Annotated in this window: 55 protein-coding genes (2 of these 55 only partly in view); 36 read left to right on the forward strand and 19 right to left on the reverse strand. The window is 63.1% G+C overall.

Going from position 1 to position 56,883, the window contains the following annotated elements; all coding sequences use genetic code 11:
- The 4 genes in view from NKH03_RS05795 to NKH03_RS05810 are tightly spaced (each overlapping or abutting the next) and all read left to right on the forward strand, a layout consistent with a single transcriptional unit that may run on beyond the window.
- On the forward strand, positions 1–177 hold the end of the coding sequence (locus NKH03_RS05795; RefSeq protein ID WP_352967574.1) for an ABC transporter permease. 885 nt of this gene lie to the left of the window's left edge; 177 of the gene's 1,062 nt are visible here — the last part of the coding sequence; its start codon lies beyond the left edge, outside the window; the stop codon is at positions 175–177.
- Positions 174–1,094, forward strand: a complete 921-nt coding sequence (nikC, locus tag NKH03_RS05800) for a nickel transporter permease (protein WP_352967576.1) — start codon at positions 174–176, stop codon at positions 1,092–1,094. The genes NKH03_RS05795 and nikC overlap by 4 nt, the downstream gene beginning before the upstream one ends.
- Positions 1,091–1,954 (forward strand): ABC transporter ATP-binding protein, encoded by an 864-nt coding sequence (locus tag NKH03_RS05805; protein ID WP_352872107.1) that lies wholly within the window; start codon positions 1,091–1,093, stop codon positions 1,952–1,954. Before nikC ends, NKH03_RS05805 begins: the two co-directional genes overlap by 4 nt.
- Entirely contained in the window at positions 1,951–2,697 is a 747-nt protein-coding gene (locus tag NKH03_RS05810; RefSeq protein ID WP_352967578.1) for an ABC transporter ATP-binding protein, read from the forward strand. Before NKH03_RS05805 ends, NKH03_RS05810 begins: the two co-directional genes overlap by 4 nt.
- A 52-nt stretch (positions 2,698–2,749) precedes the next feature.
- Here NKH03_RS05810 and NKH03_RS05815 read toward each other — a convergent pair whose 3' ends face one another.
- The 3 genes from NKH03_RS05815 to NKH03_RS05825 are packed head-to-tail and all read right to left on the reverse strand — an operon-like array spanning position 2,750 to position 8,057.
- On the reverse strand, positions 2,750–5,851 hold the full coding sequence (locus tag NKH03_RS05815) for an efflux RND transporter permease subunit (RefSeq protein WP_352967580.1): 3,102 nt from the start codon (positions 5,849–5,851) through the stop codon (positions 2,750–2,752).
- Complete coding sequence (locus tag NKH03_RS05820; protein WP_352872112.1) at positions 5,848–6,921, reverse strand: efflux RND transporter periplasmic adaptor subunit; 1,074 nt, start codon at positions 6,919–6,921, stop codon at positions 5,848–5,850. Before NKH03_RS05820 ends, NKH03_RS05815 begins: the two co-directional genes overlap by 4 nt.
- Complete coding sequence (locus NKH03_RS05825) at positions 6,918–8,057, reverse strand: efflux RND transporter periplasmic adaptor subunit (RefSeq protein ID WP_352967582.1); 1,140 nt, start codon at positions 8,055–8,057, stop codon at positions 6,918–6,920. Before NKH03_RS05825 ends, NKH03_RS05820 begins: the two co-directional genes overlap by 4 nt.
- Positions 8,058–8,291: 234 nt before the next feature.
- On the opposite strand from NKH03_RS05825, the gene NKH03_RS05830 reads away from it, so the two are divergent.
- Positions 8,292–9,569 carry a 4-aminobutyrate--2-oxoglutarate transaminase gene (locus NKH03_RS05830; protein ID WP_352967585.1) on the forward strand — a complete coding sequence of 426 codons (1,278 nt, stop codon included), beginning with the start codon at positions 8,292–8,294 and terminating at the stop codon, positions 9,567–9,569.
- Between the two features lie 48 nt (positions 9,570–9,617).
- Here NKH03_RS05830 and NKH03_RS05835 read toward each other — a convergent pair whose 3' ends face one another.
- From NKH03_RS05835 to NKH03_RS05845, 3 genes are read right to left on the reverse strand one after another with little or no spacing between them, the layout of a single operon-like run.
- On the reverse strand, positions 9,618–9,944 hold the full coding sequence (locus NKH03_RS05835; protein WP_352875924.1) for a type II toxin-antitoxin system RelE/ParE family toxin: 327 nt from the start codon (positions 9,942–9,944) through the stop codon (positions 9,618–9,620).
- A 5-nt stretch (positions 9,945–9,949) separates the two neighbouring features.
- Positions 9,950–10,180, reverse strand: coding sequence for a ribbon-helix-helix domain-containing protein (locus NKH03_RS05840; protein WP_352967587.1), 231 nt, complete (start codon positions 10,178–10,180; stop codon positions 9,950–9,952).
- A 37-nt stretch (positions 10,181–10,217) separates the two neighbouring features.
- Complete coding sequence (locus NKH03_RS05845) at positions 10,218–11,471, reverse strand: NAD(P)/FAD-dependent oxidoreductase (protein WP_352967588.1); 1,254 nt, start codon at positions 11,469–11,471, stop codon at positions 10,218–10,220.
- Between the two features lie 434 nt (positions 11,472–11,905).
- Here NKH03_RS05845 and NKH03_RS05850 point away from each other — a divergent pair, with 434 nt between their 5' ends.
- From NKH03_RS05850 to trmB, 18 genes are all read left to right on the forward strand, one after another.
- Positions 11,906–13,195 (forward strand): imelysin family protein, encoded by a 1,290-nt coding sequence (locus tag NKH03_RS05850; protein ID WP_352967590.1) that lies wholly within the window; start codon positions 11,906–11,908, stop codon positions 13,193–13,195.
- 111 nt (positions 13,196–13,306) lie between these two features.
- Positions 13,307–13,618: a (2Fe-2S)-binding protein gene (locus NKH03_RS05855; RefSeq protein WP_352629776.1), complete on the forward strand. Its 312-nt coding sequence runs from the start codon at positions 13,307–13,309 to the stop codon at positions 13,616–13,618.
- Positions 13,584–14,069 carry a bacterioferritin gene (gene bfr, locus NKH03_RS05860; RefSeq protein ID WP_352967591.1) on the forward strand — a complete coding sequence of 162 codons (486 nt, stop codon included), beginning with the start codon at positions 13,584–13,586 and terminating at the stop codon, positions 14,067–14,069. Before NKH03_RS05855 ends, bfr begins: the two co-directional genes overlap by 35 nt.
- A 12-nt stretch (positions 14,070–14,081) precedes the next feature.
- Complete coding sequence (locus NKH03_RS05865) at positions 14,082–15,683, forward strand: di-heme oxidoreductase family protein (RefSeq protein WP_352967593.1); 1,602 nt, start codon at positions 14,082–14,084, stop codon at positions 15,681–15,683.
- Entirely contained in the window at positions 15,683–16,762 is a 1,080-nt protein-coding gene (locus tag NKH03_RS05870) for an imelysin family protein (protein ID WP_352967595.1), read from the forward strand. Before NKH03_RS05865 ends, NKH03_RS05870 begins: the two co-directional genes overlap by 1 nt.
- A 352-nt stretch (positions 16,763–17,114) precedes the next feature.
- Positions 17,115–18,221 carry a DUF1513 domain-containing protein gene (locus NKH03_RS05875; protein WP_352967597.1) on the forward strand — a complete coding sequence of 369 codons (1,107 nt, stop codon included), beginning with the start codon at positions 17,115–17,117 and terminating at the stop codon, positions 18,219–18,221.
- Positions 18,222–18,329: 108 nt separating this feature from the next.
- A complete protein-coding gene (gene tsaB / locus NKH03_RS05880) occupies positions 18,330–19,007 on the forward strand; it encodes a tRNA (adenosine(37)-N6)-threonylcarbamoyltransferase complex dimerization subunit type 1 TsaB (protein ID WP_352967598.1) in 678 nt (225 codons plus the stop codon).
- Between the two features lie 85 nt (positions 19,008–19,092).
- Positions 19,093–19,587, forward strand: coding sequence for a ribosomal protein S18-alanine N-acetyltransferase (gene rimI, locus NKH03_RS05885; RefSeq protein ID WP_352875910.1), 495 nt, complete (start codon positions 19,093–19,095; stop codon positions 19,585–19,587).
- Positions 19,588–19,607: 20 nt separating this feature from the next.
- Positions 19,608–20,408: a lyso-ornithine lipid O-acyltransferase gene (gene olsA / locus NKH03_RS05890; protein WP_352967599.1), complete on the forward strand. Its 801-nt coding sequence runs from the start codon at positions 19,608–19,610 to the stop codon at positions 20,406–20,408.
- 73 nt (positions 20,409–20,481) lie between these two features.
- On the forward strand, positions 20,482–21,891 hold the full coding sequence (gene miaB, locus NKH03_RS05895; protein WP_352872126.1) for a tRNA (N6-isopentenyl adenosine(37)-C2)-methylthiotransferase MiaB: 1,410 nt from the start codon (positions 20,482–20,484) through the stop codon (positions 21,889–21,891).
- Positions 21,892–21,974: 83 nt separating this feature from the next.
- A complete protein-coding gene (locus NKH03_RS05900) occupies positions 21,975–22,967 on the forward strand; it encodes a PhoH family protein (RefSeq protein ID WP_023758127.1) in 993 nt (330 codons plus the stop codon).
- A gap of 18 nt (positions 22,968–22,985) precedes the next feature.
- On the forward strand, positions 22,986–23,486 hold the full coding sequence (ybeY, locus tag NKH03_RS05905; RefSeq protein ID WP_352967600.1) for an rRNA maturation RNase YbeY: 501 nt from the start codon (positions 22,986–22,988) through the stop codon (positions 23,484–23,486).
- A 28-nt stretch (positions 23,487–23,514) separates the two neighbouring features.
- On the forward strand, positions 23,515–24,609 hold the full coding sequence (locus tag NKH03_RS05910) for a hemolysin family protein (protein ID WP_352875903.1): 1,095 nt from the start codon (positions 23,515–23,517) through the stop codon (positions 24,607–24,609).
- A gap of 16 nt (positions 24,610–24,625) precedes the next feature.
- Positions 24,626–25,096 (forward strand): VOC family protein, encoded by a 471-nt coding sequence (locus tag NKH03_RS05915; RefSeq protein WP_352872136.1) that lies wholly within the window; start codon positions 24,626–24,628, stop codon positions 25,094–25,096.
- Positions 25,097–25,199: 103 nt separating this feature from the next.
- A complete protein-coding gene (gene lnt, locus NKH03_RS05920) occupies positions 25,200–26,792 on the forward strand; it encodes an apolipoprotein N-acyltransferase (protein ID WP_352872130.1) in 1,593 nt (530 codons plus the stop codon).
- Between the two features lie 138 nt (positions 26,793–26,930).
- Positions 26,931–27,350, forward strand: coding sequence for a helix-turn-helix domain-containing protein (locus NKH03_RS05925; protein WP_352872132.1), 420 nt, complete (start codon positions 26,931–26,933; stop codon positions 27,348–27,350).
- A gap of 169 nt (positions 27,351–27,519) precedes the next feature.
- Positions 27,520–28,785: a methionine adenosyltransferase gene (gene metK / locus NKH03_RS05930; protein WP_352872133.1), complete on the forward strand. Its 1,266-nt coding sequence runs from the start codon at positions 27,520–27,522 to the stop codon at positions 28,783–28,785.
- 23 nt (positions 28,786–28,808) lie between these two features.
- A complete protein-coding gene (gene trmB / locus NKH03_RS05935) occupies positions 28,809–29,510 on the forward strand; it encodes a tRNA (guanine(46)-N(7))-methyltransferase TrmB (RefSeq protein WP_352967601.1) in 702 nt (233 codons plus the stop codon).
- Positions 29,511–29,571: 61 nt separating this feature from the next.
- Here the strand turns inward: trmB and NKH03_RS05940 are convergent, their stop codons facing one another.
- Positions 29,572–29,736 carry a hypothetical protein gene (locus NKH03_RS05940; RefSeq protein ID WP_082525350.1) on the reverse strand — a complete coding sequence of 55 codons (165 nt, stop codon included), beginning with the start codon at positions 29,734–29,736 and terminating at the stop codon, positions 29,572–29,574.
- Positions 29,737–30,022: 286 nt separating this feature from the next.
- On the opposite strand from NKH03_RS05940, the gene rimP reads away from it, so the two are divergent.
- The 10 genes from rimP (at position 30,023) to NKH03_RS05990 (ending at position 42,288) form a co-directional block, all read left to right on the forward strand.
- Positions 30,023–30,667 carry a ribosome maturation factor RimP gene (rimP, locus tag NKH03_RS05945; protein WP_352967602.1) on the forward strand — a complete coding sequence of 215 codons (645 nt, stop codon included), beginning with the start codon at positions 30,023–30,025 and terminating at the stop codon, positions 30,665–30,667.
- A gap of 49 nt (positions 30,668–30,716) precedes the next feature.
- Positions 30,717–32,312 (forward strand): transcription termination factor NusA, encoded by a 1,596-nt coding sequence (gene nusA / locus NKH03_RS05950; protein WP_352870139.1) that lies wholly within the window; start codon positions 30,717–30,719, stop codon positions 32,310–32,312.
- 38 nt (positions 32,313–32,350) lie between these two features.
- Positions 32,351–33,001: an RNA-binding protein gene (locus NKH03_RS05955; RefSeq protein WP_352875892.1), complete on the forward strand. Its 651-nt coding sequence runs from the start codon at positions 32,351–32,353 to the stop codon at positions 32,999–33,001.
- Complete coding sequence (gene infB / locus NKH03_RS05960; protein ID WP_352870141.1) at positions 32,998–35,571, forward strand: translation initiation factor IF-2; 2,574 nt, start codon at positions 32,998–33,000, stop codon at positions 35,569–35,571. The genes NKH03_RS05955 and infB overlap by 4 nt, the downstream gene beginning before the upstream one ends.
- A gap of 126 nt (positions 35,572–35,697) precedes the next feature.
- Positions 35,698–36,123, forward strand: coding sequence for a 30S ribosome-binding factor RbfA (rbfA, locus tag NKH03_RS05965; protein WP_352601443.1), 426 nt, complete (start codon positions 35,698–35,700; stop codon positions 36,121–36,123).
- A complete protein-coding gene (gene truB / locus NKH03_RS05970; protein ID WP_352870142.1) occupies positions 36,123–37,154 on the forward strand; it encodes a tRNA pseudouridine(55) synthase TruB in 1,032 nt (343 codons plus the stop codon). The genes rbfA and truB overlap by 1 nt, the downstream gene beginning before the upstream one ends.
- A gap of 43 nt (positions 37,155–37,197) precedes the next feature.
- The gene (gene corA, locus NKH03_RS05975) at positions 37,198–38,292 is read left to right on the forward strand and encodes a magnesium/cobalt transporter CorA (RefSeq protein WP_352870143.1); all 1,095 of its coding nucleotides are present in this window, start codon (positions 37,198–37,200) and stop codon (positions 38,290–38,292) included.
- 78 nt (positions 38,293–38,370) lie between these two features.
- A complete protein-coding gene (gene rpsO / locus NKH03_RS05980) occupies positions 38,371–38,745 on the forward strand; it encodes a 30S ribosomal protein S15 (RefSeq protein WP_352875885.1) in 375 nt (124 codons plus the stop codon).
- Between the two features lie 279 nt (positions 38,746–39,024).
- The gene (gene pnp, locus NKH03_RS05985; protein WP_352967604.1) at positions 39,025–41,172 is read left to right on the forward strand and encodes a polyribonucleotide nucleotidyltransferase; all 2,148 of its coding nucleotides are present in this window, start codon (positions 39,025–39,027) and stop codon (positions 41,170–41,172) included.
- Positions 41,173–41,268: 96 nt separating this feature from the next.
- Positions 41,269–42,288, forward strand: a complete 1,020-nt coding sequence (locus tag NKH03_RS05990; RefSeq protein ID WP_352875881.1) for a class I SAM-dependent methyltransferase — start codon at positions 41,269–41,271, stop codon at positions 42,286–42,288.
- 15 nt (positions 42,289–42,303) lie between these two features.
- On the opposite strand, the gene NKH03_RS05995 is transcribed toward NKH03_RS05990, so the two are convergent.
- The 4 genes from NKH03_RS05995 to fabA form a co-directional block, all read right to left on the reverse strand.
- Positions 42,304–43,848: a putative bifunctional diguanylate cyclase/phosphodiesterase gene (locus tag NKH03_RS05995; protein ID WP_352967605.1), complete on the reverse strand. Its 1,545-nt coding sequence runs from the start codon at positions 43,846–43,848 to the stop codon at positions 42,304–42,306.
- A 206-nt stretch (positions 43,849–44,054) separates the two neighbouring features.
- Positions 44,055–44,867 (reverse strand): enoyl-ACP reductase FabI, encoded by an 813-nt coding sequence (gene fabI, locus NKH03_RS06000; RefSeq protein WP_109666399.1) that lies wholly within the window; start codon positions 44,865–44,867, stop codon positions 44,055–44,057.
- 33 nt (positions 44,868–44,900) lie between these two features.
- The gene (gene fabB / locus NKH03_RS06005; protein WP_023758107.1) at positions 44,901–46,121 is read right to left on the reverse strand and encodes a beta-ketoacyl-ACP synthase I; all 1,221 of its coding nucleotides are present in this window, start codon (positions 46,119–46,121) and stop codon (positions 44,901–44,903) included.
- Positions 46,122–46,170: 49 nt separating this feature from the next.
- A complete protein-coding gene (gene fabA / locus NKH03_RS06010) occupies positions 46,171–46,686 on the reverse strand; it encodes a 3-hydroxyacyl-[acyl-carrier-protein] dehydratase FabA (RefSeq protein WP_352870148.1) in 516 nt (171 codons plus the stop codon).
- 242 nt (positions 46,687–46,928) lie between these two features.
- On the opposite strand from fabA, the gene irrA reads away from it, so the two are divergent.
- Positions 46,929–47,360, forward strand: a complete 432-nt coding sequence (gene irrA, locus NKH03_RS06015) for an iron response transcriptional regulator IrrA (protein WP_024503471.1) — start codon at positions 46,929–46,931, stop codon at positions 47,358–47,360.
- Positions 47,357–47,731, forward strand: a complete 375-nt coding sequence (locus NKH03_RS06020; RefSeq protein WP_352967606.1) for a DUF4260 domain-containing protein — start codon at positions 47,357–47,359, stop codon at positions 47,729–47,731. The genes irrA and NKH03_RS06020 overlap by 4 nt, the downstream gene beginning before the upstream one ends.
- A 47-nt stretch (positions 47,732–47,778) precedes the next feature.
- On the opposite strand, the gene NKH03_RS06025 is transcribed toward NKH03_RS06020, so the two are convergent.
- Positions 47,779–48,339 carry an SH3 domain-containing protein gene (locus NKH03_RS06025; RefSeq protein ID WP_352870150.1) on the reverse strand — a complete coding sequence of 187 codons (561 nt, stop codon included), beginning with the start codon at positions 48,337–48,339 and terminating at the stop codon, positions 47,779–47,781.
- Positions 48,340–48,498: 159 nt separating this feature from the next.
- Here NKH03_RS06025 and NKH03_RS06030 point away from each other — a divergent pair, with 159 nt between their 5' ends.
- Positions 48,499–49,500, forward strand: a complete 1,002-nt coding sequence (locus NKH03_RS06030; protein ID WP_352870151.1) for a 2-hydroxyacid dehydrogenase — start codon at positions 48,499–48,501, stop codon at positions 49,498–49,500.
- 30 nt (positions 49,501–49,530) lie between these two features.
- On the opposite strand, the gene NKH03_RS06035 is transcribed toward NKH03_RS06030, so the two are convergent.
- From NKH03_RS06035 to NKH03_RS06065, 7 genes are all read right to left on the reverse strand, one after another.
- Positions 49,531–50,019, reverse strand: coding sequence for a GNAT family N-acetyltransferase (locus NKH03_RS06035; RefSeq protein ID WP_352967607.1), 489 nt, complete (start codon positions 50,017–50,019; stop codon positions 49,531–49,533).
- A gap of 4 nt (positions 50,020–50,023) precedes the next feature.
- Positions 50,024–50,779 (reverse strand): molybdopterin-synthase adenylyltransferase MoeB, encoded by a 756-nt coding sequence (locus NKH03_RS06040; RefSeq protein ID WP_352967608.1) that lies wholly within the window; start codon positions 50,777–50,779, stop codon positions 50,024–50,026.
- Positions 50,780–50,904: 125 nt separating this feature from the next.
- Entirely contained in the window at positions 50,905–52,044 is a 1,140-nt protein-coding gene (gene recF / locus NKH03_RS06045; RefSeq protein WP_352967609.1) for a DNA replication/repair protein RecF, read from the reverse strand.
- A 186-nt stretch (positions 52,045–52,230) separates the two neighbouring features.
- Complete coding sequence (dnaN, locus tag NKH03_RS06050; protein ID WP_352629705.1) at positions 52,231–53,349, reverse strand: DNA polymerase III subunit beta; 1,119 nt, start codon at positions 53,347–53,349, stop codon at positions 52,231–52,233.
- 305 nt (positions 53,350–53,654) lie between these two features.
- The gene (gene dnaA, locus NKH03_RS06055; RefSeq protein ID WP_352967610.1) at positions 53,655–55,199 is read right to left on the reverse strand and encodes a chromosomal replication initiator protein DnaA; all 1,545 of its coding nucleotides are present in this window, start codon (positions 55,197–55,199) and stop codon (positions 53,655–53,657) included.
- Between the two features lie 851 nt (positions 55,200–56,050).
- Positions 56,051–56,317: a 30S ribosomal protein S20 gene (rpsT, locus tag NKH03_RS06060; protein WP_013533694.1), complete on the reverse strand. Its 267-nt coding sequence runs from the start codon at positions 56,315–56,317 to the stop codon at positions 56,051–56,053.
- A gap of 182 nt (positions 56,318–56,499) precedes the next feature.
- Positions 56,500–56,883, reverse strand: partial view of an enoyl-CoA hydratase gene (locus NKH03_RS06065; RefSeq protein ID WP_352967611.1) — the final stretch only. It continues 390 nt past the right edge of the window; the window shows 384 of its 774 coding nt (coding positions 391–774); the start codon falls outside the window, past its right edge — the gene reads right to left on this strand; its stop codon occupies positions 56,500–56,502.

Genomic DNA, 56,883 nt, shown 5'->3' on the forward strand with positions numbered 1-56,883 from the left:
ACCGAGACCGTCTTCTCGTGGCCGGGTATCGGCCTCTACATCACCAACTCGCTGCAGAACGCCGACATGAATGCCGTGCTCGGCGGCACCATCGTCATCGGCTCGGTGTTCATCGCCATCAACCTGCTCTCCGACCTGCTCTACCGCGTGCTCGATCCGAGGACGAAGTCCGCATGAGCGTCGAGACCATCCAGAGCCGTCGCGATTGGCTGCTCAGCGACCGTCCGGCGTCGCGCATGCAGGCGAGGCTTGGCCGCGCCTATGTGGCGTGGCGGCGCTTTTCCGCCAACCGGCTGGCGTTTCTCGGCCTGCTCATCATCATCGCCTTGCTGGTCGTTGCCGCCCTTGCCGACGTGCTGGCGCCCTATTCGCCGACGTTTGGCGACCTGAAGAACGCACGTCTGCTGGCGCCGAGCGCCGAGCACTGGTTCGGCACCGACGATCTCGGCCGCGACATCCTTTCGCGCATCCTCTACGGCTCGCGCTGGACACTTTATGTGGTCATCCTTGTTGCCATCATCGCCGCGCCCATCGGCCTTCTGGTCGGCACCGTCGCCGGCTATGCCGGCGGCTGGACCGACGCCATACTGATGCGCATCACCGACATCTTCCTCGCCTTCCCCAAGCTGATCTTGGCACTGGCTTTTGTCGCGGCGCTTGGCCCCGGCATCGAGAACGCGGTGCTGGCCATCGCCATCACCTCCTGGCCGCCTTACGCCCGTATTGCGCGCGCCGAAACCCTGACAGTACGCAATTCCGATTACATCAAGGCGGTGCAGCTGATGGGCGCCTCGCCCTTCCGCATCGTGCTGCGTCACATCATGCCGCTCTGCATCTCCTCGCTGATCATCAGGGTGACGCTCGACATGGCCGGCATCATCCTAACCGCAGCCGGTCTCGGCTTCCTCGGCCTAGGCGCGCAGCCACCGCTGCCGGAATGGGGCACGATGATCGCTTCGGGGCGCCGTTTCGTGCTCGATCAGTGGTGGGTGGCCGGTGCGCCAGGCTTCGCCATCCTGATCGTCAGCCTTGGCTTCAACCTGCTCGGCGACGGGCTGCGCGACGCGCTCGATCCCCGGAGTGGTGACCAATGAGCGGCGACCCCAATCAGCAGCGATCAAAGAGCGCGTTGCTCGACGTAGAGGATCTGCGCGTCACCTTCCCGACCCGCACCGGGCTGATCGAGGCGGTGCGCGGCGTCTCCTTCTCGCTTGGCCGCGAGCGGCTCGGCATCGTCGGCGAGTCCGGCTCGGGCAAATCGCAGACCGGCCGCGCCATCATGGGCCTGACGCCGCCGCAGGCGCGGATATCGGCCGACAAGCTGGCTTTCGACGGCATTGACCTGCTCAGCGTCTCGCCACGCGAACGCCGGTCGCTGCGCGGAAAGCGCATCGCCATGATCCTGCAGGATCCGAAATATTCGCTCGACCCGGTGATGAGCATCGGCCGCCAGATCGTCGAGACGCTGCGCACGCATGAGAAGGTCGGCAAGGCCGAGGCGCGCGACCGCGCACTGGCGATGCTGGAGGCGGTGCAGATCCGCGATCCGGCCCGCGTCTTCGACCTGCATCCGCATGAAGTATCGGGCGGCATGGGCCAGCGCGCCATGATCGCCATGATGCTGATCGCCGGGCCGGAAATGATGATCGCCGACGAGCCGACCTCGGCACTCGACGTCACCGTGCAGCTCGACGTGCTCGGCATCCTCGACCGGCTGGTCGGCGAGCGCGGCATGGGACTGATCTTCATCTCGCACGATTTGCGCCTGGTCTCGTCCTTCTGCGACCGCGTCATCGTCATGTATGCGGGCAAGGTGGTCGAGCAGCTCAAAGCCTCGGAACTCGGCCGCGCCCAGCATCCCTACACGCGCGGCCTGCTCAACTGCATGCCCAAGATCGGCGCCGACCGTCACCCGCTGCCGGTGCTCGACCGCAAGCCGGAGTGGGCGGCATGACGTCTGCGATTGCCGTCGACGGGCTGGAAGTGATCTTCGATCGTTTTCGCGCGCTGAAGGGTGTCAGCCTCGACGTGCAGCCGGGCGAATCCTTTGGCCTTGTCGGCGAATCGGGCTCCGGCAAATCGACGCTGTTACGGGCCATCGCCGGCCTAGCGCCCGTCGCTTCGGGCAGCATCGCCGTCAACGGCAAGACGCTTGGTCCACGCCGCGACAAAGCCTTTTATCGCGAAGTCCAGATGGTCTTCCAGGACCCCTACGGCTCGCTGCACCCGCGCCAGACCGTCGACCGGCTTTTGCAGGAGCCGCTGGCCATCCATGGCTTTGCCGACGGCGAAAAGCGCATCCAGCGGGCGCTCGACGAGGTTGGTCTCGGCAACGGCTTTCGCTTCCGCTACTCACATCAATTGTCGGGCGGCCAGCGCCAGCGCGTGGCGATCGCCCGTGCGCTCATCCTCGAACCGTCGATCCTGTTGCTCGACGAACCGACCTCGGCGCTCGACGCCTCGGTGCAGGCGGAAGTGCTCAACCTTCTGGAAGAAGTCCGCCGGCGGCGCAAGCTGACCTTCCTGATGGTCAGCCACGACCTCGCTATCATCACCCATATGTGCGAGCGGCTGATGGTGATGCAAAGCGGCGAAGCGGTTGAGAATCTCGCGGCAGCGGATCTCGTCGAGCGCCGCGTGACCAAGGACTACACGCGAAACCTATTGCGAGCCAGCGATGGGTTTGTGCGGGCGTAGCCTCTATCGCTTAAGTCGCGTTCCTTCACGCGGCGCTACTCGCAACTTGCCCTCAAGCCGCTCCTCCTTCCGCGATGGCATCACCGGTCGGCGCAGTGTTGTCCGGCGCTTGCTTCGGCTCCTTGATCCTGAACCAGGCGACATAGAGCGCCGGCAGGAACAGCAGCGTGATCGCCGTGCCGGCGATGATGCCGCCCATCATGGCGAACGCCATCGGCGCCCAGAACACCTCGCGCGCGATCGGGATCAGCGCCAGGCTGGCCGCGGCGGCCGTCAGCGCGATCGGCCGCATTCGATGTTCGGTGGCCTCGATGACAGCCGCCCAGCGGTCCCTGCCCTCTGCGACCAGATCCTCGATCTGCACGATCAGGATGACCGAGTTGCGGATCAGGATGCCGATCAGCGCCAGCACGCCGAGGATGGCGACGAAGCCCAGCGGGGCGCCGCTCGGCAATAAGGCCGCGACCACGCCGATCAGCCCAAGCGGTGCGACGGCAACCACCAGGAACAGGCGCTGGAAGCTTTGCAGCTGGACCATCAGGATCGTCGCCATGATGAACAGCATCAGCGGCACGACCGCAGCGATCGGGCCTTGGCTGTTGGCGCTTTCCTCGACCGAGCCGGCCGTGGCGATGGCATAGCCGACCGGCAGCTTGCCGATGAAGGCATCGACCGAAGGTTTCAGCTCGTCGACCACGGTCGCCGGCAGCGCGTCGCCGACCAGTCCGGCGCGCACGGTGATCGTCGGCACTCGGCTGCGCCGCCAGACTGTCGGCTGCTCCAACTCGTAGTGGAAGTTGGCGACGGCGGCGAGCGGGATGGATTCGCCGGCACCGGTCGGCAATTGCATGTTGCGCAGCGTCTCGATCGAGCCGCGTTCGGCATCGCGTGACCGCGCCACGACGTTGATGAGGTAGGTAGCGTCGCGCACCTGGGTGATGGTGACGCCGCCGACCACGCTGTTCAGCGCATTGGAAATGTCCGAGGAGGTGACGCCGAGTTGGCGCGCCTTGTCCTGCAGCACATCCACTTTCAGGACCCGCGACGGCTCGTTCCAGTCGAAGGTCGGCGCGCCGAGCTTCGGGTTGGCCGAGATGACGCCGGCCAGCTGTTGCGACAGCGTCCTCACCGTCTGGATGTCGGGGCCGCTGACGCGGTATTGCACCGGGCGGCCGACGGGCGGGCCGAGTTCGAGCGTCTTGACGAAGGCGTCGGTGCCGACGAAGTCGTCGCGCAGCATCGTCTCGATTGCCGCCTTCACCCTGTCGCGCGCTTCGACGTTCTTGGTGACGATGACGGTCTGGCCGAAATAGGGATTGGCCGGCTGCACGTCATAGGCCAGCACCAAGCGCACCGCGCCCTGGCCGATATAGGAACTCCAGTGGTCGATATCAGGGTTGCCGGCAAGGGCTGCCTTCTCGAACCGCTCCATCTGGTCGCGCGTCTCGGCGATCGAAGAGTTCTGCGGCAGGTTCCAGTCGACGATCAGTTCCGGCCGGTCGGAGGACGGGAAGAACTGCTGCTGGACATAGCCCATGCCGACGATCGAGGCGGCGAACAACAGCACCGTGCCAATGATCGTCAGCCAATGGCGGCGCACCGATCCGACCAGCACGCTGCGGAACAGCGAGGTGAAGCGGCCGGGCTTGTCATGATGCTTCTGTTTCATCGTCGCCGGCAGGATGGTGACGCCGAGCAACGGCGCAAACAGCACCGCCACGATCCATGACACCAAAAGCGACACGGCGATGACGACGAACAGCGTGTAGGTGTATTCGCCCGCCGCGCTGTTGTTGAGGCCGATGGGGATGAAGCCGGTGACCGTCACCAGCGTTCCGGTAAGCATCGGAAACGCGGTCGAGGTGTAGACATAGGTCGCCGCCTTGCGCAGATTGTCGCCGGCTTCCAGCCTGGCCACCATCATCTCGACGGCGATCATGGCGTCGTCGACCAGCAAGCCGAGCGCGATGATCAGCGCGCCCAGCGAAATACGCTGCAGGGAGATGCCGAGATAGTCCATGAACAGGAAGGTGATGGCCAGCACCAGCGGGATCGACAGCGCCACGACGAAGCCGGCGCGCACGCCAAGGCTGATGAAGGACACCGCGAGCACGATGGCGACCGCCTCGAACAGCGCGCGGGTGAAGCCCGAGACCGCTTCCTCGACGATGACAGGCTGGTCGGCGACCAGATGCACGCCGACGCCGATCGGCAGGTCGGCGACGATCTTGTCCATCTCGACCTTCAGCGCCTTGCCGAAGTCGAGCAGATTGGCGTTGGGCTTCATGCCGATGGCTAGCCCGATCGCATCCTCGCCGTTGAACCGGAACAACGCCGTCGGCGGGTCGGCATAGCCGCGGGTGATGGACGCCACATCGCTCAGCCGGAAGAAGCGGTCGTTGACGCGCAGATTGATGGCACGCAGGCTTTCTTCCGACGTGAACTGGCCCGAGACGCGCACGCTGACGCGTTCGGGGCCGGTCTCGATGACACCGGAAGGCGCAATCGCGTTCTGTGCCTGCAGGCTGGCCACGATCGCCTGCTGGTTCAGGCCAAGGGCCGCGATCTGGCGGGTCGAGAATTCGAGATAGATCGCCTCGTTCTGGGCGCCGATCAGGTCGACCTTGCCGGCATTGGGCACGGCCAGGATTTGGGTGCGCGCCTGCTCGACATAGTCGCGCAACTGGCGCGATGTCAGCCCGTCCGCCGTGAAGGCGTAAATATTGCCGTAGACGTCGCCAAAACTGTCGTTGAAGAACGGACCTTGCACGCCCTCGGGAAACTGGGCGCGGATGTCGTTGATCATGTTGCGGATGCGCACCCAGGTCGGGGCCACGTCGCGCGCCTTGGTCGACGGCTTCAGGTTGACGAAGACGACGGTCTTGCCGGCCGTGGTCACCGACTTGCTGTAGTCGAGGCTGTCGAGCTCCTCCAGCTTTTTCTCGATGCGATCGGTGACCTGCCTCACCGTCTCATTGACCGAGGCGCCCGGCCAGTTGGCCTGGATCAGCATGGTCTTGATGGTGAAGGCCGGGTCTTCCTCACGGCCGAGATTAAGATAGGCCGAGACGCCGGCGACGACGAACACCAGCATGAAATACCAGACCAGCGAACGGTGGCTGAGCGCCCAGTCGGAGAGGTTGAACCCCTTCACTTGGTGGCTCCTTCCAGGATTTTGACCGTCTCGCCCGCTGTCAGGCTGTGCACGCCGGCGGTGACGATGCGCATGCCCGCGTCAAGTCCACCGGTGACCGTGAAGCTGCCGCCGCGTTTGGCGCCGACCTGGATATCGTGCACGGCGACCTTCGATTGCGCATCGACGATCCAGACCTGCTGCTTGCCATTCTTTTCGAGCAGCGCCGACAGCGGCAGTTCGATCGTCGGGTCGATCGCCGTCACCCGTGTCGCCGTCACGGTCGAGCCGAGCCGGAACGCGGCCGGCGCGTTGAGCAGCGTCAGGCGCACGCGGCGTGTGCGGGTCGAACTATCGGCCTGCGGCGCGATCTCGCGCAATTTGGCCTCCGTGCGGATCGAGGGCAGCGACTGCAGGATGACGTCGAAGCCGGTTCCGTCGGTCAGGTCGCCGGTCAACTTGTCGGGAATGTCGACGACGGCTTCGCGCACGTCCGAGCGCGCCACCGTCACCACGGTCTGGCCGGCCGATACGGTCTGCCCGACTTCGGCGCCGGTGGCGGTGACGACGCCATCGAAATCCGAAAACAGGCGGGCATAGCCAAGCTGCTCCTGAGATTTAGCCAGCGCCGCCCTGGCGCGCTCGACATTGGCCTGCGCGGCTTGCCGTGCCTGCTGGGCTGCCTCATAGGTGGCCTGCGAGGTGTTCTTGTCTGCCAGCAATGCGCGCTGGCGCTCCTCGCTGGCGTAAGCATTGGTGAATTCCGCCTGCGCGTTGGAGAGGCCAGCCTTGGCTGCCTGAACGGCCAATTCCAGCGCCGTCGGATCGAGCGTGGCGATCGTCGTGCCCTTGGTGACGAGATCGCCGACATCGACATCGCGGCTGACGACGCGGCCAAGCAGGCGGAAGGCAAGGTTGGCGCTGAATTCCGGCTCGACGACGCCGGCGAAGCCAAGCGTCTGGTTGGTGCGCGGTTCGATCACCACCGAAAGCACCGGCCGGACGATTTCAGGCGTTTTTTCCGGCTCCGCCGAACAGGCGCCGACAACAACCAGCGCCGACAGGGCGATCATGCGCGCCGGCCGGTTCATTGTGTTGCCGCTCCGGCGATTTCGACCGTCTGGCCGGGACTGAGCAACTGACCGCCGGCGGTGATGACGTGCTGGCCGGGCTTGAGCCCCTTATCGACGACGATGACACCGGAATCATAGGCAAGGATGTCCACCGGCGCGATGGTGACCGCCTTGGAAGCCGGGTCGACGAGCCAGACCGCTGGCTTGCCGTCGCTGGAGGTCAGCGCCTGCCAAGGCAGGATTACGGCCTTCACCGGCGCGGCACTGACCGTGCCGATGACGGCGGCGCCGAGCGGCATGGCGGCAGGGGTCTCGGGAATGGCGACCTTGACCCGAACCGAAGCCGAGGCGGCGTCGACCACCGGCGAAATCTCGCGCACCTTGCCTGTCGCCTTCACTGATGGATCCGACACCAGCGTGATCGACACTGGTGGTGGTGCCATCGAGCTGCCGGCGACCAGCGTTTCGTGGACATTGAAGACTGCGTCGCGGTCGCCGTCCTCGGCGATGGTGAAGACTGTTTGTGCCCCTTGCACCACCTGGCCGGCTTCAACCGCGCGGGCGGTGACGACACCGGGCGCGCCGGCCCGCAACTCGGTGAAGGTGAAGCTCTCCCGGGCATTGTCGAGCGCGCTCCGCGCCTGCTGGACGCTGCCTTGCGCCACGCTCTGCGCCTGTGCTGCCTGATCATAGTCGCGGCGCGTCGTGAAGCCCTGCGCGAGCAGCGTCTTCTGGCGCTCGAAGGCGGCGGATGCCTGCGTCAACTGCGCCTGTGCTGCGTCGAGATCGGCCTGCGCAGAGCGCAGATCCGATTCCTGTTCCTGCGGGTCGATGCGGGCCAAAAGCGTGCCCTTGTCGACATGCTGGCCGATCTCCACCAGCCGCTCGGCGACACGGCCGCCGACCCGGAAAGCCAGATTGTTCATCGTGCGGGCCGCGATGACCCCGGTCAGCGACGTGGTCGGTGCGTAGCTGGAGATTTCGACCTCGGCGGTGCGCACCATGATCGGCAGCTTGTGTTCGGCCGCCTTCTGCTTCTGGCAGCCGGCGAGAAGCAGGCCGGCCATCGCGCAGGCAAGGATCGAGGTGTTTCGAAACGGCAAAGGGCCGGAACGCGGTGATTGCAAGGCGGACGATGTCGCGTTCCTTGTCATGGCTTCCCTGCCTGCGTGGGACGTTCCCAGTGCGGAGCCCCGCAGGCCCGTCCGAAGATAATCGATCCCTTGGAAAAGGGAACCTCCCTCGCACGCGTATCGGTCGGCTGGTTAAGCCGGGATCACAGGCCCAATCGCCTGCCGGTGGTGCCGACTTGAGGAAAACGTGAAATAAGGTCAGAAGACGTGTCAGCGGCATCAAACAAGAAGGGGCGCCGGCCCGATGAGGACACCATGAAGAATTCAGCCATCTCCGAACGCAAGAACCAAGCGATCTCGCGCGGCGTCGGCATGACCACGCAGATCTATGCCGACCGGGCCGAGAATTCGGAGATCTGGGATGTCGAAGGCCGTCGCTACATCGACTTCTCGTCGGGCATCGCCGTCGTCAACACCGGTCATCGTCATCCCAAGGTGATCGCGGCGGTCAAGGCGCAGCTCGACCGCTTCACCCACACCTGCCATCAGGTGGTGCCCTATGAAAGCTATGTGCGGCTGGCCGAACGGCTGAACGGCATGCTGCCCGGCAAGTTCGAGAAGAAGACGATCTTCGTCACCACCGGCGCCGAGGCGGTCGAGAACGCTATCAAGATCGCCCGCAACGCCACCGGCCGCCAGGCGGTCATCGCCTTTGCCGGCGGCTTCCACGGCCGCACCTTCATGGGCATGGCGCTGACCGGCAAGGTCGTGCCCTACAAGGTGGGCTTCGGCGCCATGCCGGGCGACGTCTATCACGCGCCGTTCCCGGTGCCGCTGCATGGCGTATCGGTCGCCGATTCGCTTGCCGCCCTCGACCGCCTGTTCAAGGCCGATGTCGACCCGGCCCGTGTCGCCGCCATCATCATCGAGCCGGTCCAGGGCGAGGGTGGCTTCTACGAGGCGCCGCGCGAGTTCCTGACGGCGCTGCGCAAGCTTTGCGACCAGCACGGCATGCTTCTGATCGCCGACGAGGTGCAGACCGGCTTTGCCCGCACCGGCAAGATGTTTGCGATGGATCACCATGAGGTGGCGGCCGACATCACCACCATGGCCAAGAGCCTGGCCGGCGGTTTCCCGCTGGCCGCGGTCACCGGCCGCGCCGAAATCATGGATGCGCCCGGCCCCGGCGGACTCGGCGGCACCTATGGCGGCAGCCCGATCGGCGTCGCCGCGGCGCACGCCGTGCTCGACGTCATCGATGACGAAAAGCTGTGCGACCGCGCCAACACGCTGGGTGCAAGGCTGAAGCAGCGGCTGCAGTCGATCCGCGACGACGTGCCCGAGATCGTCGACATCAGAGGCCTCGGTTTCATGAATGCGGTCGAGTTCAACGACGTCAAGAAGGGCCTGCCGTCGGCCGAGATCGCCAACGCGATCAGGCTGAAGGCGCTCGACAAGGGCCTGATCCTGCTGACCTGCGGCGTCTATGGAAACGTCATCCGCTTCCTGGCGCCGATCACCATCCAGGACAGCGTCATGAACGAGGCGCTCGACATCCTGGAAAGCTCGATCCGCGAAGTCTGCGCTGCTTGATCGGGCGCCCATTTCTCCTGACGGCCTCGCGAGCGGGTGAACGTGCCGTCAGGAGCTTGGATTCTGTAACCAGGCTGGAATGTCCATCTTGGCGTGCAGGACCCGCCACACATCGATATGGTCGATCTGCTCAAGATAGAAAATCAGGTATGGGTAGCGCTTGAGTTGCACGCTACGCAGCCCAGGCAATCCAATTTCATAACCATACCTGAGAGAGCCCGATGCCGGATGGCTGGCTATCAGTTTGTAGGCGTTTTGAAGGTCCTCGATATAGCCCAACGCCATATGCGAACCAACTTCGCGTGCATAATAATCAACGGCGTCCTCGATATCCCGCAGAGCAAGGCTTCGAGGAACAATTGCCTTCGTGGCCACTTAATTTATTGGCTCTGCGCTCGTTTTCTCAGCGCGGCGAAATAGTCATCGTCTACGGGAGCGCCCGGCGCGGATAATGCGCCCTCGAGGAGCAAACCGCGCAGAAGTTGACGATCCTGATCGTGGCGGATCAATTCACGCACATACTCGCTGCTCGTGCCATAGCCGCGATCCGTCACTTGCTGATCGACAAAATGCTTCAAGCTGTCGGGCAGTGAGATATTCATGGTGCTCATTCAGGCATTTTATTGCGTATGGCAAAAATTGGCAATCCTAAGCACTGGCCTTGACTGGCTCCATGTCCTGATACGCGGCCAACGCCGCTTTCAGGCCCTCGGGGCCTGCCGCGATCGTTTCCGGCGTCGGCGAGAAGCCGGCGCCCAGCATCTTGCGGCCAAGCATATGGTCGCCGGGACGGTTGACCGATTCGATGCCGAGCAGCCGGTCGCCGGCATAGTGATAGATCGAGAATTTGTTGTCGGGCAGGTCGCCCAGCACGACATGGTGGTCGCCACCGGCGGTCAGGCCGACCATCTGCAATTTCATGTCGCCGATATCGGACCAGAACCACGGTACCGCCGAATAGGCGTCGGCATGGCCGGTGATCGTACGCGCGGCAAGCCGCGCCTGGTCGGTGGCATTCTGCACCGATTCCAGCCGCACGTCGCCGCCGGTGAACCAGTGCCGGTAGGAGGCAGCGTCGCCGATGGCGAGGATTTCAGGCGCCGAAGTGCGCATCTGGTGATCGACGCGGATGCCGTTGGCGATGCTAAGGCCTGCTGACTGCGCCAGTTCGACATTCGGCACGGCGCCGATGCCGACGATGACCATGCGCGCCGGCAGCCTTTCGCCTGACGAAGTCATCGCTGCCGTGACATGGCCGTTTTCGCCTTCGAGCCTTGCAATCGAGGTGCCGGTGAGGACGCGCACGCCTGTCGCTTCCAGCCGTTGGCGCACATGGCCCGCCACGGCCGGCGCCACGGCGCGGCCGAGCAGCCGGTCCAGCGCTTCGACCACGGTCACCGTGCGGCCGGCGGCCCTCAGCGTCGCGGCGATCTCCAGCCCGATGAAGCCGCCGCCGAGGATCACGACCTCGTCGCTCCGGGCGCTCAGTTCACGGATCAGCCGCGCATCGGCGAGCGAACGCAGCGACAGCACGCCGGAAAGATCGGAGCCTGGCAACGGCAGGATACGTGGGCGCGAGCCGGTCGCCAGGATCAGGTGATCGAAGGCAAGTGCGCCGCCGCCTGATATCTCGAGGCTGCGGCGTGTGGCATCGATGCGATCGATCCCGACGCCCGGCCGATAGTCGATGGCGCTGCCGGTGTAGAAGGCCTCGCCGCGCAAGGGTTGCGGTTTGGCCCCGGCATCCTTGATGAAGGTCTTCGACAGCGGCGGCTTGTGGTAGGGCAGTTCGTTCTCGTCGCCGACGAGGATCACCGGCCCGTCATAGCCGTCCTCGCGCAAGCTTGCGGCCGCTTGCACGCCTGCATGTCCCGCGCCTACAATGACCACACCGTTCTTCATCGCATTCCAATCCGGATTCCGAGTCTAGGATGTCCCGCCAAGTGGCAATTGTCTGGCGCCGCCGCAAGAGAGCTTTTGCGGGTCGCACCCGGGATGGCGGCTGTCAATCGTACAGTTCGTCCGCAAGACCGGTGCAGGCAAGGGATAAAGTTGATAGTTGTAGTTTAGAATAATTCTAAACTATTGTTTCAATTGATTTTTCTTGCTGATCTCCATTGACATCCGGCGATGTCGCAGCTTTATGGAAGCTCGCGCGTCAGCGCATCCCTTTAATGTCTGGGCCTTGAACCCTTTCGATTGGAGGCATTTTGGTGTCTTTCTTCCGCGAACCGCGCGATGGCGCGGCATCTCTTGCGCCCAATGGCTTGCAGATCGCCATGCGCCCGTTGCCGCGTGCGCCATTTACAGAATTTCCGAGAAACTGGAGAGTGATTATGACAGCACGATATGGCGGCAGGTTTGCCGCGATCGGCGCCACGGCCCTGCTGACGGCGGCGGTGTTCGTGTTGCCGGCCAAGGCGGAAACCGATGCGAAGGCGGTTATCAAGACCTATTCCGACATCGCGCTCGCCAAGTATGAGGATTCGCTGACCACCGCGCAGGCGCTCGACAAGGCAGTCGACGCGTTGCTTGCCAACCCCTCGGTGGAAACGCTCAATGCAGCCCGCGACGCCTGGAAGGCATCACGCGTTCCCTACCAGCAGACCGAGGTTTACCGTTTCGGCAACAAGATCGTCGACGACTGGGAGGGCAAGGTGAATTCCTGGCCGCTGGACGAAGGCCTGATCGACTATGTCGCCAAGAGCTATGGCACCGAATCGGACGCGAACGCGCTCTATACGGCCAATGTGATCGCCAACAAGGAGATCGAGATCAACGGCAAGAAGGTCGATGCCTCGAGCCTGACCCCGGAATTTCTCTCCGGCACGTTGCAGGAAGCCGGCGGCGTCGAGGCCAATGTCGCCACCGGCTACCACGCCATCGAATTCCTGCTCTGGGGCCAGGACCTGCATGGCACCGGCCCGGGCGCCGGCGAACGTCCCTATACCGACTACGACCTCAAGAACTGCACCGGCGGCAATTGCGACCGTCGCGCCCAGTATCTGAAGTCGGCCAGCGATCTTCTGGTCTCCGACCTGCAGGAGATGGTCGGCAACTGGAAGGAAGGCGGTGCCGCGCGTAAGGCTCTCGTCGATGGCGAGCCGAACACCGCCATCTCGACGATCTTCACCGGCATGGGCTCGCTGTCCTACGGCGAACTGGCCGGCGAACGCATGAAGCTCGGCCTGCTGCTGCACGATCCGGAAGAGGAGCATGACTGCTTCTCCGACAACACCTACAACTCGCATCTCTACGATGCCATCGGCATCCGCGCTGCCTACCATGCCAACTATACCAGCCTCGACGGCACCGTCGTTTCGGGTCCCTCGGTGGCCGACATGGTGAAGGCAGCCGATCCGGCGATCGACAAGGAGCTGTCGGACAAGCTCGATGTCACGGTCGCCAAGATGGAGGCGATCAAGGCGCGGGCACTGGCCGGCGAGGCCTATGACCAGCAGATCGCCGAGGGCAACACGCAAGGCAATGCCGCCGTGCAGGCAGCGATCGACGCGCTGATCGACCAGACCAAGTCGATCGAACGCGCCGTTGGCTCCCTGAAGCTCAGCACCATCGCCTTCGAGGGGTCCGACAGTCTCGATGCACCCGACAAGGTGTTCAAGTAAGGTCGAAAGGCTGGAGCCTGCTCCGGAGCCGGACGTCGGCTTCGGCATGGGCTCCGGTAGGAAATAAAGCCACACGGCGCGGGAGGCGCCGTCAGCCATCCGAGCAAATTAATGCTGATCTGCCATTGCAACATCATCACTGAGAAGGAGATCGAGCAGACGATCGTCGGGCTGCTGGATCAGGATCCCTGGCAGCTGATCGTGCCGGCGAAGGTCTATCATGCCATGCAAAAGCGCGGTCGCTGTTGCGGCTGCTTCCCAAATGTGGTGGAAACGATCATTCGGGTCACCGAAAATTACCACGCCCGCTCGGAGGCGAGCGGCGTGGATATCGTTTCACACCTGGATCGCGTCAGAAGCCTGCGCGTCCAATACGGGAGCAGAAATCATGAAAGGCGACCCGCAGGTCATCGAGCGGCTTAACGAGGCCCTTTTTCTGGAGTTAGGGGCCGTCAATCAGTACTGGGTGCATTTCCGTCTGCTGGAGGACTGGGGATACGCCAAGCTGGCAAAGAAGGAGCGGGCGGAATCGATCGAGGAGATGCACCATGCCGACAAGCTCGTGGCTCGCATCATCTTCCTTGAAGGCCATCCGAACCTGCAGTCCGTGGCGCCGCTGCGCATCGGCCAGAACGTCAAGGAAGTGCTCGAATCCGACCTTGCCGGCGAATATGACGCGCGTACCGCCTACAAGCGTTCACGCGAAATCTGCAACGACGCGGGCGACTATGTGACGATGAAGCTGTTCGAGGAATTGCTGGCCGACGAGGAAGGTCATATCGACTTCCTAGAGACGCAGCTCGACCTGCTTGCCTCTATCGGCGAGGAAAAATACGGCCAGCTCAACGCCGCATCGGCGGACGAGGCGAGGTAAGGGCATGCGGGAATGCGGCGCCTGCTAGAATTCGTGCGCCGCTCGCGGCGGGCCGATGGCTCGCCGCTCCCTCGGAAGACGCCAGCCAAATTGGCGCGTCGGCGCTGTATCGTCCTCGTGATGGCGCTCACCTCTTCGGCGATGGCCGGTAATCTTCAACCCGCCGGCCTCGCCACCACGCGCACCGACCTCAATGCGAAGGATCAGGCGCGCGTCACCGTAATCACCAGGCCGACGTCGGATTTCTCCAGGCCCGAGCAATTCGAATTGATGCAAGGGGGCGCCGGCACGTCAAGAAAGGACGTCAGCCGCGATTCTTTCTCGCAATCCTCGGCCAACATCACCTTTGAGGAAGAGGGCGACTTCAAGCTCGGCAATGCCCTGTTTCGCAAGAACTGGGTGTCGTCGCCGTCCTCGACGCAGGCCTCGGACGGGCTCGGCCCGCTGTTCAACGAACGCGCCTGCCAGAATTGCCATCTGAAGGATGGCCGCGGCCGTCCCCCGCAAGGCGACGCCGTTACCACCTCGATGTTCCTGCGGCTGGCGCGTGAGGCCAGCAGCGCGGAAGAGAGAGCAGCACTTGCCGACCACAAGGTGCTCAATTTCCCCGACCCGGTCTACGGCGCGCAATTGCAGGAATTGGCGGTGCCCGGCCTGCGCGGCGAAGGCCGGATGCATGTCGACTATCGGGAGCGTAAGGTGGAGCTGACGGACGGCACCGTGATTTCCTTACACAAACCAAGCTATTCGGTTGTCGATCCTGCCTATGGACCACTCGATCCGCGCATCACGCTGTCGCCGCGCCTGACGCCGCCGATGATCGGCCTTGGCCTGATCGAAGAGATTGCGCCGGCCGATATCCTTGTCCGCGCCGACCCGAATGACGTGGACGGCGATGGCATTTCCGGCAGGCCGAACATCGTGCGCGACGGCCCGGGCGGAGAGCTGACGCTTGCTCGTTTCGGCTGGAAGGCGCAGACCGCGTCGATCCGTCAGCAGGCAGCTGACGCCTTTGCCGGCGACATCGGCATCTCGACGCCGGAAGAACCAAAACACTGGGGGGATTGCACCGCCGCGCAGGCCAAATGCCTCGCCATGCCGACCGGTGCGCAGCAGCGTCTCGGGCCGGTCGAAGCGCCGCCGCCGGTGATGGATCTGGTCACCTTCTATTCGCAAAACCTCGCCGTGCCGGCGCGCCGCGACCTCGACCGGCCAGATGTGCTCACGGGCAAGAAGATCTTCTACGAGATCGGCTGCATTGCCTGCCACACGCCGAAATTCGTCACCCGTCGCGGCACGCCCAACAAGGCGCAGGCCTTCCAGTTGATCTGGCCTTATTCCGACTTTCTGCTGCACGACATGGGGCCCGATCTGGCCGACGGCCAAGCCGTGGGCGATGCGACGGGTAATGAGTGGCGCACGCCGCCGCTATGGGGCATCGGCCTGACCGAGACGATCAACGGCAATTCCTTCTTCCTGCATGATGGGCGCGCGCGCAGCCTGACCGAGGCGATCCTTTGGCATGGTGGCGAGGCGCGGAAGGCGCGCGACCGCTTTGCCGCCGCTGATGCGGCCGACCGCGATGCGCTGCTCAAATTCCTGGAGTCACTGTGATGCTCAAGCGCTGTGTGTTGTTTCTCGTTCTTCCGCTGGCTCTGCTGGGCGCCGTCCCGGCATCCGCGGCGGTCAAAGCCTCCGAAATCATCCAGGGGGCAATCGACGGCTTTGTCCGCCCCGCCTATGCCGGCCTGCATGAGCATGCGGAAGCCCTAACGAAAGCGATGCACAAGCTCTGCGAAGCGCCCTCGCAAGGGAAGCTCGATGCCGCGCGCGCGGCATTTTCCGCCACCGTCTATGCCTGGTCCTCAGCCGAAATCATCGGATTCGGACCGATCAAGGAGAACAACCGGCTGGAACGCATGCTGTTCTGGCCGGATCGCAAGAGCATCGGCCTGAAGCAGGTGCAGGCAGCCTTGGCGGCCAAGGATCCGACCGCCACCGATCCGGCACAGCTGGCCGGCAAGAGTGTTGCCATGCAGGGGCTGGGCGCGCTCGAATTCGTGCTTTACGGCGACGGCGCCGAGGGACTTTCCGGCAAGGCTGATCCCTATCGTTGCGCCTATGGCACGGCGGTTGCCGGCAACATCGAAACCATGGCCGGCGACGTCAGCGCCGCTTGGAACAAGCCGGACGGCTTTGCCGCTCTTTGGGCCAATCCGGGGCCTCAGAACGCACTTTATCGCGACGGCAACGAAGCGGTGACGGAACTGGTCGGCGTCTTCATCAATGAGCTGGAAATGGTTCGCGACGTGCGCCTGAAAGGGTTTTTCGGCGGAAAGCGGGATGCGGACAAGCCGAAACAGGCGATCTACTGGCGCTCGCGGAACACCGCCAATTCGCTAGCCGGCAATCTGTCCGGGATAGACACGCTGTTCCAGGCATCGAAGCTTGGCGATGCGTTGCCGGCCGATGCGCGCTGGATGGCCGAGTCGATCCACATCCAGCTGGTCAACGGTGTCGCCACCGCGAAGTCCATCCAGGGCCCGATCGACAAGGCGCTTGCCGATCCGGCACTGCGTGAAAAACTCGACCATTTCGCGCTGATCACCTCCAGCCTGTCGACCTTGATCGGCACCAGGCTGACCGCCGAATTCGGCCTGACCGCCGGTTTCTCGTCGCTGGATGGGGACTGAGCATGAGCTTGAGATTGGCCGAAACGCCCATAGCTTCGTCATCCTGGGGCGAAGCAAGGAGCGAAGCGACGCAGCGCAGACCCCGGGATCCATGCCGCGACTTCAAAGCGCTGCCGCGGTCCAGAATTTTGCTCCGTTGCACCCGACGGTCAAGGTCACGGCATGGATCCTCGGGTCTCCGCGACGGAGCTTCGCTCCTGCTCCGCCCGTGGATGACGAAGTTCCGGAGGCTTCGGCCAACTTCCAACGTCTGCGATGGATCATTCCAAGAATCGGTAGGTGCCAAGCGTCAGCTCCGATCCGTAATAATCACCGTGTCTTGGAGCGAGCCAGTGCAGGGGAGGATAGTCTCTTGAAAACCTCCCTCATCGATCGCCGCGATTTCCTGAGAGCTGCAGGCGTTGGCTTCATGGCGGCGCTGACGCCGTCGGCCTTGGCAAAAACGCTTACGGCGGACGCCGTCTTCGCTACCGCCTTCGTCAAGCGCGACGGCAGCTATGGCGCCGCGGTCCTGTCCGAGGCCGGCAAGGTCCTGCACGCGATCGACCTGCCTGATCGCGGCCATGACGTCACCTTCGATCCCACATCGAAGCGTTCGGTGGTCTTCGCTCGCCAGCCCGGCACGTTCGCCGTGGTATTCGATCATTCCGGCCGGAACGCGCCGCTGACCATCGCCAGCATCAGCGGCCGGCATTTCTTCGGCCATGGCGCGTTCTCGCCCGACGGGGCGTTGCTCTACGCCACCGAAAACGACTTCGACAACGCTGCCGGTGTGGTAGGCATCTACGACGCGCGGGCGAAGTTCAACCGCATCGGTGAGTTCCCGACCCATGGCATGGGTCCGCACGAGCTTCTGCTGCTGGGCGACGGCAGGACGATCGCGGTTGCCAATGGCGGCATCGAGACCCATCCGGATTACGGCCGCACCGAGCTCAACATCGCCACCATGAAGCCGTCCTATGTGCTCATCGACCGCATCACCGGCGATCTCATCGAGAAGCATGAACTCCCGGCGGCACTGCACCAGCTGTCGATCCGCCACATGGACGCCGACCCATCCGGCATCGTCTGGTTCGGCTGCCAGTACCGGGGGCCGGGCACCGATCGTCCGCTGCTGGTCGGCCGCGCCGCGCGCGGCAAGGACTTGCAGCTCCTCGACATGCCGCGGGACGTGCTGTCCGGCTTCCGCAACTATATAGGCTCGGTTGCCGCCAATCCGCTTGCCGGCACCGTCGCCGTCTCCTCGCCGGAAGGCAACTCGCTTGTCGTGATCGATTCGGCGAGCAGCCGGGTCGTCTCGGCCAGCGCACTGGTCGAAGTCTGCGGCGTGGCACCCGACGGAACCGGCTTCATGGCCACCACGGGCGCCGGCGAGATCGTCGAGGGCAGCGGTGCGACACGCTCCGAACCGGACTATGTCTGGGACAACCACATGCTGCGTATCGAACAGGCGGCGTAGATATTTCCCGCCGGGGCGAAGCGAAGCCGCTTAACGAATTATGCACTATCCCCTTGCGGTGGCGGGCTATGGCGGGCACAGGGAATTGTTTTTCGAACCGGTCGCTCCATGAAACTGCTTGCCATCGATTGTGCCGCCAACCTCTGCGCCGCTTGCGTCTATGACGCGGCGGCGAAGCAGGAGCTTGGCCGTTCGGTGCTCGATCTCGGCAAGGGCCATGCCGAGCAGCTGATGGCGGTCATCGCCGAAGCGCTGAAGGCAAGTGCAACCGACTATGCCGGTCTTAGCGCCATCGCCGTTTCCGTCGGCCCGGGTTCCTTCACTGGTCTGCGCGTCGGCGTCTCGACCGCGCGTGGCCTGGCGCTGGCGTTGCAGATCCCCGCGATCGGGGTGACGACGCTCGAGGCGCTGGCCGCTGAAGCAGCGGCGGCATTTCCCGGCCGCGCCGTGCTGGCGGCGCTCGATGCAGGCCGCGAGGAAATCCATGCCGCCCTCTACGATGAAATGTCGGCTTTGACTTACGGTCCGGCTGTGGCCACACTGGCTGACGTCGTGGCGATGGCGACGGAACATTCTTCGGTGCTTGCCGGTACCGCGGCGGCGCTGATCGTCGCATCGGCGGGGGGCGGCTTCGATATCGGCCATCGGACAGCCACGGCGGACATTGTCACCTACGCCGGCCTGGCTGCCGCCAAGGGTCCGGGCGAAAGGCCAAAACCGCTTTACTTGCGCGGCGCCGACGCCAAGCCGCAGGCCGGATTTATACTAGCAAGGCTCAGACCATGATCCCGAAAAGTCGATGTCGGTTCTCTCGGACAAACGGGAAACCGTTTTGTCCAGAGATCATGGTCAAACAAGAAAACGAAAATTAATGCGCATACCTTTTCTCCAACCACGCCGCCGGGACTATGCGCTCGAGCCGCTGAAGATCGCCGACAGCCCGGCGGTCTCGCTGCTGCATCGCGAGGACTTTGTGCGCCCATGGACGGATGGCGAATTCGCCGCCTTGCTCGAACAGGACACCGTATTCGGCTATGCCGCGCGCGAAACCGGACAGGGCTCCAAGCCGCCCGTCGGTTTCGTGCTGGCGAGGCTCGCGGCCGGCGAAGGCGAGATACTGACCGTCGCGGTGGCGCGATCGCACCGCCGGCAAGGGCTGGGCTGGCAATTGATGGACGCGGTGTTGCGCGAACTGCACGCGCAGCGTGCCGAAGCGCTGTTCCTGGAGGTCGACGAGACCAATGTCGCGGCGATCGCGCTCTATCGGCGGCTGGGCTTCCGCGAGGTCGGGAAGCGACCGAATTACTACAAGTCGCCAGAAAACGGACCGACCGGCGCGCTTGTCATGCGCCGCGATCTTCGCTAGCCAGAGGCCGGGATAGGGCGATGATCAAGAAAATCAGGATTTTCCTGGCGCTGGGCCTCGTTGTCGCCGGTTCGCTGGTCCTCGTGCCCTTGCAGATACTGTCGATGAAGACCGGCTGGTGGCCGGAAACCTTCATCCTCAAGATATGGCACAGGCTGATCATCCGGGCGCTCGGCATGCGCATCCATGTCAAGGGAACGCTATCGGCCGAGCGTCCTTTGCTTGTGGCATCCAATCACATCTCGTGGACCGACATCATGGTGCTCGGCTCATTTGCCGACGTGAAATTCATCGCCAGAGCCGATATGGAAGGCTGGCCGCTGATCGGCATGCTGTCGAAGCTGCAGCGCACCGTGTTCATCGAGCGTGAGCGCAAGCGGTCCTCGGGCGACCAGGCAAGCGAGATCGCCAGCCGCATGGCCAAAGGCGACGCCATGGTGCTGTTCGCCGAGGGCTCGACAGGCGACGGCAACATCGTCCTGCCGTTCAAGAGCACGCTGTTTGGCGCCGCGTCGATGGCGATTTCGGAAGGTGCGGCCGAGCAGGTCTTCATCCAGCCGGTGGCGATTGCCTATACCCGCCTGCATGGCGTGCCGCTCGGCCGACGCCACCGCCCGCTTGCAGCCTGGATCGGCGATGAGGATTTGATGCCGCATCTCAAGGTGTTGCTGGCGGAGGGGGCCCTCGACGTCGAGGTGCATTTCGGCGAGGCGATTGCTTTTTCCAAGGGTTCGAACCGCAAGGAAACGTCGAAACTGATGGAAAGTCAGGTGCGCCGGATGATGCAGGCAGCGCTTGCCGATCCGCGCCCGAGCCGCTAGCCCCGGCCGCGCCCGCGGGCGCATGCCGAGAATGGTCTGTTTTTTGTCACGGAAAGGCGTTAGAAGCCGCCAGATGGACTTGAACACGATCGAAAGCGACGACATCCGCACCGCGGCCGGACAGCCGGAGGTGCTTTCAACGGCAGCGAAAAAAGTCTTCATCAAGACCTATGGCTGCCAGATGAACGTCTATGATTCACAGCGTATGAGCGATGCGCTCGCCGCCGATGGCTATTCCGCGACCGATGCCATCGGCGAGGCCGACCTGGTGTTGCTCAACACTTGCCATATCAGGGAGAAGGCGGCGGAAAAGGTCTATTCCGAGCTCGGCCGTATCCGCGATATGAAGGCCGAACGCGCCTTGGCCGGCCGCGAGATGCTGGTCGGCGTCGCCGGCTGCGTGGCGCAGGCCGAAGGCGCCGAGATCCTCCGCCGTTCGCCGGCCGTCGACCTGGTCATCGGCCCGCAGACCTATCACCGGCTCCCCGATGTGCTGGCGCGGGTGCGCGGCGGCGAGAAGATCGTCGAGACCGACTACGCCATCGAGGACAAGTTCGAATACCTGCCGCAGCCGAAGCGCGCCGAGGTCATCAAGCGCGGCGTCACCGCCTTCCTCACCGTGCAGGAAGGCTGCGACAAATTCTGCACCTTCTGCGTCGTGCCCTACACCAGAGGCTCGGAAGTCTCGCGGCCGGTGGCACAGATCGTCGCGGAGGCTGAGCGCCTGGCGGAAGCCGGCGTGCGCGAAGTGACGCTGCTTGGCCAGAACGTCAATGCCTGGCATGGCCGCGGCGAAAACGGCGAGGAATGGGGCCTTGGCCGCCTGCTGTTCAGGCTGGCCGAAATTCCCGGCCTGGCGCGGCTGCGCTACACCACCAGCCACCCGCGCGACATGGATGACGAACTCATCGCCGCCCACCGCGATCTGCCGGCGTTGATGCCCTATCTGCATCTGCCGGTGCAATCAGGTTCCGATCGCATCCTCAAGGCGATGAACCGCCGGCATACGGCCAAGGATTATCTGGCGCTGCTCGACCGCATCCGCACTGCCCGGCCTGACATAGCGCTTTCAGGCGACTTCATTGTCGGCTTCCCCGGCGAGACCGAAGCGGATTTCGAGGCGACCATGGAACTGGTGCGTCAGGTGAGCTACGCTTCGGCCTTCTCGTTCAAATATTCGCCGCGTCCCGGCACGCCGGGCGCTGAAATGCCCGATCATGTGCCGGAAACCGTCAAGGACGAGCGTCTGCAGCGGCTGCAGGCCCTGCTTGTGAAACAGCAGCAGGATTTCGGCTTGAGCCTCGTCGGCAGCACCATCGACACGCTGATCGAGAAGCCCGGCCGACAGGCCGGCCAGAAGGTCGGCCGCTCGCCGTGGCTGCAGCCGGTTATTGTTGATGAAAAGGCCGGCGAAATCGGTGACATTATCCAGGTGCGAATCACGAAGACGGGCTACAACAGCCTGTTCGCCGAATTGGCCTGAGGGTCTCGGCAGATAAGGAGAGACGGTTGAGCGCTGCGGAAGTGAAGAATCTGCCCCAGACCACTGCATCCGGGGCTTCTGATATGGCGCATATCGTTCTGACTTTCGACAACAACAAGCTTGCCAGCGCCCTTTACGGTCAGTTCGACGAAAACCTCGCCAGGCTCGAGCAGAAGCTCGGCGTCGACATCCGCTCGCGCGGCAACCAGCTGACCATCAAGGGTTCGGCGTCAGCCGCCGAGCAGGCGCGCCGCGCCCTGGACAACCTCTACGGCATTCTCCAGAAGGGCGTCGATATCGGCCAGTCCGACGTCGATGGCGCCGTGCGCATGGCAATCGCCGCCGACGATCAGCTGACGTTGCCGACGCTGGAGCGCAAGGGCAAGGTCTCAGCCGCCCAGATCGCCACCCGCAAGAAGACGATCTATGCCCGATCGCTCAACCAGGACGCCTATATGCGGGCGCTGGAGCGGTCGGAACTGGTGTTCGGCATCGGTCCGGCCGGCACCGGCAAGACCTATCTCGCGGTGGCGCATGCGGCGATGCTGCTCGAGCGCGGCATGGTCGAGCGCATCATTCTGTCGCGGCCGGCGGTCGAGGCCGGCGAGCGGCTCGGCTTCCTGCCGGGCGACATGAAGGAAAAGGTCGATCCCTATCTGCGGCCGCTCTATGACGCGCTTTACGACATGATGCCGGCCGACAAGGTCGAGCGCGCCATTGCCGCCGAAGTGATCGAGATCGCGCCGCTCGCCTTCATGCGTGGCCGCACGCTGGCGCACGCCGCGGTCATCCTCGACGAGGCGCAGAACACCACGCCGATGCAGATGAAGATGTTCCTGACCCGTCTCGGCGAGAACTCGCGCATGATCGTCACCGGCGATCCCACCCAGATCGACCTTCCCTCGAACACCAAATCAGGCCTGGTCGAAGCCTTGCGCGTGCTGGACGGCGTGGCAGGGGCGGTCACCGTGCGCTTCAACGATGGCGACGTCGTTCGCCATCCGCTGGTGGCGGAAATCGTCAGGGCCTATGACCGGGATGCCAAACTGGCGCGCGGCCTCGGCGCCGAGAATTGATTTTGACGATGCGGCTTCATGCCTGAGGACAAGATATCCGGCGACGGGGCGCTTCCCGTCGACATCGATATATTTGTCGAAGCGGGCGAATGGCCCGATGAGGCAAACCTGACGCGGCTGGTCGATCGCGCCGTCGCGGCTGCCTTTGCCGAGACCGGCGTGGCGGGCCGTTCCGAACTCAGCCTCGTTTTTTCCGACGATGCCCATATCCGGACCCTCAACGCCGGTTGGCGCGGCAAGGACAAACCGACCAACGTCTTGTCTTTCCCGGCTTTTCCGTTGCTGCAAGGGGCCCCGCTGCCGCCGATGCTGGGCGATATCGTGCTGGCCGCAGAGACGGTCGCGCGTGAAGCGGCACTGGAAGACAAGCCTGTCGAGAACCATATCACCCATCTCGTCATCCATGGCCTGCTGCACTTGCTGGGCTACGATCACGAGACCGACGCCGGGGCCGAGGCGATGGAAGCCATCGAACGTGCTGCGCTCGCAAGGCTTGCCATTCCCGATCCCTACGCGTAACTACTTCTGACCAATTGACCGGACGACGATGAACGACAAACCAGAGACTGCCGCCCGCCCCGACGCCGGCAGTGCGACCAAGGCTTCCGATAAGTCGGAAGAGGGATCAAGTCCGAGTACCGTTACCTCTGGTGCTGCCAGCACCGGCAGCGTTGCCAGCGAAATATCGCCCGCCGGTCCCTCCCTGTTCGACCGCGTTCTGGGCCTGTTTAGGCAACGCAACGGAACCAGCCTGCGTGAGGAAATTGCCGACGCGCTTGCCGAAACGACGAGCGACGCCGGGGCCTTCTCGCCCGGCGAACGCGCCATGCTCAACAACATCCTGCGGCTGCGCGAGGTGCGCGTCGAGGACGTCATGGTGCCGCGCGCCGACATCCAGGGGGTCGAAATCACGACGACGCTCGGCGACCTCCTGGGCACCTTCGAACAATCCGGCCATTCGCGCATGCCGGTCTATTCCGAGACGCTCGATGATCCGCGCGGCATGGTCCACATCCGTGACGTACTGGCTCACATCACCAAGATCGCGCGCGTCAAAAAGGGCCGCACGACCAGGAAAACCCCCGCCGCCACGGTTCTCGATCTCGCACAGGTCGACCTCGCGCGCACCATTGGCGATCTCAATCTGATCCGCCCGGTGCTGTTCGTGCCGCCGTCGATGCTTGCCTCCGACCTGATGGGCCGCATGCAGACGACGCGCACGCAGATGGCGCTTGTCATCGACGAATATGGCGGCACCGACGGCCTTGCCTCGCTCGAGGACATCGTCGAGATGGTGGTCGGCGACATCGAGGACGAGCATGACGATGATGAGCCGATGATCACCCAGAGCGGTGACGGCGTGTTCATCGTCGACGGCAAGGCCGAGATCGACGATGTCGCCAAGATGATCGGCGGGGATTTCGCCGCCGGCGAACATGGCGAATATGTCGACACCATAGGCGGCATGATCTTCAATACGCTTGGCCGCGTCCCGGCTCGCGGCGAGGTGGTTCAAGCCATTCCCGGCTTCGAATTCCATGTGCTGGATGCCGATCCACGCCGCGTCAAGCGCGTGCGCATCGTACAGAGCCAGAAGGGCGAGCGCCGCCGGCGCGCCACGGCCCGTGCCGAACAGGCGTGAGCGTTTCGCTCGCCCGGTGACGGTCGACGACCCATTCAAGCGCGCAAGCCTGGGCTCCGGCGTGTTCTACAAGGATCCTCGGGCCGCGCTGGACTGGCTTGAGGCGGCCTTCGGCTTCGAGCGCAGCATGGTGGTCAGTGATGCCGAGGCAAAGCTCGTCCATTCCGAGATGCGGTTTGGCGACGGCCACATCATCGTCGATTCCGAATGGATCGATTACGTCGCCAGCCCGGCTTCGGTCGCCGGCAAGAACACGCAGTCGGTCCTTGTCAAGCTGAAGGACGGTCTGGATGCTCATTGCGAGCGTGCCAGGGCCAAGGGTGCCGAGATCGTCCAGGAGCCGGCGGATCAGTTCTATGGCGAACGCCAGTATCGGGCGCGCGATCCCGAGGGCCATGTCTGGACCTTCACGCAGACCATCCGTTCGGTTCCGCGCGAGGAGGCCGAACGGCTGGGCGGCGTTCAAATCGACGGCTGGCACCGGTAGAGTGGTGACCGGAGCTTACATCGCGGCCTGCCATCCGGCGTTTGGCCCGCGGACCGTGGCCTGTTAAATCTTGCGTCCTGATTCGCGCGACTCGGAAGTATGCATGGTGCGCCTTGCCGGCCGGATAATTCTGCTTTGGGGTTGGCGGCGCGCGCTCGTGGCGTTTATCGCAGGTGCGTTTGCCGTGCTTGGCCAGGCGCCCTACGATTTCTTCGCCGCCTGTTTCATCTCGTTTCCCGTGCTGGTCTGGCTGCTCGACGGCGCCACCGGCGAAGCCTCCGGCAGCCTGTTCCGTCGCTTGCGACCGGCCTTCGCCGTCGGCTGGTGGTTCGGCTTTGGCTATTTCCTTGCCGGCCTCTGGTGGATCGGCTCGGCCCTGCTGGTCGAGGCCGACAGCTTTGCCTGGGCGCTTCCCTTCGCGGCGGTCGGCATTCCCTTCGCACTCGCCTTTTTCTACGGCTTTGCGGCCATGGTTGCCCGGCTCTTGTGGAGCAGCGACATCGGCCGCATCGCTGCCCTTGCCTTCGGCTTCGGGCTGGCGGAGTGGCTGCGCGACTTCCTGTTCACCGGTTTCCCCTGGAATGCCATCGGCTACGCGGCCATGCCCGTGCCGCTACTGATGCAAAGCATCTCGGTGACCGGCATGATCGGCATGAACGCGCTCGCGGTGTTCGTCTTCGCGCTGCCGGCGCTGCTGGCGACGCGTCGGCATCTGCGTCTCGGCGCCGGGCTGTTTGCCATGCTCGCCGCCGCCCATGTCGGCTTCGGCTATGTCAGGCTTGCCGCTCCCGAACCGCCGGCGGCGCACAGCCTGGACGTCCGCATCGTCCAGCCGGCCGTGGACCTGTCGGAAAAGTGGGACGCCTCGGTGCGCGACCGCATCTTCGCAACATTGGTGGGGCTGTCGGCCAAGGCGCCGGACCCGGGGCACGGCAAGCCGCAACTGATCCTGTGGCCCGAAACCTCGGTGCCGTTCCTCTTCACGGAGCGTCCGGACGCATTGACGGCGCTGGGCGACATGCTGGCACCCGGCCAGATGCTGATCGCCGGCGTCGTCCGCGAGGAAGGCGGCTCGGCCGCGAATGCCGACAGCCGCTACTATAACTCCGTGGTCGCGATAGACGACAAGGGTGAAATCTCCGATGCTGTCGACAAGGTTCACCTTGTGCCGTTCGGCGAATATCTGCCTTTCTCCGATCTGCTCGAGCGTTTCGGCATCGAGCAACTGGTTGCCGGGCCGATGAGTTTTGCGGCCGGAAACGAGCGGCACGCCATCACGCTGCCCGACGGCATCCGTGCATTGCCATTTATCTGCTATGAGGTGATCTTTCCCGATCTTGTGGCAGTTGACGCTACGTCAGCACAGCTTATTGTGAACGTTACCAATGATGCGTGGTTCGGCGACACGCCGGGTCCGTATCAGCATTTCAGGCAGGCCCAGATCCGTGCGGTGGAGAATGGATTGCCATTGTTGCGTGCGGCCAACAACGGCATCTCGGCCGTGGTTGATCCGCGCGGGCGTATTGTCGACGCGCTGGCGATCGACGCCCGCGGCGCCATCGATGCCCATGTGCCGATTTCCGAACAGGCGGTTATCTCTCCTGGCCAACGACGCGTTAACGGAATGCTGATCATGTTGCTGTTTGCCATTGCGGCCGCAATTTTGAGCGTAAGGCAGAGGCTACGGGTGAATTGACAGCCAACACATTAGAAACTCATACTGTAAGCGCCTGATATTTCTCGAAGTCGGTTGATCGTTCTGTTGGGGCAGTTGCCTCCGGCTTCGTTTGGGCAGGAAAAAATAGAAAAGCCGAAAAAATTCGGCGAGGAAAAAATGACAGAAGACAACAAGAAAAAACCGAATCCGATCGATATCCATGTCGGCAGTCGCATCCGGCTTCGCCGCAACATGCTTGGAATGAGCCAGGAAAAGCTGGGAGAAAACCTCGGCATCACATTTCAACAGATTCAGAAATATGAAAAGGGCACCAACCGCGTCGGCGCCAGCCGTCTGCAGGCGATCGCGTCCATCCTAGGCGTGCCTGTCGCCTTCTTTTTCGAGGATGCGCCCGGCCAGGAGGCCGTGGCGGGCCGTGGATTTGCCGAGGATGCGTCGATGGCCTTCGCCGTCGAATTCTGCGGCAGTCCCGAAGGACTTCAGCTCAACCGGGCCTTTGTCAAGATCGCCGACGCCAAGGTGCGCCGCAGGATCATAGACCTGATCAAGTCCCTCTCGACCGACGATGCCGACTGATCCGCAATTACGCTTGGACCGGCGGCGCCCTGCCGCCGGTGGCACAAGATAACTGCATCGACATTCATGCCAGAACCGAAGCATCGCTTGACGAGCGGCGCTTCGCCCCGCTAACACGTGGCGCGCCAAAATCGGCAGCCTGCCGATCGTTTTTCAAGAGGGGACACCCGTGACGCGGCAGAACTACTTCTTTACCTCGGAATCCGTTGCCGAGGGCCATCCCGACAAAGTCTGTGACCGGATCTCCGACGAGATCGTCGATCTGGTCTATCGCGAAGCCAAGAAGACCGGCATGGACCCGTGGAAAGTCCGTGTCGCCTGCGAGACGCTTGCGACAACCAACCGCGTCGTCATCGCCGGCGAGGTGCGCGTCCCCGAGACGCTGCTGAAGAAGGACAAGGCTGGCAACATCCTCACGGATGCCGCCGGCCATCCGGTCGTCAATCCGGCCAAGTTCAAGTCGGTCGCCCGCAAGGCGATCCGCGAAATCGGCTATGAGCAGGCCGGCTTCCACTGGAAAACGGCGAAGATCGAGGTCCTGCTGCACGGTCAGTCGCCCGATATCGGCCAGGGCGTCGACAACGCCTCCGACCGTCAGGGCGAAGAAGGTGCCGGCGACCAGGGCATCATGTTCGGCTATGCCTGCCGCGAGACGCCGGATCTGATGCCGGCGCCAATCTACTACAGCCACAAGATCCTCGAACTGCTGGCAGCTGCCCGTCACGAAGGCAGCGGTGAAGCCGGCAAGCTCGGGCCAGACGCCAAGAGCCAGGTCACCGTTCGCTACGTCGACGGCAAGGCCGCCGAGGCGACGCAGATCGTGCTGTCCACGCAGCATCTCGATGCGAGCTGGGATTCGAAGAAGGTCCGCAAGGTCGTCGAACCCTATATCCGCGAGGCCTTGGGCGAGCTGAAGATCGCCGACAACTGCATGTGGTACATCAACCCGACGGGCAAGTTCGTCATCGGCGGGCCGGACGGTGACGCCGGCCTGACCGGCCGCAAGATCATCGTCGACACCTATGGTGGTGCCGCACCGCATGGCGGCGGCGCCTTCTCCGGCAAGGACACCACCAAGGTCGATCGTTCGGCGGCCTATGCGGCACGCTATCTGGCCAAGAATGTCGTGGCGGCGAAACTCGCCGACCGCTGCACCATCCAGCTTTCCTACGCCATCGGCGTTGCCCAGCCGCTGTCGGTCTATGTCGACCTGCACGGTACCGGCAAGGTCGACGAGGCAAAGCTGGAGGAGGCGCTGCGCAGCGTGATGGATCTGTCGCCATCCGGCATCCGCCGCCATCTCGATCTCAACAAGCCGATCTACGCCAAGACGTCGTCCTACGGCCATTTCGGCCGCAAGGCCGGCCGCGACGGGTCTTTCTCCTGGGAGAAGACCGACCTCGCCAAGGCGCTCAAGGACGCGGTCGCCGCCTGATAGCGACGCCGCAAAGTACCGCCATGGATCCGAAGGACAGACCAAGCCGCGCGACCGAAGCCTTCTTCGGTCGCCGGCGCGGCAAGACCATGCGCCCGCAGCAGGCGGCGGCACTGGAAAGCGGTTTCGGCACATATCGGCTCGATCTGACGGCTGAACCGCCCGCCGATCTGCACGCTCTGTTTGAGGCGGATATTTCGGCGGTTCGCCTCGAGATAGGCTTCGGCGGCGGCGAACATCTGCTGCATCGCGCGACCGAAGCGCCGACGGTCGGCTTTATCGGCGTCGAGCCCTTCGTCAACGGCATGGCCAAGATGATGATGGCGGTGCGGGAGAAACCGCTCGCCAATCTGAGGGTTTATGACGACGATGCCACCCGGCTGCTGGATTGGCTGCCGCAAGCCTCGCTCGACGGTATCGACCTGCTCTATCCCGATCCCTGGCCGAAGAAGAAACACTGGAAGCGGCGTTTCGTCAGTCCGGTCAATCTCGAGCGCTTCGCGCGGGTGCTGAAGCCGGGTTCAAAATTCCGCTTCGCATCCGATATCGACACGTATGTCAACTGGACCCTGCTGCATTGCCGTGCGCATGTCGCGTTCGCGTGGCAGGCTTCGGAGGCTGCGGATTGGCACCGGCCCTATGATGGCTGGCCGGGCACCCGTTACGAGGCGAAGGCCATTCGTGAGGGCCGGCGGCCGGCCTATCTCACTTTTGTCAGAACATAGGCGCGCTCACGCCCACTAGCCTCCGGCCGTTGCGAAGGCGGGTGTCGTCCACTCGCCCGATTCAGAAACGACCGATCCTGTTGAATACAGCCGGATCCATTCCGAGCTTGCGCAGGTCGTCAGCGCGCGGCTTGCGGCCTGCTTCCACGGCACGCGAGGCAGCGACCGCGCTGCCAAATGTCGTGAAGAGCTCGCCTATGGCGGATAAAATCTTGCGGTTGGTCATGGTCATGCCCCTTCGGTGCTGTGTCGTGCAAATCTTGTGCGATGTGATATAAGTGGGGATGCAGCGGCACGGCTCGCAGGGGTTTCGCCGCATGGAGGCCATGCGTCTGGCGCAACGCTGGCGCCGTCACGGCTTTTGTGCGGCCCGCACGGCGGGCTTGAAACACCGGCCACGATCGTTTATATCAACCTCAAATTCTTGGTCGGTATGACGAAGAGTGGGTCCACCCGGTCCCGCTCTTTTTTATTACCCGCCGATGACTTCGGAATAGAGCGACAGGATCTCAATGACTGCAACGGCAAGCGAGGGCGACGATCGCATCATCCGCGAAAGCGGCATCGATGCGCGCATCGCGCTGATCGTCCAGCCGGTTCTGCGCGGCATCGGCTTCCGCCTCGTGCGGGTGCATCTGTCGGGCCAGAACGGGCTGACGTTGCAGATCATGGCCGAGCGCGAGGACGGAACCATGACCGTCGAGGATTGCGAAGAGGTCAGCCGCGCGGTGTCGCCGGCGCTCGACGTCGACGATCCGATCGAAAAGGCCTATCACCTTGAGGTCTCGTCGCCCGGCATCGACCGGCCGCTGGTCCGCAGATCGGATTTCACGACCTGGACGGGTCATCTGGTCAAGATGGAAACATCGATCGTCGTTGCCGATCGCAAGCGGTTCAAGGGCAAGATCATCGAGGCCGGCGAAGACGATGTGCTGATCGAGCGCGAAAAGGCAGCCTATGGCGAGGAGCCGACGGTGCGTGTCCCTTATGACGCGATTTCCGAAACGCGCCTGATCCTGACCGACGATCTCATCCGCGATGCCTTGTCGAAGGACAACAGGGCGCGCAAGGAAGCAAAAAAACGTCGCGGCGAACCGGACGACGATGAGTCGGGTACGGAAGCGGACGCCACGGAAGAACACGAACAGGAACTATGATTGAGCTGCCGGGCGCGAAGGTCCGGCAAACAGGCTCGGGAGAAAAACTATGGTTGTAAGCGCCAACAGACTTGAACTGCTGCAGATCGCCGACGCGGTCGCGCGCGAAAAGTCGATCGACAAGTCGATCGTCATCGCCGCCATGGCCGATGCGATCCAGAAGGCGGCGCGTTCGCGTTACGGCCAGGAGACCAACATCCGCGCCGACATCAACCCGAACACCGGCGAGATGAAGCTGCAGCGGCTGATGGAAGTGGTCGAGAAGGTCGATGACTACGCCACGCAGATCGCCATTTCCTCGGCCCGCGAGCGCAATCCGGACGCCCAGCTCGGCGACTTCATCGCCGAACAGCTGCCGCCGATGGATTTCGGCCGCATCGCCGCCCAGTCGGCCAAGCAGGTCATCGTGCAGAAGGTGCGCGAGGCCGAGCGCGACCGCCAGTATGACGAATACAAGGACCGCATCGGCGAGATCGTCAACGGCACTGTCAAGCGCGTCGAATACGGCAACGTCATCGTCGATCTCGGCCGCGGCGAGGCGATCATCCGTCGCGACGAACTGATCCCGCGCGAAAACTACAAATACGGCGACCGCGTCCGCGCTTACGTCTACGACGTGCGCCGCGAGCAGCGCGGCCCGCAGATATTCCTGTCGCGCACCCATCCGCAGTTCATGGCCAAGCTGTTCACCATGGAAGTGCCGGAAATCTATGACGGCATCATCGAGATCAAGTCGGTCGCCCGCGACCCCGGCTCGCGCGCCAAGATCGCGGTCATCTCGCGCGACAGCTCGATCGATCCGGTCGGCGCCTGCGTCGGTATGCGCGGCAGCCGCGTCCAGGCCGTCGTCGGGGAATTGCAGGGCGAGAAGATCGACATCATTCCGTGGTCGCCCTCGGCGGCGTCCTTCATCGTCAACGCGCTGCAGCCGGCGGAAGTCGCCAAGGTCGTGCTCGACGAGGATGCCGAACGCATCGAGGTCGTGGTTCCCGACGACCAGCTGTCGCTGGCCATCGGCCGCCGCGGCCAGAACGTGCGGCTTGCTTCGCAACTGACCGGCTGGGATATCGATATCCTGACCGAGGCCGAAGAGTCCGAGCGTCGCCAGAAGGAATTCGTCGAGCGGTCGTCGCTGTTCATGGAAGCCCTCGACGTCGACGAGATGGTCGGCCAGGTGCTCGCCTCCGAAGGTTTCACCAGCGTCGAGGAAGTCGCCTATGTCGATTCCGGCGAGATCGCCTCGATCGACGGCTTCGACGAGGACACCGCTTCGGAAATCCAGACCCGCGCCCGCGAATATCTGGAGAAGATCGAAGCCGAACACGACGACAAGCGCAAGGCCCTCGGCGTCTCGGACGAATTGCGCGAAATCCCTGGCATCACCACCGCCATGATGGTGACGCTCGGCGAGGACGGCGTGAAGACGATCGAGGACTTTGCCGGCTATGCCGCCGACGACCTGACCGGCTGGAAGGAACGCAAGGACGGCGAAACCAAGGTATTCCCCGGCGTGCTGGCCAATCATGGCGTGACACGCGCCGATGCCGAACAGATGGTTCTGGCCGCCCGCCTTAAGGCTGGATGGATCACCGAAGACGAGCTTGCGGCCGAAGAAGAATCGGCTGACGAAGCCGTTGGTGCGTGAGGTGAAACCGCATCGCACCGAACCCGCCCTTGGACGAGATGAACGATCGCACCTGCATCGTCACCCGCAGACAGGCCGAACCGGATGATCTGATCCGGTTCGTCGTCGGCCCGGATTCGGCCGTCGTTCCCGACATCAAGAGAAATTTGCCCGGCCGAGGTTGCTGGGTGAGCGCCGACCGCCTACATATCGACAAGGCTGCGGCGAAGAACCTTTTCGCTCGCGCCTTCAAGGCACAGGTGGCCGTGCCGCCCGATCTTGGCGGCATGGTCGACGGGTTGCTTTCCAGATACGCTCTGGGCATGCTTGGTCTTGCCCGCAAGGCAGGCGCGATTGCGCTGGGCGCCACCAAGGTCGAGAGCGCTGTGCGCGGCGGATTGGCGCTTTTCGTGCTTCACGCGACCGAAGCGTCCGACGACGGTGTACGCAAGATCAGCCAGGCACGACGGGCGACAGTCCATCTCGGCGGCCCCGCAATCCTTGCCTACAAACTTTTCTCCGAGGCCGAGTTGAGCTTGGCATTGGGGGGTACAAATGTGATACATGCTGCCGTTCTCGCGGGAGACGCGGGCAGGGCGGTCCAGAAGCGCATGGTTGCGCTCGACCGGTATCGGGGCGGTTCCCCGGACGATCTGGCAATGCTTGCGGCTGTTGCTGACGAAGATGATGCCGCAGAGGATATGGAATGAACGATACGAAATCGGGTGACGACAATACGCTGAGTGTGACGCCGAAGAAGACCTTGACGCTGAAGCGCCCCGGTATGGAACAGGGCACTGTGCGCCAGAACTTCTCGCACGGCCGCACCAAGCAGGTCGTCGTCGAAACCAAGAAGCGCAAGTTCTCGATGCCCGGCGACAAGCCGGAGCCGGTTGCCGCTCCCGTCTTCACACCGAAGCCGGCGGTCGTGGCCGCACCCGCCGTCGTTCAGGAAGCGCCGAAGGCGCCACCACCCGCGCCGCCGGCCCCGGTCGAGCGCGGCGGCATGGTGCTGAACGAACTGTCGCGCAGTGAAATGGAAGCACGCCGCAGGGCGCTCGAGGGCTCGAAGGTTCGCGAGGTCGAAGACCGTCAGCGCGCCGCCGAGGATGCCAAGCGCCGCGCCGAGGATGAAGAGCGCCGCAAGCGCGAACGTGATGAATCCGCGCGCCGCCAGGCCGAGGAAGAGGCGCGGTTGCAGACCGAGGCCGAGTCCCGCCGTCGGGCCGAGGAAGAGGCGCGCCGCCGCGCGCCGCTGACCGCCGAACTTGCGACGGTCGACGACGAAGAACAGGCCAAGCCGAAGCGGACTGGTGCCGGTGCTCCGGTGCGCCGTCCGGTCACGCCCGAAGTGGCGCGTCCGGCCAAGCCGACCAAGAGCGAGGAAGACCGCCGCCGCGGCAAGCTGACGCTGAATTCAGCATTGTCCGACGAAGATGCGCGAGCCCGTTCGCTGTCGTCGATGCGTCGCCGCCAGGAAAAATTCAAGCGCGCGATGCACAATGAGCCTCGCGAGAAAGTCATGCGCGAAGTGATCCTGCCAGAGACGATTACCATTCAGGAACTGGCGCAACGCATGTCCGAGCGTGCGGTCGACCTGGTCAAGTTCTTCATGAAGCAGGGCCAGATCCTGAAGCCGGGCGACGTCATCGACGCCGACACGGCCGAACTGGTTGCCACCGAATTCGGCCATACGGTTCGCCGCGTCGCCGAATCCGACATCGAGGAAGGCCTCTTCAACATCGCCGACAATGCCGAGGACCTGGTGTCGCGTCCGCCTGTCGTGACGATCATGGGTCACGTCGATCACGGCAAGACCTCGCTGCTCGATGCCATCCGCAACGCCAACGTGGTCTCCGGCGAAGCCGGCGGCATCACCCAGCATATCGGCGCCTACCAGGTCGAGAAGGGCGGTCACAAGATCACCTTCATCGACACCCCCGGTCACGCCGCCTTCACGGCGATGCGTGCTCGTGGCGCCCAGGCGACCGACATTGCCATCCTGGTGGTCGCGGCCGACGACAGCGTCATGCCGCAGACGATCGAATCGATCAGCCATGCCAAGGCGGCCGGCGTTCCGATCATCGTGGCGATCAACAAGATCGACAAGCATGACGCCGATCCGCAGAAAGTCCGCTCCGAACTGCTGCGCCACGAGGTCTTCGTCGAATCCATGGGCGGTGAAGTTCTGGACGTCGAAGTGTCGGCGACCAAGGGCACCAATCTCGACAAGCTGCTCGAGGCGATCCTGCTGCAGGCCGAAATTCTCGACCTGAAGGCCAATCCGGATCGTACCGCCGAGGGCGTCGTCATCGAGGCCCAGCTCGACAAGGGCCGTGGCCCCGTCGCCACCGTTCTGGTGCAGACCGGCACGCTGATGCCGGGCGATATCCTTGTTGCCGGCAACGAATGGGGCCGGGTGCGCGCGCTGGTCAACGATCGTGGCGCGCAGATCAAGGAAGCGCCGCCGGCGATGCCCGTGGAGGTGCTTGGTCTGCAGGGTACACCGCAGGCCGGCGACCGCTTCGCCGTGGTCAACAACGAGGCCCGCGCCCGCGAAATCACCGAATATCGCCAGCGTCTGGCGCGCGAGAAGGCGGTTGCCAAGCATGCCGGCCAGCGCGGTTCGCTCGAGCAGATGATGTCGCAGTTGCAGACGAGCGGGTTGAAGGAATTCCCGCTGGTCATCAAGGGCGACGTGCAGGGCTCGATCGAGGCGATCAACGCGGCGCTGGACAAGCTCGGCACCGACGAAGTGCGTGCGCGCATCGTCCATGCCGGCGCCGGCGCCATCACCGAAAGCGACGTGTCGCTGGCGGAGACTTCGGGTGCCGCGATCATCGGCTTCAATGTCCGCGCCAACGTCCAGGCGCGTGCCGCCGCGGCGGCCGCGGGCATCGAGATCCGCTACTACTCGATCATCTACAACCTCGTCGATGACGTGAAGGCGGCTCTATCGGGCCTTCTGTCGCCGGAGCGTCGCGAGACCTTCATCGGCAACGCGCAGATCCTCGAAATCTTCGACATCACCAAGGTCGGCAAGATCGCCGGCTGCCGTGTCACCGAAGGCAAGGTCGAGCGTGGTGCGGGCGTGCGCCTGATCCGCGACAACGTCGTCATCCACGAGGGCACGCTGAAGACCCTGAAGCGCTTCAAGGACGAAGTTTCGGAAGTCCCCGGCGGCCAGGAATGCGGCATGGCCTTCCAGAACTACGAGGATATGCGCGTCGGTGACGTCATCGAGTGCTTCCGCGTCGAGATGGTGACCCGGACGCTCTGAGTTCGAGTGACTTGTCCATACCGGGCGGTGGTCGAAAGGCCGCCGCCCAAGGTCTATTGAGAATGGCCCATATGAGACATGCGGCACGGTCCCATCCCGCGCCCCACGCTTTCAGGATCGAGAAAAATGCCCCGTCCAACCGCATCCAGCCCATCCCAGCGCATGCTGCGCGTCGCCGAACAGGTTCGCCATGCGCTGTCCGAGACCTTGCAACGCGGCGAGATCATCGATCCGCTGATCGAGAACACCGTGGTCTCGGTCTCGGAAGTGCGCATGTCGCCCGACCTGAAGGTCGCCACCGCTTTCGTCTCGCCGCTCGGCGCCAAGGATACCGATGCGGTGGTCGAGGCGCTGAACAAGCATGCGAAGTTCGTCCGTGGCCGTGTCTCGGGCGCATTGCGGCAGATGAAGTTCATGCCGGAGTTCCGCTTCAAGCTCGACACCTCCTTTGACAATTTCGCCAGGATCAACGACCTGTTGAAGTCGCCCGAGGTGGCGCGCGATCTGGGTCCTGAAGACCAGGACAAAGACGACAACAAGGACACCGAATAGTGGCGCGTCGCGGCAAGAAGAAAGGCCGGCCGATCTCGGGCTGGCTGATCCTGGACAAGCCGGTCGGCATGGGCTCGACCGAGGCCGTCTCCAAGATCAAATGGCTGTTCCAGGCGGAAAAGGCAGGCCATGCCGGCACGCTCGACCCGCTCGCCTCCGGCATGCTGCCGATCGCGCTTGGCGAGGCCACCAAGACCGTGCCTTACGTGCAGGACGGCGCCAAGATCTATCGCTTTACCGTGGCGTGGGGGCAGGAGCGCTCCACCGATGATCTCGAGGGTCCGGTGACGAAGGAGTCCGATCTGCGTCCGTCGGAGGCCGAGGTGCTTGCCCTGCTGCCGAAATACACCGGCATCATCATGCAGACGCCGCCACAATTCTCGGCCATCAAGATCGCGGGCGAGCGCGCCTATGATCTGGCCCGCGATGGCGCGACAGTCGATATTCCACCTCGCGAGGTCGAGATCGGCCGGCTCGATATTGTCGGGCACAACGCCGATCATACGGTTTTCGAGGTCGAATGCGGCAAGGGCACTTACGTGCGCTCGCTGGCCCGCGACATGGGCCGCGACCTCGGCTGTTTCGGCCATATTTCAGAATTGCGCCGGGTCGAGGTCGAGCCGTTCACGCCGGAGGATTTCGTCACCATCGCCGAGCTGGAAGCCGCTCGTTTCGGCGTGCGGGATGAAGACAGCTCGGAGGCGACGGATGTCGCCGACACGGCAGAAGCCTCCGGCATGACAGAAGCCATTGACGCGAGAGAAGCCGCTGGCGCGGTGGAAGCGCCAATCGACTTCGACGCCATCGATGCGCTTCTGGTCGATACGGCGGCCGCCCTCGACTGCCTGCCGCAGGTCGCCATCAGCGACGATGCGGCGACCAAGATCCGCCTTGGCAATCCAGTCATCATCCGTGGCCGCGACGCGCCGGTGGAAGCCGAGGAAGCCTGCGCCACGGCGCGCGGCAAGCTGGTCGCCATCGGTGCCATCGAGCAAGGCATGTTCAAGCCCAAGCGGGTCTTTGCCGGCTGAGGGCACTCATCTAATGTCCGCGGGATAGCGTTAGAGGGGCTCCATGGCAAAGGCTGAAGCGGTGAAGAAGCGGGCGCCGGTGAGGACGCGGCGGCCGCCGGTCGGTGCATCGCCGGGCACGCTGATCGCCGACCCGGCGGCTCGTCGCTCGGAACTGCGGCTGACCATGATCTCGCCGCAGAAATTCCAGACCATCGAAAACGCCAGCATCGACGACCTCAACACCCATTGCGACAAATGGCCGGTTATCTGGCTCGACTGCACCGGCCTCGCCAATATCCCCCTGATCGAGGAGATCGGCCGCATTTTCAGCCTGCATCCATTGGCGCTGGAGGACGTCGTCAACACCGGCCAGCGGCCGAAAGTCGATTTCTTCGAGGACCATGCCTTCGTCGTCGTCAGGATGATCGACGATGTCACGTCGCACCGCTATGAGCAGATCTCCGTCTTCTTCGGCAATAATTTCGTCGTCACCTTCCAGGAACGTGAAGGCGATCCCTTCGATCCCGTGCGCAAGCGCATCGAGAGTTCGGCGCCCAACCGGTTGCGCGCGCGTGGAGCGGACTATCTCGCCTATGCGCTGGTCGACGCCGTCGTCGACAGTTATTTTCCGCCGATCGAGGCGGCCGGCGAGTTGGTCGACAGCATCGAGGACGAGATGCTGCATTCGCCGGACAAGCATCAGATGCGGCAGCTGCATGAATTGCGGCGCGATGCCAATGTGCTGAAAGGGGTGCTGTGGCCCCTGCGCGACGCGCTGGCGACGCTCATCCGCAACGACGTGCCCTATGTGAAGGCCGAGACCAAGATCTTCCTCAACGACACACTCGACCATTCGCTCAGGCTGATCGAACTGGTCGAAACCCAGCGCGACATGCTGACCGGCCTGATCGAGATGCATCTGTCGCTGAGCCAGGCGCGCACCAACGACGTCATCAGCTATCTCACCATCGTCTCGGTCATCTTCATGCCGCTTACCTTCCTGGTCGGTATCTGGGGCATGAATTTCGATCCAGGGTCTTCGCCCTGGAACATGCCCGAGCTGAAGGCCTACTACGGCTATCCCCTGTCGCTTTTGTTCATGGCGCTTGTCGCGTTCGGGCTGATTGCCTTCTTCAAATGGAAGAAATGGCTCTGACAAGGATAAAACCGGCCATTTTCGATCTGAAAAGCCGGCTTGTGAATTGGGCTGGTATTTTCCGGGGAATTGCACTATATGCGCCGCAGCACAGCGCTAAGACGCTTTGCTTGTACCGGCCCCTGCTGGACGACATCCCGGCTGAGGGCGACCCGTTTCCTCAAACAGATAAGGAAAAACACGATGTCGATTACTGCCGAGCGCAAACAGGAATTGATGGGTGAATTCGCAACCGCCAAGGGCGATACCGGGTCTCCGGAAGTCCAGGTGGCCATCCTTTCCGAGCGCATCAAGAACCTGACCGACCATTTCAAGGACCACAAGAAGGATAACCATTCCCGCCGTGGTCTGCTCGCTCTCGTCTCCCAGCGCCGCAGCCTGCTTGATTATCTCAAGCGCAAGGACGACGCGCGCTACCAGACGTTGATCGAGAAGCTCGGTCTGCGCCGCTGACGAATTGACCGGCGGGCTTTCTTCGGAAAGTCCGCCGGTCGCGCATTCTGCCAGTCGCATCGACTGGCCAGACCCGGTTTCGATCGTGCAGAGGGCACTCGAAACCGCCCATGGACGGTCATGGGGCAGGATTGCAGGACGCTCGTGCGCGCTAGCCGCGCCGAAATTACCCGAGCTTCCCGTTGTCTTGCCCGTGGCTGCCCGAGAAAGGAAGCCAAGGGAAAGGGCATCCGCGCACCGTGAAACGGCGCGGCCCTTTCCTCATATTAAGGACAAGATATGTTCAATCACCACAAAGTGGAAATCGAATGGGGCGGCCGTCCGCTCATCCTCGAAACCGGCAAGATCGCGCGCCAGGCTGATGGCGCGGTGCTCGCCACCTACGGCGAGACCAAGGTTCTCGCCACCGTCGTTTCGATGAAAGAGCCGAAGCCAGGCCTCGATTTCTTCCCGCTGACCGTCAACTACCAGGAAAAGACCTATGCCGCCGGCAAGATCCCGGGTGGCTATTTCAAGCGTGAAGGCCGTCCGAGCGAGAAGGAAACGCTGGTTTCCCGCCTCATCGATCGCCCGATCCGCCCGCTCTTCGCCTCGGGCTACAAGAACGACACCCAGATCGTCGTCACCGTCGTCCAGCACGATCTCGAGAACGATCCCGACATCCTGTCGATCGTTGCCACCTCGGCTGCCCTGACCCTGTCGGGCGTACCCTTCATGGGCCCGATCGGCGGCGCCCGCGTCGGTTACATCAACGGCGAATACGTGCTCAACCCGCACGTCGATGAGATGCAGGAATCGAAGCTCGACCTGATCGTCGCCGGCACCACCGACGCCGTGCTGATGGTTGAGTCCGAAGCCAAGGAACTCGGCGAAGAGCTGATGCTCGGCGCCGTCATGTTCGGCCACAAGGGCTTCCAGCCGGTCATCGACGCCATCATCAAGCTGGCCGAAGTCGCCGCCAAGGAGCCGCGTGATTTCACCGCGCCGGACTATTCCGCCCTTGAAGCCGAGATGCTGAAGATCGTCGGCGACGAGCTCAGCACTGCCTACAAGAACGTCGACAAGCAGAAGCGCTATGCCGCCGTCGACGCCGTCAAGGCCAAGGTCAAGGCCGCGTTTGCCCCGGCTGAAGGCGAGGACGCCAAGTACACCTCCGAGCAGATCGGCACCGTGTTCAAGGAACTCCAGGCCAAGGTCGTGCGCTGGAACATCCTCGACACCGGCTCGCGCATCGACGGTCGTGACCTCAAGACGGTCCGCAAGATCGTCTCCGAAGTCGGCGTCCTGCCGCGCACCCATGGTTCGGCACTGTTCACCCGCGGCGAGACCCAGGCGCTGGTCGTTGCCACGCTCGGCACCGGCGAGGACGAGCAGTATGTCGACTCGCTGACCGGCATGTACAAGGAGAAGTTCCTCCTTCACTACAATTTCCCTCCCTACTCCGTCGGTGAGACCGGCCGCATGGGTTCGCCGGGCCGCCGCGAAATCGGCCATGGCAAGCTCGCCTGGCGCGCCATCCGCCCGATGCTGCCGAGCGCCGACCAGTTCCCCTACACGCTGCGTGTCGTCTCGGAGATCACCGAGTCCAACGGCTCGTCGTCGATGGCGACCGTCTGCGGCACCTCGCTGGCCCTGATGGATGCCGGCGTGCCGCTGGCCAAGCCCGTCGCCGGCATCGCCATGGGCCTGATCAAGGAAGGCGAGCGTTTCGCCGTTCTCTCCGACATCCTTGGCGACGAGGATCACCTCGGCGACATGGACTTCAAGGTCGCCGGCACCGCCAACGGCATCACCTCGCTGCAGATGGATATCAAGATCGAGGGCATCACCGAGGAGATCATGAAGATCGCGCTGGACCAGGCCAAGGATGGCCGCCAGCATATCCTCGGCGAGATGGCGCACGCTCTGACCGGCGCGCGTTCGGAACTCGGTGAGTTCGCACCGCGCATCGAAGTGATGCACATCCCGACCGACAAGATCCGCGACGTCATCGGCTCGGGCGGCAAGGTCATCCGCGAGATCGTCGAAAAGACCGGCGCCAAGATCAACATCGAGGACGACGGCACGGTCAAGATCGCTTCGTCCAACGCCAAGGAGATCGAGGCGGCGAAGAAGTGGATCCACACCATCGTCGCCGAGCCGGAAGTCGGCGAAATCTACGAAGGCACGGTCGTCAAGACCGCCGACTTCGGCGCTTTCGTCAACTTCTTCGGTCCGCGTGACGGCCTCGTCCACATCTCGCAGCTTGCCAACGACCGGGTCGCCAAGACCTCGGACGTGGTCAAGGAAGGCGACAAGGTCTGGGTCAAGCTGATGGGCTTCGACGAGCGCGGCAAGGTCCGCCTGTCGATGAAGGTCGTCGACCAGGCCACCGGCAAGGAACTTGCCCGCGACAAGAAGACCGAAGGCGAAGAAAACGCTGCCTGATCGGTCTTGAGTTCATGACTCGAAACGGGCGCGGCTTATGTCGCGCCCGTTTTCATTTTCGGGCTGTAGAGACAGACTTCATTTCGAGATCGAAAAATGTCCGCCGAGCCGCTGAAGACCCTTTTTCATCCATTTGAGGCCGAGGCTGTTGCTTTGCCCGCAAAGGATGGGCGCGTCCTATTTCTCGGCGCCGAACCGGGTTTTCGGCTGCCCGAAGGCTTCGAGGCCGCGCTTCATCTCGTGCAGGGCTTCCGGCCGCATTTTTGCGCGCTGCAGACCTCCGGCGTCATCGTCACCGCGCAGGCGGAAGGCGACGGCTTCGACATGGCACTCGTGCTGGCCGGTCGGCATCGCGGCCTGAACGAAGTGCGCATCGCGCAGGCGCTTGAGCGCGTGGCGCCGGGCGGGCTGGTCGTCGTTGCCGGCGGCAAGGACGATGGCATTGCCAGCCTGCGCAGGCGCGTTGACGAGCTTGTGCCGCTTGAGGGTCATCTACCGAAACATCACGGCATCGCCTTCTGGTTTCGCCGTTCCGCCGATCTGGCCGCCGCGGAAGAATTGCGTGCCGCCAATCCCGCCTTGCTGGTCGAAGGCCGGTTCCATACCGCGCCCGGCATGTTTTCCTTCGACCGGATCGATACCGGCTCGAAACTGCTGGTCGAGAACCTGCCCAATGATCTGCGTGGCAGTGTTGCCGATTTCTGCGCCGGCTGGGGCTATTTGGCGGCCGAGATAGCCGCCCATTCACCCGGCATTCTGGCGCTCGACCTCCATGAGGCGGATTTCGCCTCGCTCGAAGCCGCGAAGCTCAATCTGGCAGGGGTTAGCCAGTCGATCGCCAGGAACTTCTTCTGGACCGATCTGCTGAAAGAACCGGTCGAGAAGCGCTACGACGCGATCGTCATGAACCCGCCCTTTCATCGCAGCCGGGCGGCCGAGCCGGAGATCGGCGCCGGCATGATCCGCGCTGCGGCCAAGGCCTTGAAGCCAGGCGGGCGGCTGTTCATGGTCGCCAACCGCCAGCTTCCTTATGAGCCGATCCTGTCGGCGGCCTTTTCGAGCCATGCCGAACTCGCTCGCGACGGCATGTTCAAGGTGCTTGCCGCGCGGCGTTGATACAATGCGTAGCGTTTAATGCAGATTGGCGACGCGTCGGACCTCGTCGGTGACATGCGCGTCGCCAACCCTGAACTTGAGTGGTGCCGGCCGGCCGAACAGATAGCCTTGCACCACCTCGCAGCCAGCCGCCCTGAGCAGCGTCGCCTGGCTTTCGGTCTCGACGCCTTCGGCAATGATGCTGACGCCGAGCGCCCGCGAAAGCCCGACGATGGTCGAGACGACCGCGCCGGAGCTGGAATCGGTATCGAGGCGGCTGACGAAGGACCGGTCGATCTTCAGCTTGCCGAACGAGAAATCGATGAGATAGCTCAAATTGGAATAGCCGGTGCCGAAATCGTCGACGGCGACCGAGATGCCCATGTCTGCAAGCTGCTTCAGTATGGCGGCGGCGCGGTCGCGGTCCTGCATCATCGCCGTCTCGGTCACTTCCAGTTCCAGCCGCGACGGCTTGATGCCGGTGCTCGTCATGGTATCGCGCACGGTACCGACGAAGTCCTTGGTCATGAACTGCACGGGCGAGATGTTGACGGCAACGAAGCAGTCGTCGGGCAGATGCCGGGCGTCGCTGCAAGCCTTGCGCAGCACCCATTCGCCGATCGGGCCGATCATGCCGGTTTCCTCGGCGATCGGGATGAACTCCATCGGCGGGATCATGCCACGTTCGGGATGCCGCCAGCGGATCAGCGCTTCATAGCCGACGATGCGGCCGGTCGGGAGGTCGAGCTGCGGCTGGTAGTGAAGATCGAAGTCACCGCGCTCGAAAGCTGTATTCAGTTCGGATTCGATCCACTGGCGATGATCGGCGACCCTGCCCATTTCGGCATGGAAGACAGACCAGTTGCCGACGCCGCTGGCGCGGGCATTCTGCAGCGCGAGATTGGAGCGGCGCAGGATGAGGACGGGATCGACACCGTCCTTTGGCATCGCCACGATGCCCACCGACAGGCTGACCGATTGCAGGTGCGTGCTGAGTTCATAGGGCTCCATCATCTCGTCGATGAGCCTCTCGATGGTGCTTTCCAGCGACCCGGACACCTGATTGTCGGGGAGTAGAACCGCGAATTCACCGGCGCCGATGCGTCCGATCAGCGCCCGCCGCGGCACGCACGTTCTCAAGCGGTTGGTGAAGGCGCGGATCAACTCGTCGCCCTGGCTGTAGCCGATGGCGTCGTTGATCTGCTTGAACCGGTCTATATCGATGTCGATGAGGAACATCGGCTCGCCGGTCCGGCTTGTCGAGCACGCCGCCTCGGCAATCTTGCCGACCATCGCCGGACGCGCCAAAAGACCCGTCAGTTTGTCGAAATGGGTTTCCGTGAAGACGAAATCCGCCGATTCGTCGACGCCGGCGAAGAAGGACATCGCGGCTGCCGACGCCGCCAGTGCGCAAAGCGCGGCCATCACCGCGACCATCATGTCCGCGGAGATGCCGGCAAAGCCATCGCCGAGACCGAGCTTCAGGCCCCAGAGTCCGAGGACGAAACTGCCGAGGCCCGAGCTCGCTATGGTGAGCAGTCGGAACACAGGTGTTCGCTTCGGGTTGCTGACGGCGGACATTGAAAGATCCCCAGAGTACGGGGCTTTCTAGCGGACATGTCCTTAAAATGAGTTTCCGCGAATGCGTCTAATTTTATTGGAGCGAAAGTATTTCTTGAGAGGGTTAAAGCGCGTCGGGTTGAAACGGATTCCGTCGGCGCATTTTAAGCTTTTGTTTTATAAATGTCGTTGTCCCAAAACCGCCGCGCACTCTTGGGCGACATGCATTAGTCTCGTCCACCGTCGGTCTGCTTCAATTCGTCCAGCGTAGGCATGGAAACGATGTGATAGCCGGAATCGACATAGTGGATTTCGCCGGTAACGCCGGAAGATAGATCGGACAGTAGATAAAGCGCGGAGCCGCCGACCTCGTCGATGGTCACCGTACGACGCAGCGGCGAGTTGCGCTGCTGGTAGGAGAACATGTGGCGGGCGTCGGAAATGCCGGCGCCGGCAAGCGTGCGCACGGGTCCAGCCGATATGCCGTTGACCCTGATGCCGCGCGGACCGTAATCATTGGCGAGGTAGCGCACACTGGCCTCCAGCCCTGCCTTGGCGACGCCCATGACGTTGTAGTTCGGCATGACGCGGACCGACCCCGCATAGGTCAGCGTGATCATCGATCCGCCGTCCTGCATCAGGGCGGCGGCATGGCGGGCGATCTCGGTAAAGGAGTAGCAGGAGATCACCATGGTGCGGACGAAATTGTCCCGGCTGGTGTCGGCGTAAAGGCCTTTCAACTCGTTCTTGTCTGAAAAGCCGATGGCGTGGACGACGAAATCCAGCCCGCCCCATTCCTTGCCCAGGGTCTCGAACGTCGCGGCGACCGACGCGCTGTCCTCGACGTCGCACGGCACCACCAGCGAGGCACCGAGCTTGTCTGCCAGCGGCTTGACCCGGCGCCCGAAGGCATCGCCCTGATAGGTGAAGGCGAGTTCCGCCCCATGTTCGGATAATTTCCGGGCAATGCCCCAGGCGATCGAATGATCGTTGGCGACACCCATGACAAGCCCGCGCTTGCCCTTCATCAATCCGTCCATGGCCGCCAATCCTTATTAAAAAAAACGCTGGCCTTATGCGGAATAGCGCTGGAAAACGAGCGTTGCGTTGGTGCCACCGAAGCCGAACGAATTAGACAAGACAGTGTCGATCCTGGCGTCGTCGATGCGCTTTCGCACGATCGGCATGCCCTCGAATTCGGGGTCGAGGGTCTCGATATGGGCGCTTTCGCCGATGAAACCGCCCTGCATCATCAGGATCGAGTAGATGGATTCCTGCACGCCGGCCCCGCCCAGAGAATGGCCGGTCAGCGATTTTGTCGAGGTGATGTAGGGCATCTTTTCGCCGAACACCTCGCGGATCGCGCCCATTTCCTTGGAATCGCCCACCGGCGTCGATGTGCCATGGGTGTTGATGTAATCGACCGGCGTGGAAACCGTGGCCAGTGCCTGGCGCATGCAGCGGACCGCGCCCTCGCCTGACGGGGCAACCATGTCGTAGCCATCCGAGGTCGCGCCGTAGCCGACGATCTCGGCGTAGATCTTGGCGCCGCGCGCCTTGGCATGCTCAAGCTCTTCCAGCACCAGCACGCCCGCGCCGCCGGCAATGACGAAGCCGTCGCGATTGGCGTCATACGCGCGCGAAGCGGTCGATGCCTTGTCGTTAAACTTCGACGACATGGCGCCCATGGCGTCGAACAGGTCCGACATCGTCCAGTCGAGATCCTCGTGGCCGCCGGCAAAGACTATGTCCTGCTTGCCCCACTGGATCAGTTCGTAGCCATTGCCGATGCAATGCGCCGAGGTCGAACAGGCCGAAGAGATCGAATAGTTGACGCCGTGAATCTTGAACCAGGTGGCAAGCGTCGCCGATGCGGTCGACGACATCGCCTTCGGCACCGCGAACGGACCGATACGCTTGGGACTGCCGTTCTTCAGCGTGGTCTCGGCCGCCTCGAAGATGGTGCGGGTGGATGGTCCGCCCGATCCCATGACGATGCCGGTGCGCTCATTGGTGATGTCGCTCTCTTCGAGGCCCGCATCCGCGATCGCCTGGTCCATGGAGACGTGGTTCCAGGCCGCACCTTGGCTCAGGAAGCGCATCGCCCGGCGGTCGATCATGGCGGATGGATCGAGCGTCGGCGCGCCCCAGACCTGGCATCGGAAGCCATGCTCGGCGAACGAATCGGAGAAACTGATGCCGGATCTGGCGTCATGCAGCGAGGCTTGCACTTCGTTGGCATTGTTGCCGATCGACGACACAATGCCGAGGCCTGTGACTACGACACGTCTCATTCGCAACTCCTTCCAGGGATGCTGGCCAGGAGGCTGGCCAGGGCTGCGGTCAAACGACCGCCGACTGCTTGGACAGACCGACCTTCAGGTCCGTTGCCGCGTATATGGGCTCGCCGTCCGCCTTTAGCCAGCCATCGGCGATGCCGAGCACCAGCCGGCCTCGCATCACGCGCTTGAAGTCGATGCCATACTCGACCTTTTTCACCGAGGGCGTCACCATGCCCTTGAATTTCACTTCACCGGTCGACAGCGCCATTCCCTTGCCGGGTTCGCCGAGCCAGCCAAGATAGAAGCCCGTCAATTGCCACATGGCGTCGAGGCCGAGGCATCCCGGCATGATCGGATTGCCGATAAAATGGCAGGCAAAGAACCACAGGTCGGGCTTGATGTCGAATTCCGCGCGGATGAAACCCTTCTCGAAGGCGCCGCCCGTCTCGCTGATCTCGGTGATACGGTCGAACATCAGCATGGGCGGATAGGGAAGCTGGGCATTGCCCGGTCCGAACAGTTCGCCGCGGGCGCAGGCCAGCAATTCGTCGTACTCGTAGCTGGATTTACCCGGCATCAATCTCTCCCCATATCGTTCCGGGCTATCGGGCGCCCTTGTCGTTGGTTTCCTAACACAATCTGTTTCAGGCCGGAAACCGGCGTTTGCGCTTAACCTGCTCGTCTGCCTGGGTCAATGCGCGCTATTGATCGCATTCGGGCGACAGAATATATGTCGGCGGAGGCCCGGTTTCGGCAGACGTTCATTTTTTTGCCATTCTGGGCGTGTCTTGGGGCGGAACTGTGGGGTTCGACAAGAAGATGGACCTGGACGGCCGGAAGGAAAATGTCGCTGTGGACAAGCGGGTCCGTGAAGCCGGCCTAAGGCCGACGCGTCAGCGCATTGCGCTGGCCGATCTGCTTTTCGCCAAGGGCGACCGTCATCTGTCGGCCGAGGAACTGCACGAGGAGGCCGTCGCCGCCGGCGTGCCGGTGTCGCTGGCCACCGTCTACAATGCCCTCCACCAGTTCACCCAGGCGGGACTGCTGCGCATCCTCGCCGTCGAGGGCGCCAAGACCTATTTCGACACCAACACCTCCGACCATCACCATTTCTATATCGAAGGCGAGAACCGCATATTCGACATCGACAGCGGTCCGGTGACCGTTGCCAACCTGCCGGAGCCGCCGGAGGGGATGGAAATCGCCAATGTCGACATCGTGGTGAGGCTGCGCCCCAAGCGCCGCGAATGAGCGGCGAGGGATTGAAGCCGCTTGATCTGACGATACGGCTCGAATGGGCAATCGTTGCGGTGGGCGCCTTCGTATTCTATGCGTCGATCGGCGTTTCCTGGTGGCTCTTCGGATTGCTTGTCCTGGCGCCTGACCTGTCGATGTTCGGCTATCTGGCGGGACCGCGCGTCGGCGCCCTTGCCTACAACGCCTTGCATATTCTGATCGTGCCCGTGCTGCTGCTGCTCGCCGGGCACATGGAGGGCAATGCGACCGTGATGGCGGTTGCGCTGATCTGGATCGCCCACATCGCCATCGACCGTGCGCTGGGCTACGGCCTGAAGCTGCCAACCGGCTTTCAGGACACCCATCTCGGCCGCATCGGGCGCTAAACCACGACCGCGACTCTTCGAGATGTCGCGGTCAAAAGGGGTAAAAATCAGTTCTTGACCCGCTCGCCGGGGTAGGCGCCCCAGACGATCGACTGGGCAAGCCAGCCGGTGTGGCCATCGAACGTCATTTCGCACCACTGGCCATCGCAGGATTTGATCGTGCCCATGACGCCCGGCTCGACCATCGCGACCACCCTTGCGTCCTTGTCGGGGCTGTTGAGAAGATTGATCTGGGCGCCCTTGCCGCGCTGCCACGGTGCGACGATTGCCGTGCGCCGGCCGGAAAGCAGCGACTGGTTGATCCAGCCTTCCGACCCATCGGCATCGCGCACGCGGCGCCATGTATCGAATTCCTGGATGATCTCCATCGGCAGGCCGGCCTTCATATACATCCAGTCGACCGAGTAGTTGGCGCCGGGGCCGACGCGCGAGTTGACGCGGCCGGATTTCAGGCTGACGAATCGCGGCAGCGGCAAACCGCTCGGCCCGAGCGTGACGACGCTCTGCGCGGGTGCCGCCGCGCTCTGCGCCGCGGCAAGCGGAGAATAAAGCAAAGCGCCGAGAAGTGCTGCGCTGAGGGTCAGGCGAAACGACGCGAAACCAGACACTTTCATTCCTTTCGGCGCTTGCCTGGCGGCAGCGGCGCCCCTTTTTCTTTGTCTTCGGCGGCACCGCTTGTTACATGAGGTAATCGGTACCGCGACCGGCTTTCAGTTTCGCCGGTCTTGGTTAAAGAGGTCTCAACGAGATCGGGGTACGAGGAAACAATGGTAGGCAAAAAGAAGCCTCTCGTCGTCATCACGCGAAAGCTGCCCGACCCGGTCGAGACCCGCATGCGCGAACTGTTCGACGCCCGGCTGAATGTCGAGGACAGGCCGATGACGCAGCCGGAACTGGTCGCGGCTGTCAAGGAGGCCGACGTGCTGGTGCCGACGGTGACCGACCACATCGACGCGGCACTGATCGCCCAGGCCGGCGACAACCTCAAGCTGATCGCCAATTTCGGCAATGGCGTCGACAAGATCGATGTCGAGGCCGCGGCCAAGAGGGGCATCACCGTCACCAACACGCCCAATGTGCTGACCGAGGACACAGCCGACATGACCATGGCGCTGATGCTGGCGGTGCCGCGGCGGCTGGCGGAAGGAGCCAACGTGCTCACCGGCGACAAGAAATGGGCCGGCTGGTCGCCGACCTGGATGCTTGGCCGGCGCATCTGGGGCAAGCGGCTGGGCATTGTCGGCATGGGGCGCATCGGCACCGCCGTCGCCAGGCGGGCCAAGGCCTTCGGCCTGTCGATCCATTACCACAACCGCCATCGCGTGCTGCCGGCCGTCGAAGACGGGCTGGAGGCGACCTATTGGGAAAGCCTCGACCAGATGCTGGCCCGCATGGACATCATTTCGGTCAATTGCCCATCGACGCCGGCAACCTTCCATCTGCTTTCGGCGCGGCGGCTGGCGCTGCTGCAGCCCACGGCCTATGTCGTCAACACCGCGCGCGGCGACATCATCGACGAGGAAGCACTGGTCAAGCTGATCCAGGACGGCAAGATTGCCGGCGCCGGCCTCGATGTCTACGAGCACGAGCCGGCTTTGAACGGCAAGCTGCTGAAGCTCGCCGCCAAGCACAAGGTCGTGCTTCTGCCGCATATGGGCTCGGCGACGCTGGAAGGCCGCATCGACATGGGTGAAAAGGTCATCATCAACATCCGCGCCTTCGTCGATGGCCATCGCCCTCCGGACCGCGTGCTGCCACTGCGAACCTGACGCAATCGAAACGCAGATGAAAGACCGGGCTTACACAAGCACCTTGCGCATGGTGATCGAGGTCGGCCTGTCGTAGCCCTCATGCGCCGTCCGTTCGGTCTCATAAAAGCCGAGGCGGGCAAAGGCTGCATGGTTTCCGGTCAGCTCGATCCGCGTCTGAAGCTCGATTGCCACCTTGCCGTGGCTGCGGGCAAGATCTTCGACCGCCTGCATCAACCGCCGGCCAATGCCCTGTCCCTGGCAGTCCGGCGCGATGGCGAGCTTGCCGACATAAAGTTCCGCCAGCCTTTCAAGGGCAAAGATACAGCCGACGATCCTGTCGCCGTTGAGTGCCACGAAGCCGGTCTCCCGCCGAGCCTTGTCCCGCAGGCTGTCCGCGGTCAGCAGGTGGGCGGAGGAGGGTGGGTCGATAACCCCGTCCATCGAGGCGAAGGCACGCATGATCAGTGCGAGCACATCGTTCCAACGGTCGAAATCGGCCGGAATCTGCGCAATGGAGACAGCTTCGGTCCGCTCCACGCAGTCAGTTTCTCTTGTAGCGGATCGTGTCGAAGCGCGCCGCCAGCCCATCATAGAGCAGCAGCCTGCCGACCAGCGGCTCGCCGACGCCGGTGATCAGCTTGATCGTCTCCATTGCCTGCAGCGTGCCGACGACACCGGTCAGCGCACCAAGCACGCCGGCTTCGGCACAGGACGGCACCAGGCCAGGCGGTGGCGCCTCGGGAAACAGATCGCGGTAGCCCGGATTGGGCTTGCCGTCCTTGCCGTCCTCGAATGGCTTCAGCACCGTGACGGAGCCGTCGAAGCGTCCGACAGCGGCATGCACCAGCGGTTTCCCAGCGTTCGCGCAGGCATCGGCCACCACATAGCGGGTTTCGAAATTGTCGGAACCGTCGACGACGATGTCATAGCCGGCGACGAGGGCGGGGGCATTGTCCGTGGTCAGCCGGAACGTGTGCGTTTCGACAGTGGTGTTGGGATTGATGCGGGCGATTGCCGCCTCGGCGCTATGGGTTTTCAGCATGCCGACACTATCGGTGCCGTGAATGACCTGACGCTGCAGGTTGGAAAGCGAAACGGTGTCGTCATCGACCACGCCGAGCGTGCCGACGCCGGCGGCGGCAAGATATTCAAGCACCGGTGCGCCCAGCCCGCCGGCGCCGATGACCAGCACTCGCGCCTGCTTCAGCCTCTGCTGGCCGGCGCCGCCGATCTCGGGCAGCACGATGTGGCGGGCATAGCGTTCGATCTCGTCGGCGTTCAGGGCGGCAGGGGTCATCGCCGGATCATATAGCGGCTGAAAAACCTTGTCAGGGGCTAATCCATGACATGCATAAACCTGCGGCGGGTCGCCCAAAAGTGCGAAGCGGTTCTGGGATGATGACCTATGCAAGCGTCAAATATCTAGATCGTTGGCCCAACCGTGCCGTGGTCGACAGTCAGGAATTGCGCACGCCCCTTGAGACTGGAAAACAGCGCCGCATCGGTTCCGGTCATGAACACCTGGCAGTTCAATTCCTCAAGGATGGAAAACAACGCCGCGCGCCGCCCGCCATCGAGATGCGCGGCGATCTCGTCGAGCAGCAGGATAGGTGTCATGCCCGACATTTCGCCGGTCAGCCGGGCATGCGACAGCACGATGCCGACCAGCAGCGCCTTTTGCTCGCCTGTCGAACAGAGCTCGGCCGGCGTCGCCTTGGGACGGTGCCGAACCACCAGATCCGAGCGGTGTGGCCCTTCGAGCGTGCGCCCGGCGGCGCGGTCGCGGTCGCGTCCGTTGGCAAGCGTCCGGCGGAAGCGCTCCTCGACATCGACTGCTGGCATGCTGGAAACCTCGGCCTCCAGGTCCCCCGAAAGGCCGATATCGGCCTGCGGAAACGGCCCCGTGTCGGGCAGCCTGTCGATCATGGCGGCGAGCAGGCGCACCATCTCGGCCCGTGCCGCGGCGATCGCCACACCGGTCTCGGCCATCCGCGTCTCGATCGCGTCGAACCAGCGGTCGTCCCGGGATCCTTCGGTAAGCAGTCGGTTACGGCCACGCATCGCCTTTTCGTAATCGATCGCACGTTGCCCGTGGCCGGGGTCGATCGCCAGCACCAGCCGGTCGAGAAAGCGCCGTCGATCCGCGGCCGGTCCGGTGAACAAGGCGTCCATCGCCGGCGTCAGCCACACCACGCGCAGCCATTCCAGCATGTCCTCGGCCGAACGTGCCGAAGCTCCGTTGATGCGCACCCGCCTGCCGCCTTCGCCGGGGCTGTCGCCGCCGGAAATGCCTGTTCCGATCTCGACTTGACCGTCAGCTCCGTCGAGCCGGGCATGCAGGGCAAAGCCGCCATCGCCACCCTCGCGCGCGACATCCGCATAAGGGGCGCGGCGCAAGCCCCGCCCCGGTGTCAAAAAGGAGATCGCTTCGAGGAGATTGGTCTTGCCGGCACCATTGTCGCCGGAAAAAACCACGGCACCCGGCGCCAGATCGATCGTCAGCGCCGCGTAGTTGCGAAAATTAGTAAGCGTAAGCTTACTTATGTAGGTCTGTGCCGGCAACCGCTATCCGCCTGTAGAGCGGTTCATCGTTTCACGGAAACGCCGAACCGCTCTATCTCTTTGTTTTGACGCAATTCCGGACGGAAAACCGTTTCACACTTTCCTGGAATTGCTCTGGAAGTCGCCGCAACCATCGTTCTCATAGCCGGTCCCGGCCGCAGAGCCGGATTGATGACTCGGCCTAGGCTACACCCGCATCGGCATCAGCACATAGAGTGCGGTTTCGTCGGCCATGTCGTGGATCAGCGTCGGCGAACCGGCGTCGGCCAGCATGAACTTGGCCTCCGTGCCGGTCAGTTGCGCGGCAACGTCGAGCAGATACTTGGCATTGAAGCCGATTTCGATCGGATCCGACGAATAGTCGGCGGCCAGTTCCTCGGTGGCGCTGCCTGAATCCGGATTGTTGACCGCAAGCGTCACCTGACCCTCGCTGATCGAAAGCTTCACCGCGCGGCCGCGTTCGGAAGAGATGGTGGAGACGCGATCGACAGCGGCGGCAAAACTCTGGCGGTCGATGATCAGCTTTTTGTCGTTGCCGGTCGGAATGACCCGCTGATAGTCGGGGAAGGTGCCGTCGATCAGCTTCGAAGTCAAAATCACGCTGCCGATGGTGAAGCGGATCTTGGTGTCCGACAGTTCGGTGGTGACCGCGACGTCCGGATCGTCCACCAGCTTCTGCAGCTCGCTCACCGTCTTGCGTGGAATGATGATGCCCGGCATGCCCTCGGAACCCGCCGGCGCGTCGATTTCGGCGCGCGCCAGGCGGTGGCCGTCGGTCGCCACCGAGCGCAGCTTCAGCTTGCCGCCGACCTCATGCGTGTGCAGGTAGATTCCGTTCAGATAATAGCGTGTCTCCTCGGTGGAGATGGCGAACTGGGTCTTCTCGATCAGGCCCTTCAGGGCAACCGAGTCGAGGCGGAAGATATGCGAGAACGATCCGGCCGAAAGCTCGGGGAAGTCGGATTGTGGCAGGCACTGGAGGCGGAAGCTTGAGCGGCCTGACGTCACCGTCATGGCGTTGCCGTCCTCGTCCGTCTTCAGCATCACCTCAGCGCCGTCGGCGAGCTTGCGAACGATGTCGTAGAGCAGATGTGCCGGAACCGTCGTCGCCCCGCCGCGCTCCACCTTGGCGGGCGTCGCTTCCGTCACCTCGAGGTCGAGATCGGTCGCCTTCATTTCAAGGCTGGCGCCTTCGGCGCTGAGCAGCACGTTGGACAGGATCGGTATGGTGTTGCGCCGCTCGACCACACGGTGGACGTGGTTGAGCGACTTCAGGAGGTTTGACCGTTCCAGGATAACACGCATGACGAAACAGGCTCGCTTGAATGAATGACGGGTCACCAATGAGCGGCGTCCCGCGAAAGGTCTGAACAGGCTCAGAATCTGCGTAAACTGACAGGAAAAAACCGGCAAACGCAAGCCCGCGCCACCGGTTAGGGTCGGCTGCGCGGGCTTTCTGGGGATAAAGGGCACGAAGCCCGCGAGCCGGTGTTGTAAAACCGAAATCCGGGCCGCTTCCAGGCGGCGCCACGAGCCCATTCCGGGCCCCGGACCGCACAGGCAAGCCATTGAATTCCGGTGTTGTTCCGGTTCGGGCTCGCCCGGACCGGTCAGGCTTGGTCGTTGATCAACCGCCTCAAGAGCTCGAGTTCTTGCGCCAGCGTGTTGTCGTTGCCGGAAAGGTCCTCGATCTTGCGCACGGCGTGCAGCACGGTGGTATGATCGCGGCCACCGAAACGCCGTCCGATCTCGGGCAACGAGCGCGGCGTCATCACCTTCGACAGGTACATAGCCACCTGCCGCGGCTTGACGATGGTGCGCGTGCGCCGGTTGGACAGCAATTCGGTCTTCGACACATTGTAGTGGCGCGCGACGATGCGCTGGATGTCCTCGATACGGATCCGCTTCGGCTCGCCGGTTCGATAGATGTGGCCGAGGATTTCGTCGATCCGGTCGATGGTGATCTGCGGCTCGAAGGATTGACGGAACAGCAGCTGGTTGAAGGCGCCTTCCAGTTCGCGTCCGCTGCCGGTCACGGTGCGGGCAACGTGATTGAGGATCTCTTCCGAAATGTTCAGCGACGCATCATCGACCCTGGCGGTGGCAAGGCGCAATTTGAGCATGCCAAGGCGCATGGCGAAATCGGGCGCCGACATTTCAAGCGCGACACCGCCATTGAGGCGCGAACGGACCCGCGGTTCGAGCGATTCCAGTTCCGACGGCGGCCGGTCGGCGGCAACGACGACCTGCTTGGCGCTATCGAGCAACATGTTGATCAGGTGGCAGAATTCATGCTGGATCGACTTGCCCTGCAGGAATTGCATGTCGTCGATGATGAGCAAGTCGATGTCGCGCAGCTGTTCCTTGAGCGTCAGCGCGTTGTTGTCACGGATTGCGGTGGCAAAGCGCCACATGAAATACTCGGCCGTGAGATAGACGACGCGCGACTTGGGATTCTGCTTCAGCGATTCCGCGGCGATAGCCTGCAGCAGATGTGTCTTGCCGAGCCCGACGGTTGCGTGAAGGAAAAGCGGGTTGAAGCGCACCGCGCTCGATTGCGATTCCGCCACTGCCTTGGCGGCGGCGAAGGCCACCCGGTTCGACGGGCCCTCGATGAAGGAGCCGAACGTATAGCGAGGATCAAGCGGTGACCCCAGCACATTGTGCCGGAATTCGCTCTCGACCGGCGTGCCCGGACGCGGAACCGGTGCACGCTCTGTCCGGCCGGGGCTGACGGTGCCCGCGGCAAGCGCCGTCTGCGTCTGCCGCGTCATCTTGCGTGCCGGTACCACCTCCGGCTCGGCTTGGCTGCGTCCCTGACGGGTCGCCGTGCGCACGACAATGTCGATCTTGAGGAGATCAGGATCCTCCTGCTTCCACAGCTCGGAGATGAGGTCGAGATAGTGGCCGTTGATCCACGAGCGCAGGAAGGCGGTGGGCACCGAGATGCGGACAATGCCCTTGGAAGCCTCCGCGACCTTCATGCGGCCAAACCAGCTCGAATAGACTTCGGTTCCCAGACGCGCCTTCAACTGAGTCTTGACCCGGTCGAATTTTTGCTCCGCGTCGCTGGACACCGCCATGTCTTTTGCTCCGATCAAAGTTCCAGGAAATGGGAGGTCGCCCGTAAGTTCCCTTTCGATGCCGCTCTGCATGATCTTTTCCTTGTCCTTCCGTACCTGTTTTCCACCGGGGATGCGCCTCCTGCATCCGGTTCCGGCGACTGCGTCTTTGCTGCGATGTCCGCTGCCGCCGCCGGCAGATGAACGTCGCCCATTGTCTGCGGGAACCGGTGCCGGCTCAAGGAAGCCAGTCCGCGTTGGGTATGTCAGGGCAACAAAACACCGTCCGTCGAAAAGATCGCCGGCCGCCGTCTACCCGCCATGTCTAGTTACGCCAGTCCCCTACCGCATCGAAAAAGACAAACCAAACCCGTCCGCAGACTTGATCCGCGTTGCAAATCCCGCCAATTTAAGCTGGTCCGTGTCAGGCTGGTTGAGGGCCAGAGGCCCGTCCCTTTCGATAGATCGACATTACCGAAATCGCTGTGGATAGGGCAAGGCCACGTCTAACGGATTTTTAAGGAATCTGGTTACTGGAGGCGGGTTCGGGTGGCGTACCGCAACGGCACATTTTAACAAAGCCATTGTGATTCAAACCCTTTTCCGGCGAATATGAAAAACCGGGCGCTGAGAGAAATATTCTGAAATAATTCACTTGACAGCCACTTGTCCCCCATCGCCCCGGCTCGATGTGGACAAGCTGTGGATCACCGCCGGTAAACGTCTGAAAATTAAAGACTATTTTTGGTAGCTAAGAATCCGCAAGCCGGTCATTTCCAAGCGTGCTGATCAAGTGCAGGCATGCATATGCCGGCAAAGTATTCCCAATGGTGAAATCCGCATAGAACGTCGTTTCCGGACATTCTTTTTAAGTGCTTGCCGGCAAACGAAAAAACCCGGCACAAACGGCCGGGTTCGAACAACGTCAGTGTAGGCAAGTAATGTCAGGCTGACAGGACTTTGACCCGTTGAGCCAGTCGCGACACCTTGCGGGACGCCGTGTTCTTGTGGATCACGCCTTTGGTAGCGGCGCGCATCAATTCCGGCTCCGCGATCTTGAACGCAGCCTGCGCGGCGGCCTTGTCACCGGAGGCAAGCGCCTCTTCGACCTGGCGGATATAGGTGCGCACGCGCGAGCGGCGATTCTTGTTGATCGCTGCGCGGCGTACGATCTTGCGCGTTGCCTTTTTGGCCGAGGATGTATTGGCCATGATGCCTCTCTTCTGATCTGGTCGGCGCATGCGGGATGCCGCAGGGCGCAAAAAACAAACGGGCAGCCACGGGGCCGCCTCGGTTGGTGGGGCTTATAGTTCAGCTTTTCCGGCGCGTCAACGCTGCCCGGCCTTCTTTTTGGCGGCCAACAACCATCTTCTTCGCAGCTGAAGGATTGGCGTCAGCGGTTGGTGAAATTCGGCTTCCGCTTCTCGGCGAACGCCGCCATGCCTTCCTTCTGATCGTCCAGCGCAAACAGCGAATGAAACAGTCGGCGCTCGAACCGCAATCCCTCGGCAAGCGTCGTCTCGAAGGCGCGGTTGACAGCCTCTTTTGCCATCATCACCGATGGCAGCGAGAAACTGGCGATCTTGGCGGCCGCCTTCAGCGCCTCCTCAACAAGGTCGCCCGCGGGCACGACCCGCGACACTAGGCCCGAACGCTCGGCTTCGGCGGCATCCATCATCCGCCCGGTCAGGCACATGTCCATCGCCTTCGCCTTGCCGACGAAGCGGGTCAGCCGTTGCGACCCGCCCATGCCTGGAATGACGCCGAGCGTGATTTC

Origin of the sequence: Mesorhizobium sp. M1406 (assembly GCF_040317555.1) — a bacterium.
Classification (GTDB): Bacteria; Pseudomonadota; Alphaproteobacteria; order Rhizobiales; family Rhizobiaceae; genus Mesorhizobium.

Bases quoted from the DNA above. Each gene is read 5' to 3' on its own strand.
- NKH03_RS05940 (WP_082525350.1), bottom strand. From the start codon at position 29,736: ATGACCAACCGCAAGATTTTATCCGCCATAGGCGAGCTCTTCACGACA.
- rimI (WP_352875910.1), top strand. From the start codon at position 19,093: ATGCGCATACCTTTTCTCCAACCACGCCGCCGGGACTATGCGCTCGAG.
- NKH03_RS05990 (WP_352875881.1), top strand. From the start codon at position 41,269: ATGTCCGCCGAGCCGCTGAAGACCCTTTTTCATCCATTTGAGGCCGAG.
- NKH03_RS05995 (WP_352967605.1), bottom strand. From the start codon at position 43,848: ATGTCCGCCGTCAGCAACCCGAAGCGAACACCTGTGTTCCGACTGCTC.
- NKH03_RS05845 (WP_352967588.1), bottom strand. From the start codon at position 11,471: ATGAAGAACGGTGTGGTCATTGTAGGCGCGGGACATGCAGGCGTGCAA.
- NKH03_RS05900 (WP_023758127.1), top strand. From the start codon at position 21,975: ATGGCGCATATCGTTCTGACTTTCGACAACAACAAGCTTGCCAGCGCC.
- NKH03_RS06030 (WP_352870151.1), top strand. From the start codon at position 48,499: ATGGTAGGCAAAAAGAAGCCTCTCGTCGTCATCACGCGAAAGCTGCCC.
- dnaA (WP_352967610.1), bottom strand. From the start codon at position 55,199: ATGCAGAGCGGCATCGAAAGGGAACTTACGGGCGACCTCCCATTTCCT.
- ybeY (WP_352967600.1), top strand. From the start codon at position 22,986: ATGCCTGAGGACAAGATATCCGGCGACGGGGCGCTTCCCGTCGACATC.
- dnaN (WP_352629705.1), bottom strand. From the start codon at position 53,349: ATGCGTGTTATCCTGGAACGGTCAAACCTCCTGAAGTCGCTCAACCAC.
- nusA (WP_352870139.1), top strand. From the start codon at position 30,717: ATGGTTGTAAGCGCCAACAGACTTGAACTGCTGCAGATCGCCGACGCG.
- corA (WP_352870143.1), top strand. From the start codon at position 37,198: ATGGCAAAGGCTGAAGCGGTGAAGAAGCGGGCGCCGGTGAGGACGCGG.
- rpsT (WP_013533694.1), bottom strand. From the start codon at position 56,317: ATGGCCAATACATCCTCGGCCAAAAAGGCAACGCGCAAGATCGTACGC.
- NKH03_RS05865 (WP_352967593.1), top strand. From the start codon at position 14,082: ATGCGGCGCCTGCTAGAATTCGTGCGCCGCTCGCGGCGGGCCGATGGC.
- NKH03_RS05850 (WP_352967590.1), top strand. From the start codon at position 11,906: ATGACAGCACGATATGGCGGCAGGTTTGCCGCGATCGGCGCCACGGCC.
- tsaB (WP_352967598.1), top strand. From the start codon at position 18,330: ATGAAACTGCTTGCCATCGATTGTGCCGCCAACCTCTGCGCCGCTTGC.
- NKH03_RS05925 (WP_352872132.1), top strand. From the start codon at position 26,931: ATGACAGAAGACAACAAGAAAAAACCGAATCCGATCGATATCCATGTC.
- NKH03_RS05820 (WP_352872112.1), bottom strand. From the start codon at position 6,921: ATGAACCGGCCGGCGCGCATGATCGCCCTGTCGGCGCTGGTTGTTGTC.
- rpsO (WP_352875885.1), top strand. From the start codon at position 38,371: ATGCGCCGCAGCACAGCGCTAAGACGCTTTGCTTGTACCGGCCCCTGC.
- pnp (WP_352967604.1), top strand. From the start codon at position 39,025: ATGTTCAATCACCACAAAGTGGAAATCGAATGGGGCGGCCGTCCGCTC.
- NKH03_RS05810 (WP_352967578.1), top strand. From the start codon at position 1,951: ATGACGTCTGCGATTGCCGTCGACGGGCTGGAAGTGATCTTCGATCGT.
- NKH03_RS05840 (WP_352967587.1), bottom strand. From the start codon at position 10,180: ATGAGCACCATGAATATCTCACTGCCCGACAGCTTGAAGCATTTTGTC.
- NKH03_RS05870 (WP_352967595.1), top strand. From the start codon at position 15,683: ATGCTCAAGCGCTGTGTGTTGTTTCTCGTTCTTCCGCTGGCTCTGCTG.
- NKH03_RS05955 (WP_352875892.1), top strand. From the start codon at position 32,351: ATGAACGATCGCACCTGCATCGTCACCCGCAGACAGGCCGAACCGGAT.
- NKH03_RS05855 (WP_352629776.1), top strand. From the start codon at position 13,307: ATGCTGATCTGCCATTGCAACATCATCACTGAGAAGGAGATCGAGCAG.
- bfr (WP_352967591.1), top strand. From the start codon at position 13,584: ATGAAAGGCGACCCGCAGGTCATCGAGCGGCTTAACGAGGCCCTTTTT.
- NKH03_RS05805 (WP_352872107.1), top strand. From the start codon at position 1,091: ATGAGCGGCGACCCCAATCAGCAGCGATCAAAGAGCGCGTTGCTCGAC.
- infB (WP_352870141.1), top strand. From the start codon at position 32,998: ATGAACGATACGAAATCGGGTGACGACAATACGCTGAGTGTGACGCCG.
- olsA (WP_352967599.1), top strand. From the start codon at position 19,608: ATGATCAAGAAAATCAGGATTTTCCTGGCGCTGGGCCTCGTTGTCGCC.
- fabB (WP_023758107.1), bottom strand. From the start codon at position 46,121: ATGAGACGTGTCGTAGTCACAGGCCTCGGCATTGTGTCGTCGATCGGC.
- nikC (WP_352967576.1), top strand. From the start codon at position 174: ATGAGCGTCGAGACCATCCAGAGCCGTCGCGATTGGCTGCTCAGCGAC.
- fabI (WP_109666399.1), bottom strand. From the start codon at position 44,867: ATGGACGGATTGATGAAGGGCAAGCGCGGGCTTGTCATGGGTGTCGCC.
- lnt (WP_352872130.1), top strand. From the start codon at position 25,200: ATGGTGCGCCTTGCCGGCCGGATAATTCTGCTTTGGGGTTGGCGGCGC.
- fabA (WP_352870148.1), bottom strand. From the start codon at position 46,686: ATGCCGGGTAAATCCAGCTACGAGTACGACGAATTGCTGGCCTGCGCC.
- NKH03_RS05910 (WP_352875903.1), top strand. From the start codon at position 23,515: ATGAACGACAAACCAGAGACTGCCGCCCGCCCCGACGCCGGCAGTGCG.
- miaB (WP_352872126.1), top strand. From the start codon at position 20,482: ATGGACTTGAACACGATCGAAAGCGACGACATCCGCACCGCGGCCGGA.
- rimP (WP_352967602.1), top strand. From the start codon at position 30,023: ATGACTGCAACGGCAAGCGAGGGCGACGATCGCATCATCCGCGAAAGC.
- irrA (WP_024503471.1), top strand. From the start codon at position 46,929: ATGGACCTGGACGGCCGGAAGGAAAATGTCGCTGTGGACAAGCGGGTC.
- rbfA (WP_352601443.1), top strand. From the start codon at position 35,698: ATGCCCCGTCCAACCGCATCCAGCCCATCCCAGCGCATGCTGCGCGTC.
- trmB (WP_352967601.1), top strand. From the start codon at position 28,809: ATGGATCCGAAGGACAGACCAAGCCGCGCGACCGAAGCCTTCTTCGGT.
- NKH03_RS05825 (WP_352967582.1), bottom strand. From the start codon at position 8,057: ATGACAAGGAACGCGACATCGTCCGCCTTGCAATCACCGCGTTCCGGC.
- NKH03_RS05830 (WP_352967585.1), top strand. From the start codon at position 8,292: ATGAAGAATTCAGCCATCTCCGAACGCAAGAACCAAGCGATCTCGCGC.
- NKH03_RS06020 (WP_352967606.1), top strand. From the start codon at position 47,357: ATGAGCGGCGAGGGATTGAAGCCGCTTGATCTGACGATACGGCTCGAA.
- NKH03_RS06040 (WP_352967608.1), bottom strand. From the start codon at position 50,779: ATGACCCCTGCCGCCCTGAACGCCGACGAGATCGAACGCTATGCCCGC.